The organism is Streptomyces sp. NPDC058295 (assembly GCF_042880655.1).
GTDB lineage: Bacteria > Actinomycetota > Actinomycetes > Streptomycetales > Streptomycetaceae > Streptomyces > Streptomyces coriariae.
The window spans coordinates 1-57,671 of sequence record NZ_JBHVYO010000040.1 but is presented as its reverse complement, the minus strand read 5'-3'; the positions used below and the strand labels follow the sequence as shown (position 1 = coordinate 57,671).

Annotated in this window: 45 protein-coding genes and 1 pseudogene (1 of these 46 running past the window's edge); 34 read left to right on the top strand and 12 right to left on the bottom strand. The window is 73.2% G+C overall.

Annotation, left to right across the window (positions count from 1 at the left end):
* From ACFVYS_RS33180 to ACFVYS_RS33120, 13 genes are all read left to right on the top strand, one after another.
* On the top strand, positions 1-1,394 hold the 3' portion of the coding sequence (locus ACFVYS_RS33180; RefSeq protein ID WP_389508123.1) for an acyl-CoA synthetase. The gene continues 70 nt to the left of window position 1, outside the view; 1,394 of the gene's 1,464 nt are visible here — the last part of the coding sequence; its start codon lies beyond the left edge, outside the window; the stop codon is at positions 1,392-1,394.
* Positions 1,391-3,076, top strand: coding sequence for a carboxyl transferase domain-containing protein (locus ACFVYS_RS33175; RefSeq protein WP_389508121.1), 1,686 nt, complete (start codon positions 1,391-1,393; stop codon positions 3,074-3,076). Before ACFVYS_RS33180 ends, ACFVYS_RS33175 begins: the two co-directional genes overlap by 4 nt.
* 85 nt (positions 3,077-3,161) lie before the next feature.
* Positions 3,162-3,488, top strand: a complete 327-nt coding sequence (locus ACFVYS_RS33170) for a CU044_2847 family protein (RefSeq protein WP_389508119.1) — start codon at positions 3,162-3,164, stop codon at positions 3,486-3,488.
* On the top strand, positions 3,485-5,200 hold the full coding sequence (locus ACFVYS_RS33165) for a trypsin-like peptidase domain-containing protein (RefSeq protein ID WP_389508117.1): 1,716 nt from the start codon (positions 3,485-3,487) through the stop codon (positions 5,198-5,200). Before ACFVYS_RS33170 ends, ACFVYS_RS33165 begins: the two co-directional genes overlap by 4 nt.
* A gap of 84 nt (positions 5,201-5,284) precedes the next feature.
* A complete protein-coding gene (locus ACFVYS_RS33160) occupies positions 5,285-6,313 on the top strand; it encodes an AAA family ATPase (RefSeq protein WP_389508115.1) in 1,029 nt (342 codons plus the stop codon).
* A gap of 19 nt (positions 6,314-6,332) precedes the next feature.
* Complete coding sequence (locus ACFVYS_RS33155) at positions 6,333-10,061, top strand: SAV_2336 N-terminal domain-related protein (protein ID WP_389508113.1); 3,729 nt, start codon at positions 6,333-6,335, stop codon at positions 10,059-10,061.
* 129 nt (positions 10,062-10,190) lie between these two features.
* Complete coding sequence (locus ACFVYS_RS33150; protein ID WP_389508111.1) at positions 10,191-11,681, top strand: FAD-binding protein; 1,491 nt, start codon at positions 10,191-10,193, stop codon at positions 11,679-11,681.
* A gap of 219 nt (positions 11,682-11,900) precedes the next feature.
* Complete coding sequence (locus tag ACFVYS_RS33145; protein ID WP_054238174.1) at positions 11,901-12,938, top strand: rod shape-determining protein; 1,038 nt, start codon at positions 11,901-11,903, stop codon at positions 12,936-12,938.
* 17 nt (positions 12,939-12,955) lie between these two features.
* Positions 12,956-13,147 carry a hypothetical protein gene (locus ACFVYS_RS33140; RefSeq protein WP_389508109.1) on the top strand — a complete coding sequence of 64 codons (192 nt, stop codon included), beginning with the start codon at positions 12,956-12,958 and terminating at the stop codon, positions 13,145-13,147.
* A gap of 338 nt (positions 13,148-13,485) precedes the next feature.
* Entirely contained in the window at positions 13,486-14,634 is a 1,149-nt protein-coding gene (locus tag ACFVYS_RS33135) for a beta-ketoacyl synthase N-terminal-like domain-containing protein (RefSeq protein ID WP_389508107.1), read from the top strand.
* Positions 14,635-14,663: 29 nt separating this feature from the next.
* Positions 14,664-15,179 carry a hypothetical protein gene (locus tag ACFVYS_RS33130; RefSeq protein WP_389508105.1) on the top strand — a complete coding sequence of 172 codons (516 nt, stop codon included), beginning with the start codon at positions 14,664-14,666 and terminating at the stop codon, positions 15,177-15,179.
* Entirely contained in the window at positions 15,176-16,660 is a 1,485-nt protein-coding gene (locus tag ACFVYS_RS33125; RefSeq protein ID WP_389508103.1) for a class I adenylate-forming enzyme family protein, read from the top strand. Before ACFVYS_RS33130 ends, ACFVYS_RS33125 begins: the two co-directional genes overlap by 4 nt.
* On the top strand, positions 16,657-17,379 hold the full coding sequence (locus ACFVYS_RS33120; protein ID WP_389508101.1) for a thioesterase II family protein: 723 nt from the start codon (positions 16,657-16,659) through the stop codon (positions 17,377-17,379). Before ACFVYS_RS33125 ends, ACFVYS_RS33120 begins: the two co-directional genes overlap by 4 nt.
* 135 nt (positions 17,380-17,514) lie before the next feature.
* Here ACFVYS_RS33120 and ACFVYS_RS33115 read toward each other — a convergent pair whose 3' ends face one another.
* The 6 genes from ACFVYS_RS33115 to ACFVYS_RS33090 all read right to left on the bottom strand — a co-directional run bounded on the left by ACFVYS_RS33115 (position 17,515) and on the right by ACFVYS_RS33090 (position 22,526).
* Positions 17,515-18,378 (bottom strand): hypothetical protein, encoded by an 864-nt coding sequence (locus ACFVYS_RS33115; RefSeq protein ID WP_389508099.1) that lies wholly within the window; start codon positions 18,376-18,378, stop codon positions 17,515-17,517.
* Positions 18,375-19,400 (bottom strand): methyltransferase, encoded by a 1,026-nt coding sequence (locus ACFVYS_RS33110; protein WP_389508097.1) that lies wholly within the window; start codon positions 19,398-19,400, stop codon positions 18,375-18,377. The genes ACFVYS_RS33115 and ACFVYS_RS33110 overlap by 4 nt, the downstream gene beginning before the upstream one ends.
* Positions 19,401-19,477: 77 nt before the next feature.
* A complete protein-coding gene (locus ACFVYS_RS33105; RefSeq protein ID WP_389508095.1) occupies positions 19,478-20,554 on the bottom strand; it encodes a pyridoxal phosphate-dependent aminotransferase in 1,077 nt (358 codons plus the stop codon).
* The gene (locus ACFVYS_RS33100; RefSeq protein ID WP_389508093.1) at positions 20,551-20,937 is read right to left on the bottom strand and encodes a cupin domain-containing protein; all 387 of its coding nucleotides are present in this window, start codon (positions 20,935-20,937) and stop codon (positions 20,551-20,553) included. The genes ACFVYS_RS33105 and ACFVYS_RS33100 overlap by 4 nt, the downstream gene beginning before the upstream one ends.
* The gene (locus tag ACFVYS_RS33095; protein ID WP_389508091.1) at positions 20,937-22,010 is read right to left on the bottom strand and encodes an SAM-dependent methyltransferase; all 1,074 of its coding nucleotides are present in this window, start codon (positions 22,008-22,010) and stop codon (positions 20,937-20,939) included. The genes ACFVYS_RS33100 and ACFVYS_RS33095 overlap by 1 nt, the downstream gene beginning before the upstream one ends.
* A gap of 138 nt (positions 22,011-22,148) precedes the next feature.
* On the bottom strand, positions 22,149-22,526 hold the full coding sequence (locus ACFVYS_RS33090; protein WP_389508089.1) for an acyl carrier protein: 378 nt from the start codon (positions 22,524-22,526) through the stop codon (positions 22,149-22,151).
* Positions 22,527-23,242: 716 nt separating this feature from the next.
* Between ACFVYS_RS33090 and ACFVYS_RS33085 the strand changes: the two genes are divergently transcribed.
* From ACFVYS_RS33085 to ACFVYS_RS33055, 7 genes are read left to right on the top strand one after another with little or no spacing between them, the layout of a single operon-like run.
* Positions 23,243-24,373 carry a ketopantoate reductase family protein gene (locus ACFVYS_RS33085; protein WP_389508088.1) on the top strand — a complete coding sequence of 377 codons (1,131 nt, stop codon included), beginning with the start codon at positions 23,243-23,245 and terminating at the stop codon, positions 24,371-24,373.
* Positions 24,370-24,678 carry an acyl carrier protein gene (locus ACFVYS_RS33080; protein WP_389508086.1) on the top strand — a complete coding sequence of 103 codons (309 nt, stop codon included), beginning with the start codon at positions 24,370-24,372 and terminating at the stop codon, positions 24,676-24,678. Before ACFVYS_RS33085 ends, ACFVYS_RS33080 begins: the two co-directional genes overlap by 4 nt.
* Positions 24,675-28,853, top strand: coding sequence for an amino acid adenylation domain-containing protein (locus ACFVYS_RS33075; protein WP_389508085.1), 4,179 nt, complete (start codon positions 24,675-24,677; stop codon positions 28,851-28,853). The genes ACFVYS_RS33080 and ACFVYS_RS33075 overlap by 4 nt, the downstream gene beginning before the upstream one ends.
* Before the next feature lie 12 nt (positions 28,854-28,865).
* Positions 28,866-29,879 carry a zinc-binding dehydrogenase gene (locus ACFVYS_RS33070; protein ID WP_171397067.1) on the top strand — a complete coding sequence of 338 codons (1,014 nt, stop codon included), beginning with the start codon at positions 28,866-28,868 and terminating at the stop codon, positions 29,877-29,879.
* Positions 29,880-29,892: 13 nt separating this feature from the next.
* On the top strand, positions 29,893-31,134 hold the full coding sequence (locus tag ACFVYS_RS33065) for a polyketide synthase (RefSeq protein ID WP_389508083.1): 1,242 nt from the start codon (positions 29,893-29,895) through the stop codon (positions 31,132-31,134).
* A 53-nt stretch (positions 31,135-31,187) separates the two neighbouring features.
* Positions 31,188-31,616, top strand: coding sequence for a nuclear transport factor 2 family protein (locus ACFVYS_RS33060; RefSeq protein ID WP_389508081.1), 429 nt, complete (start codon positions 31,188-31,190; stop codon positions 31,614-31,616).
* 51 nt (positions 31,617-31,667) lie between these two features.
* On the top strand, positions 31,668-34,073 hold the full coding sequence (locus tag ACFVYS_RS33055) for an AMP-binding protein (RefSeq protein WP_389508079.1): 2,406 nt from the start codon (positions 31,668-31,670) through the stop codon (positions 34,071-34,073).
* A gap of 69 nt (positions 34,074-34,142) precedes the next feature.
* Here ACFVYS_RS33055 and ACFVYS_RS33050 read toward each other — a convergent pair whose 3' ends face one another.
* Positions 34,143-35,096, bottom strand: coding sequence for a M28 family metallopeptidase (locus ACFVYS_RS33050; RefSeq protein ID WP_389508077.1), 954 nt, complete (start codon positions 35,094-35,096; stop codon positions 34,143-34,145).
* A 660-nt stretch (positions 35,097-35,756) separates the two neighbouring features.
* Here ACFVYS_RS33050 and ACFVYS_RS33045 point away from each other — a divergent pair.
* Positions 35,757-36,824: a glycoside hydrolase family 5 protein gene (locus ACFVYS_RS33045; RefSeq protein WP_389508075.1), complete on the top strand. Its 1,068-nt coding sequence runs from the start codon at positions 35,757-35,759 to the stop codon at positions 36,822-36,824.
* Between the two features lie 153 nt (positions 36,825-36,977).
* Here ACFVYS_RS33045 and ligA read toward each other — a convergent pair whose 3' ends face one another.
* Positions 36,978-39,110: an NAD-dependent DNA ligase LigA gene (gene ligA / locus ACFVYS_RS33040; protein ID WP_389508073.1), complete on the bottom strand. Its 2,133-nt coding sequence runs from the start codon at positions 39,108-39,110 to the stop codon at positions 36,978-36,980.
* A 126-nt stretch (positions 39,111-39,236) separates the two neighbouring features.
* On the opposite strand from ligA, the gene ACFVYS_RS33035 reads away from it, so the two are divergent.
* The 6 genes from ACFVYS_RS33035 (at position 39,237) to ACFVYS_RS33010 (ending at position 45,788) form a co-directional block, all read left to right on the top strand.
* Positions 39,237-40,109 (top strand): LLM class flavin-dependent oxidoreductase, encoded by an 873-nt coding sequence (locus ACFVYS_RS33035; RefSeq protein ID WP_389508166.1) that lies wholly within the window; start codon positions 39,237-39,239, stop codon positions 40,107-40,109.
* A 132-nt stretch (positions 40,110-40,241) separates the two neighbouring features.
* Positions 40,242-41,402 (top strand): FAD-dependent oxidoreductase, encoded by a 1,161-nt coding sequence (locus ACFVYS_RS33030; protein WP_389508072.1) that lies wholly within the window; start codon positions 40,242-40,244, stop codon positions 41,400-41,402.
* 94 nt (positions 41,403-41,496) lie between these two features.
* On the top strand, positions 41,497-42,258 hold the full coding sequence (locus ACFVYS_RS33025) for a response regulator transcription factor (protein WP_389508164.1): 762 nt from the start codon (positions 41,497-41,499) through the stop codon (positions 42,256-42,258).
* The gene (locus ACFVYS_RS33020; protein WP_389508070.1) at positions 42,245-44,314 is read left to right on the top strand and encodes a sensor histidine kinase; all 2,070 of its coding nucleotides are present in this window, start codon (positions 42,245-42,247) and stop codon (positions 44,312-44,314) included. The genes ACFVYS_RS33025 and ACFVYS_RS33020 overlap by 14 nt, the downstream gene beginning before the upstream one ends.
* 126 nt (positions 44,315-44,440) lie before the next feature.
* Positions 44,441-44,839 carry a sortase-dependent protein gene (locus tag ACFVYS_RS33015; RefSeq protein ID WP_389508162.1) on the top strand — a complete coding sequence of 133 codons (399 nt, stop codon included), beginning with the start codon at positions 44,441-44,443 and terminating at the stop codon, positions 44,837-44,839.
* 277 nt (positions 44,840-45,116) lie between these two features.
* Positions 45,117-45,788, top strand: coding sequence for a sortase domain-bontaining protein (locus tag ACFVYS_RS33010; RefSeq protein WP_389508069.1), 672 nt, complete (start codon positions 45,117-45,119; stop codon positions 45,786-45,788).
* Between the two features lie 30 nt (positions 45,789-45,818).
* Here the strand turns inward: ACFVYS_RS33010 and ACFVYS_RS33005 are convergent, their stop codons facing one another.
* Positions 45,819-47,369, bottom strand: coding sequence for an alpha-1,2-mannosidase (locus ACFVYS_RS33005; RefSeq protein ID WP_389508067.1), 1,551 nt, complete (start codon positions 47,367-47,369; stop codon positions 45,819-45,821).
* A 172-nt stretch (positions 47,370-47,541) separates the two neighbouring features.
* Between ACFVYS_RS33005 and ACFVYS_RS33000 the strand changes: the two genes are divergently transcribed.
* The 4 genes from ACFVYS_RS33000 to ACFVYS_RS32985 all read left to right on the top strand — a co-directional run bounded on the left by ACFVYS_RS33000 (position 47,542) and on the right by ACFVYS_RS32985 (position 51,158).
* The gene (locus ACFVYS_RS33000) at positions 47,542-48,504 is read left to right on the top strand and encodes an NAD(P)H-dependent flavin oxidoreductase (RefSeq protein WP_389508065.1); all 963 of its coding nucleotides are present in this window, start codon (positions 47,542-47,544) and stop codon (positions 48,502-48,504) included.
* Positions 48,505-48,628: 124 nt separating this feature from the next.
* Positions 48,629-49,699, top strand: coding sequence for a LacI family DNA-binding transcriptional regulator (locus ACFVYS_RS32995; RefSeq protein WP_389508063.1), 1,071 nt, complete (start codon positions 48,629-48,631; stop codon positions 49,697-49,699).
* Between the two features lie 30 nt (positions 49,700-49,729).
* Positions 49,730-50,239, top strand: coding sequence for a hypothetical protein (locus ACFVYS_RS32990; RefSeq protein ID WP_389508061.1), 510 nt, complete (start codon positions 49,730-49,732; stop codon positions 50,237-50,239).
* A 193-nt stretch (positions 50,240-50,432) separates the two neighbouring features.
* Positions 50,433-51,158 (top strand): SCO4225 family membrane protein, encoded by a 726-nt coding sequence (locus ACFVYS_RS32985; RefSeq protein WP_389508059.1) that lies wholly within the window; start codon positions 50,433-50,435, stop codon positions 51,156-51,158.
* 36 nt (positions 51,159-51,194) lie between these two features.
* Here the strand turns inward: ACFVYS_RS32985 and ACFVYS_RS32980 are convergent.
* Positions 51,195-51,341: pseudogene (locus ACFVYS_RS32980) on the bottom strand (thioesterase family protein); the annotation flags it as partial.
* Between the two features lie 106 nt (positions 51,342-51,447).
* Positions 51,448-52,368, bottom strand: a complete 921-nt coding sequence (locus tag ACFVYS_RS32975) for an aldose 1-epimerase family protein (RefSeq protein ID WP_389508057.1) — start codon at positions 52,366-52,368, stop codon at positions 51,448-51,450.
* A 623-nt stretch (positions 52,369-52,991) separates the two neighbouring features.
* Between ACFVYS_RS32975 and ACFVYS_RS32970 the strand changes: the two genes are divergently transcribed.
* The gene (locus tag ACFVYS_RS32970; RefSeq protein WP_389508055.1) at positions 52,992-54,818 is read left to right on the top strand and encodes a glycoside hydrolase family 15 protein; all 1,827 of its coding nucleotides are present in this window, start codon (positions 52,992-52,994) and stop codon (positions 54,816-54,818) included.
* A 60-nt stretch (positions 54,819-54,878) separates the two neighbouring features.
* Complete coding sequence (locus ACFVYS_RS32965) at positions 54,879-55,766, top strand: cyclase family protein (protein WP_389508053.1); 888 nt, start codon at positions 54,879-54,881, stop codon at positions 55,764-55,766.
* A 9-nt stretch (positions 55,767-55,775) separates the two neighbouring features.
* Here ACFVYS_RS32965 and ACFVYS_RS32960 read toward each other — a convergent pair whose 3' ends face one another.
* Positions 55,776-56,738, bottom strand: a complete 963-nt coding sequence (locus tag ACFVYS_RS32960) for a 2-hydroxyacid dehydrogenase (RefSeq protein WP_389508051.1) — start codon at positions 56,736-56,738, stop codon at positions 55,776-55,778.
* A 157-nt stretch (positions 56,739-56,895) separates the two neighbouring features.
* Here ACFVYS_RS32960 and ACFVYS_RS32955 point away from each other — a divergent pair, with 157 nt between their 5' ends.
* On the top strand, positions 56,896-57,420 hold the full coding sequence (locus ACFVYS_RS32955) for a gluconokinase (protein WP_389508049.1): 525 nt from the start codon (positions 56,896-56,898) through the stop codon (positions 57,418-57,420).
* Positions 57,421-57,671 lie beyond the last annotated feature (251 nt).

Sequence of the window (57,671 nt, the reverse complement as noted above, 5' to 3'; positions counted from 1 at the left end):
CCCTGACGTACGCGCAGCTCGCCGCGGCGGCCGGTGCCGTCGGTGCGCGGGTGCGGGAGGAGGGGAGGGTCGCCGTGTGGGCGACCCCGGCGCTGGAGACCGCCGTCGCGGTGGTGGGCGCGCTGCTCGCCGGGGTGGCCGCCGTGCCGCTGAACCCGAAGTCGGGCGACAAGGAGCTTGGACACATCCTGGGCGACAGCGCGCCGCGGGCGGTTCTGGCGGCCCCCGGCGACGAACTGCCCGACGCGCTGCGGGAGCTGGTACGGATCGATGTCGAGGTGGACGCCCGCGCCGACGCGGACGTGCAGGGTGCGGGCGCGCCCGTGGCGCCGGTGGGTGACGAGGATCCCGCCCTCGTCGTCTACACCTCCGGCACCACCGGGCCGCCCAAGGGCGCGGTGATCCCGCGTCGCGCGATCGCCACGACCCTGGACGCGCTCGCCGACGCCTGGCAGTGGACCGGGGACGACGTCCTCGTGCACGGGTTGCCGCTGTTCCATGTGCACGGGCTGGTGCTGGGGATCCTCGGGCCGCTGCGGCGCGGCGGGTCGGTACGGCATCTCGGGAGGTTCGGCACGGAGGGCGTGACGCGGGAGCTGAGCACCGGGGCGAGCATGCTCTTCGGGGTGCCGACGATGTACCACCGCATCGCCGAGGCGCTGCCCGGCGACCCCGCACTGGCCAAGGCGCTCGCCGGAGCGCGGCTGCTGGTGTCCGGTTCGGCCGCGCTGCCCGTGCACGACCACGAGCGGATCGCGGCGGCGACCGGGCGGCGGGTGATCGAGCGGTACGGGATGACGGAGACACTGATGAACACCAGTGTCCGGGCGGACGGGGAGGCGCGGGCGGGGACCGTCGGGGTGCCCCTGCCCGGCGTGGAGCTGCGGCTGGTGGACGAGGACGGGTCGGCCGTCGAGGCGTACGACGGGGAGAGCGTCGGGGAGATCCAGGTGCGCGGGCCGAACCTGTTCACCGAGTACCTCAACCGGCCCGACGCGACGGCCGCCGCCTTCACCTCCGACGGCTGGTTCCGCACGGGTGATGTGGCCGTGCGCGACCCCGACGGCTATGTCCGGATCGTCGGGCGCAAGGCGACCGACCTCATCAAGAGCGGCGGGTACAAGATCGGGGCCGGTGAGATCGAGAACGCGCTGCTGGAGCATCCGGGGGTGCGCGAGGCCGCCGTCACCGGGGAGCCGGACGCGGACCTCGGGGAGCGGATCGTCGCGTGGGTCGTGCCGACGGATCCCGAAGCCCTGCCGACCGAGAGCGAGTTGGCCGACCACGTGGCCCGTCGGCTGGCCCCGCACAAGCGGCCCCGCGTGGTGCGCTATCTCGACGCGCTGCCCCGCAACGACATGGGGAAGATCATGAAGCGGGCGCTGCCGTCATGACGACGCGGCGGGCGAGCGCGCGCGAGGTCGTCGCCCTGGTCGCCGACGACTTCACCCGGTTCCCCGACCCGCCCGGCGGGGAGCGGGCCTCCGCTCCCGACGGGCCCCTCGGCTGGCCCGGCTACGACGCCTCGCGCGAGCGCGCCGCCCGGCGTACCGGTGAGTCGGAGTCCGTCGTCTGCGGCACGGCGAGCGTCGGGGGCACCCGGGCCGTGCTGATCGCCTTCGAGTTCGGCTTCCTGGGCGGATCGCTGGGCGAGCGCACCGGTGACCGGCTGGAGGCGGCGTACACGTACGCCCGTGAACACCGGCTGCCGGTCGTGCCGTTGGTCGCCACGGGCGGCAGCCGGATGCAGGAGGGCATGCTCGCGCTCACCCAACTCCAGCGGGTGGCGCGGCAGTCGGCGCTCACCCGGGAGGCCGGGCTGCCGCAGATCGCGGTCCTGCGGGACCCGACCACCGGCGGCGGCTGGGCCACCCTGGGCGCGGGCGCCGACGTGGTGCTCGCGCTGCCGGACGCCCAGGTCGGCTTCGCGGGCTCACGGGTCCGGCCGCCCGACGCCGACCCGGCCGCCTACACGGCCCAGGCGCAGGTCGCGGCCGGAGCGGCGGACGCGGTGGTGCCCCCGGCGGAGCTACGGGAGGTACTGGGCCGATGGCTGCGTCTCCTGACCGACGGAACACCGTCAGCGCACCATCCGGCCGGGACCCCCGGCACCCCCGGCGAGCCATGCCCGGCACGGGAGACGACGGCCCCCGGGACGGGCCCCCGAGCGAAGCCACATCCCGAGGCCGCGGCAGTACCGCCCGGGACCCACGGCACCCCCGGCGGGCCGGCCGCCGCCGAAACAAGCGCCGCACCCGGCACGGGCAACCGCCCGGCCGAACCCCCGTCGGAGCCACGTCGCGAGGCCGCAGCACGGCCGGCCGAGCATCAAGGCACCCCCGGCGGGCCGGCCGCCGACGAGACCGGCCCCGGCCCCGGGGTGGGCGGTTCCGTGACCGGGCCTCCCCCGGGGTCGCTTCGGGAGCCCGCTCCCGTTCCCGTCGCTCTCGGTGTCGCGGAGCTGCCTCGTACCGGGTGGGAGGCGGTCCGGCGGGCTCGGGCGGCGGAACGGCCGCGCGCCGGGGCCTACTTGGACGCCTACTTCAGCCATCGGCTCGCGATCTCCGGGGACCGGTGCGGCGGGGTCGACCCGGACGGGATGCTGTGCGGCTTCGGCGTCCACCGGGGCCGTACGGTCGGCTACGCGGCCCAGACCGGGGCGGCCACCCGGCCCGCCGGGTACCGCACGGCCGCCCGGTTGATCCGCCTCGCGGACCGGCTCGGCATCCCGGTGCTGACGCTGGTGGACACCCCGGGCGCGGCCAACGACGCCGAGGCCGAACGGCAGGGGGCCGGGGCGGCGATCGCGGAGCTGTTCGGCGTGGTCGCCACCGCCCGTACGCCGATCACCACGCTCGTCATCGGCGAGGGCGGTTCCGGCGGCGCGCTGGCCCTGGCCGCGCCCGGCCGCACCTGGGCCACCCCGGACAGCTACTTCTCCGTCATCGCACCGGAGTCGGCGGCGGCGATCCTCAAGCGGTCCCCGCGGGAGGTCGAGGCGACGGCCGATCAACTCCGGATCCGGCCACAGGACTTGGTGGAGCTGGGGGTGATCCGGATCACGGAGGCGCGCTGAACACAGGACAATCTCCAGTACCGTCCGTGACAATGGATGCGCGCAGAGCCGCAGGACTACATGAGTGAGGGGTTACGGGGGCACCGTGGACGGACTGGTGGAGTTCAGGACCGACGACGGTGCCGTGGTCGCCGTCGAGGCGGTCACGGAGGGACGGCCCGGTTCCCGGCTGGTGGCCCGCGACGGGACGGTCCAGGCGGCCCGCACCTTCGAGGGCGCCCTGGAGGGCGTGCGCGCGGCCGCCGAGTCCGCGCTGCGGGTGTTCCGCGACGGGACGTTGCGGCCCGACGGGGTGGAGATCGAGTTCGGGGTGAAGCTGTCGGCGGAGACCGGCGCGATCATCGCCAAGGGCACGGCGGAGGGCCACCTCGTCGTCCGGCTGACCTGGTCGCCCTCCTCCCCCGCCGCATGAACAGCGCCGAATGGCACGCCCGGATCGAGAGCGCGGGCCAGGTGGCGGGCGCGGGCTTCCTCATCACCCCGCGCCGGGTGCTGACCTGCGCCCATGTCGTGCGGCAGGCCGACCCAGGCACCCTGACGGTGACCTTCACCGAACGCCCCGGCGCCCCCGCCGTACCGGCCCGGCTGATCGCCGACGGCGGCTGGGGCGGCGGCACCACCGACCTCGGCGACCTGGCGGTCCTGGAGCTGGCGCACGAGGTCCCGGTGGCCCCGGCCGCGCTGGCCCCCGTGGACGCCGCCCACGGCCGGCGGCCCGACCGGCCCCGCAAGCTCGTCGTCTACGGCTTCCCGGTCGGCTTCGACGAGGGCACCCTCGCCGAATACCGCATCACCGCGACGCAGTTGCTCAACCGCGAGTGGATCCAGCTGGAGGCCTGGCAGCCCGGCGGCCAGCCGCTCGCCCCCGGGTTCAGCGGTGCCGCGGTCACCCTGGCGGACACCGGTGAGGTCGTCGGCATGGTCACCGCGGCCGCCGGTGACCGGGGTGTGCACAACGGGCGGATGATGCCCACCGAGGTCATGGCCCGCTACTGGCCCGACCTGGAGGGCCTGGTCCCCACCTCCGACCACCCCACCGCCGACCGCGCCCGGCTGCGCGGACTGGTCGAACGCGCCGTGCGCGCGGGCCTGGACGGCGATCCGGGGCGGCGCGTGCGGCTCTACGAGTCCGCGCGGGGACCGTGGGACCCGGACGCGCCCGAGGAGGGGTTCGACTCGCTGTGGTCGGCGGCCCTGTTCGTGCTGTGCGAGGTCGACGGCGGCGACGCGGCGGCCACTGTCGCCCGCTTCACCGCGCATGTGGAGGCCCTGTTCCAGGCGCCCGTCGAGACGGCCGCGGCACCCGACTGGTCGCCCATCCTCGTCGACCTCCAGCACAGCGGCGCGGGCGACGGACACGTACGGGTCGAGGTGTCCGCGTACAGCGGGGGGCGCCGGCATCCGGTCGGCTCCGGCACCGTCCCGCAGGCCGGCCTGCGCGCCTTCGTGCAGGACCGGATCGAGGCCGCGTTCCGGTATCTGACGCCCGGCTGCGACGAGTTGCTCGCGTTCGCGCTACCCCGCGACTGGATCGACCTGCCCGTCGACCGCTGGGCGAGCACGCCCGACGACGACACCCCGCTCGGCTGTGTGTACCCGCTCGTCGTCACCGACCAGGCGCGCCGCCGGGCGGGTGTCCGGCACCAGCTGACCCGGGTGTGGAACCGGCTCGACGCGGCGCCCGGCGCGCGGGTGCACCGGGTCGAGTGCGGCAGCCCCGAGGAACCCCGCCGGCTCCGGGTGCGGCTGCGCCAGGACGACGCCTGTCTCGCCGGCTTCGCGACCGCCCCGGCCGCCTCCCACACCCGCCCGCACTTCGACACCTCGCTCAACGCGCCCGCGCCGATGGTCATCTGGTCCCGCGAGGGCTGCGCCGGCGGTCCCGGCGCGTCCTGCGCCGGCGGGGACGGCTGCGCGGGCAAGACGTTCCTGGACGAGCTCGACACCTGTGTGTCCGGAGTGTCGCCCGCCGAACTCCCGCGCCGGGTACTGGCGCTGCGCGAGGAGGCCGACGCGGAGGACGGCCACTGGGCGCACGACATCCAGCTGTTGTGGGACGACCCGCGCCTCTTCACCGACCCGCACGGCGACGCGGCCGGCCTCCCCCACACCCCCGTGACCTGAGCCCGCGTCCGCCCCGCCTCCATCCCCACAACCGAGCCACGAGCCGCACGAGTCACACGAGCCCCACCAGAGTTTCGGAGAACCATGCCGCACTGGTCCGTCTACACCGGGAACAGCGAGCCGCACGACGGCATCGACCGGCTGCCCGAGCCGCCGCCCTGGCGGGCGTTCGACGGCGAACCCGTCGTGCCGCCGCCGCGGGACGCCGACGACGAGGCGGCCGTCTCCCCCGACCGCGTCCACCGCGCCCGCTCGTACGTCGCCACCCCGGAGAGCGTCGAACTCGTCAACGCGGCCCTGGTGCTGCGCCGCCCGCTGCTGGTCACCGGTCCGCCCGGCACCGGCAAGTCCTCCCTGGCGTACGCGGTGGCGCGCGAGCTGGGTCTCGGCCCGGTGCTGCGCTGGAACATCACCAGCCGCTCCACGCTGGCCGACGGCCTCTACCAGTACGACCCGCTGTCCCGGCTGTACGCCGCCCGGCAGGCGGCGTGGCGCGAACGGGACGGGGAGACCGGGGGCGGGGTCGAGGACCATCTGCGTCTCGGCCCCCTCGGCACCGCCCTGCTGCCCTACGAACGCCCCCGCGCGCTCCTCGTCGACGAGATCGACAAGAGCGACCTCGACCTGCCCAACGACCTGCTGAACGTCCTGGAGGAGGGGCAGTACGAGATCCCCGAACTCATGCGCGCGGCCCGGCACTCCGCCGAGGACCTCACCGCCGGGGTGCTGGCCGACGGCTCGGACGACCCGGTCGCCGTCGCCCGGGGCCGGGTCCGCTGCCGCGCCTTCCCGTTCGTCGTCCTGACCAGCAACGGCGAGCGCGAGTTCCCGCCGGCCTTCCTGCGCCGCTGTGTCCGGCTCAAGCTGCGCCGCCCCGGCCGCGAGCAGCTCACCGAGATCGTCCGGGCCCATCTCGACACCCCGCAGGGCGAGGCGGAACACCTCATCGACCGCTTCCTGACCCGCGCCGCCGACGGCGAACTCGCCACCGACCAGCTGCTGAACGCGCTCTACCTCACCGGAGTCGCCGGTCTGGACGCCGAGTCCCGCGACGCACTGGCGGAGCGACTGATGCCGTACCTCAGCGCCACGGCGGACGGCGATGGCTTCTGAGGAGACACCGGGGGGTGACATGTCCTCCCTGGACCGGCTGACCGCCCTGCTGACGGCCGCCGCGGACACCGCGCCCACCCCCCGCGAGCTGGCCGAACTGCTGTGGCTCGCAGGGCTGTCGAGCGACCCGGAGGAGGCATCGGAGCGGCCGGAGTCGGCCGTGCCGGACGCGGCGGACTCGGCGGACGGTCGGGCCGAGCGGGACTCCGGCGGTACGCCCGACGCGGTGACCGACCGCGGGCCCGACCACGCGGACGCCGACCGTACGGCGGGGAGTACGTCGCCGAAGTCCGCGCCCGGCGACCCCACCGACCGTGTTTCGCTCCACCTCCCCACTCCCGTGCCCGCCGGCGATTCCGGTGACGGCTCCGGCGGCGGCAGCGCCGGGAGCCGGCCCGTCCTCGCGCCCGCGCCCGCGATGCTCCCGCATCCCCTCGCCCTCCAGCGGGCCCTGCGCCCGCTGAAGCGCACGGTGCCCTCGGCGCGGGCCCGTCTCCTCGACGAGCGGGCGACGGCCGACCGCATCGCCCGGCTGGGCGCCCACCCGGACGTCTGGCTGCCCGTGCTGCGTCCCGCGCGTGACCGCTGGCTGCGTCTCCACCTCGTGCACGACACCGGTCCGACGATGCCGGTCTGGCGGCCCCTGATCCGTGAACTGCACACCGCCCTCGCCCAGTCGGGCGTCTTCCGCACGGTCACCCCGCACCCGGCCACGCCCGACGGCGAGGCCCGGCAGGTTACCCACCCCGCGGACGGCCGGACGGTCACCCTGATCGTGAGCGACTGCATGGGCCCGCAGTGGCGCCCGGGACCGGCGGGCGAGCGCTGGTACCGGACCCTGCGGCACTGGGCGACCCGGATGCCGCTGGCCGTCGTCCAGCCGCTCCCGGAGCATCTGTGGCCCACGACGGCTCTCCCGGCCGAGCCGGGCCTGCTCTTCTCCGCGACCCGGGCGGCCCCGCTCTCCGCGCTCACGTTCACCCCGTACGACCCGGAGACCGCGTCCCGGCCGGGCGCGGCCCTCCCGATCCCCGTGCTGGAGCCGGGCGCGCCCTGGCTGGCCAACTGGGCGGCGCTGGTGGCGAGTCCGGGCGGCGCGCGCACCCCGGGTGCGGTGGCCTGGCTGCCACCGGCGCCCGTCCCGCCCGGGACCGCTGGGCCGGAGGCCGCCGACCCGGCCACCCTGCCCGCCCAGGACCTGGTGCTGCGCTTCCGCGCCACCGCCTCCCGGGAGGCGTTCCGGCTGGCCGGCCATCTGGCCCTGGCCGTCCCCTCGGTTCCGGTGATGCGCCTCGTCCAACGTGCCGTGAACCGCGACCCGCGCCCCCAGCACCTGGCCGAGGTGATCCTCAGCGGCATGCTGACCACCGTCCCGGGTCCGCCCGGCTCGTACGACTTCCGCCCCGGCGTACGCGAGCTGCTGCTGCGCACCCTGCCGCGCACGACACGCGGCCGCACCCGCGAACTCCTGGACCGGATCGGCGGGTTGATCGACGAACGCGCGGGCCTGGCGACGGGCGAGTTCCGCGCGGAGACAGGCGGGACCGGCGGCATGGCCGGCGCGTTCGCGACGGTGAGCGCGGAAACGGTACGCAGGCTGGGCGGAAGCATCGAGGCCCCCGCGCCCCGGCCCGAAACCCCGACCGACGCCTTGCCGACCCCCATGCCCGACGAACTCCGGCCGCATCCGGCAGGGTTGACACCCGACGCCCGCGAGACCGACCGCACCGCACCCGACCACCGGGAGGCCGAGCGGGCGTCAGCGGAACACCTGGAGACCGAACGGGCAGCGGCCGCGCAACCGGAAGCCGAGCAAGCGTCAGCCGAACGACCGGAAGCCGAGCAAGCGGCAGCCGAACAACCCGAGACCGAGCAAGCGTCAGCCGAACGACCGGAGACCGGGCATGCGGCAGCCGAACGACCGGAGACCGGGCACCTGAAGACCGGCGCGCCGGAGCCGCCGGTAGCCGAACCGCCGGGTGCCGGCACGCAGGTAAGCGAACCGCCGGTGACCGAGTCGCCGATGACCGGCGCCGGAACCGGCACGCGGCACGCACTTCTCTTCGAGGCCGGCGCCGACCTCACCGCGCGCCCCGAAGCTCGTATCACCCTCGAATACGCCGTCCATGAAGTGCTGGCCCGTGGCGATCTCACGCCTCAGCAGTACGAGGTCCATGTCCGCCCGGACGGGTATGTCGTGCGGATCCAGCCCGAGGCGTATCTGCTCCCGGTGCTCGCCGCCGCCCTGCGCGGGCTCCCCGGTCCGCTCGCCGAGCTGGCCGAACCGCCGAATCTGCGGGTGACGTTCCAGGGCGGTCCCGAGACCCCCGCGCCCGCGCAGGGCGCCGCCCCCGTCCTCCTCACCGTCCCCCCGGCCCTCTACGCGGCCTTCGCCGACAGCTCCGCCGCCTCCGGGCCGCACCGCTTCCGGCCCCTGTTCGGCGACGCCCCGGACGCCCCGCCGCTCGCCTGGTACTGCCCGCTGCCGCCGGAGGAGAGCGCGGGGGACGCGGCGGACGACCGCAACGAGCTCCGGGAGCCGGTGCGCGGGCCCTTCCTCACCCGTGACCTCCGCCAGCTGGGCATCCCCGCGCCGGGCCGCACCGCGATCGTGCACACCCGTCCCGACAGCCCGCTCACCCTCCTCGACCCCGTCCTGCCCTACGGGGGCCGCCCGCCGCGTCCGGCGACGTACTACGAGGTCGATCTGACGCCGCGGCACGTCGTCGACCGGGTCTCCCTGCCGAGCTCGGGGAAGGGCGCCTTCGTCGCCGCCGTCGAGCTCACCTGGCGGGTCGACGACCCGGTGGCGTTCGTGCGGGCGGAGACCGCGGGCGTGCGCGAGCGGCTGCTGGCGCATCTGCTGGCGGCGGGCTCGCGCATCACCCGCCACCACTCCGTCCGCCGGGCGGCCGGCGCGCAGCGGGCGGTCAACTCCCAGCTCGGCAGGTGGCCGGTGCCGGGTCTGGCGGTGACCTGCGCGGTCACGCTCGCGCCGGACTACGCGCCGCCCCCCGCGGTGCACCGGCCGGCCGGCCGTTCCGGGCGCCCGCTCCAGGACCTGCTGGCCGACGCCGAGACCGTACTGTTCGGCTTCGACGGCCCGCTGGCCCGGCTGTTCACGGCGACGACCGCGCGCGCGGCCGCCCTCGACCTGCTCAGGATCGTCGCCGAGCACCGGCACCCCGAGGACGCCCTGGCGGGCCGCCCGCCGGTCGCCCCGGGCGGCGCGGGCCGGGAGCTGTTCGTGCACCCGCTGGACGTGCTGCGGGCCTTCGCCCAGGACCGGCTGGGCCCGCTGCTGCGGGACCGTCTCGACCGGCTGGAGCTGAGCGCCGTGCCGGACGCGCCGACGACGCACCACTCCGTCGTCCTCGTCCGTACCCTGCACGACACCGGGCGCCGGGTCGGGGTGGCCACGGACGTCTGCGAAGCGGCTGTCCACCGCTATCTGGAGTCCTACCGGCTTCCGCTGCCGGCCGGCGTCCACGGCCGGGACGACGACCTCGGCCGGCTCACGCCCAGCCCGGACCGGCTGCTGGACGCCCTGCGGCCGCTCGACGCGTCCGCCGCCACCGGCGTCCTGATCGGCTCCACGCCCGCCGAGCTGGCCGCCGCCCGGGCGGCGGGACTGCGTTTTCTCGGCCTCGCGCGCAATCCCACCGTCGAGCAGGCGCTGCTCGGGGCGGGCTGTGAGGCGGTGGTCCCCTCCCTCACCCCGGTGCTGGAAGCGGCCCGCGCGCTGTAGACCGGCCGAACCGGGCGATGCACCGCCACGGGCGGCGGTACCGGCGAAAATCGGCACCGCGCGGGGCCAACTGGCCTACCCTGACGTGGATTTGGAGATCTCACGGGGATTCCGAGGGGGAAAATTCATATGTTCGGCACACCGTCAAGACGTACCGTCCTGCGCGGACTCACGGTCACCGGCGCCGCGGTGATCGGCTTCGACCCCGGCGCCCGCAGCTGGGCCGCGACCACGGCCGACGCGGACTCCGAGGCCGTCACGGAACTGGCCAGGGTTCCCCGGCTGGACGGCACGCTCGTCACGGACGACCTCGCACTCACCGCGGCGGCCGACGACTACGGGCACATCGTGCACCGGCGCCCCTCGGCGGTCCTGCGCCCGGGCTCGGTCCGTGACGTCGTCGCCATGGTCCGCTTCTGCAACGACCACTGCCTGCCGGTCGCCCCGCGCGGCCAGGGACACGCCCCGTTCGGCCAGGCGCAGGTGGAAGGCGGTCTGGTCATCGAGACCGCGCCACTGGCGGACATCGGCCCGCTGGGGCCCGACAGCACCACCGTCACCGTCGGCGCGGGCGCCAAGTGGAGCGCGGTGGCCCGGGCCACGCTCGCACACGGCCTCACCCCGCCCGTCTTCACCGACTACCTCGAACTCTCCGTCGGCGGCACCCTGTCGGTGGGCGGTCTGGGCGGCCAGGCCCACCGGTACGGCGCCCAGGTCGACAACGTGACCGAACTGCGGGTCGTCACCGGGGCGGGCGAGCTGGTGCGCTGTTCCCCGTCCCGGCGCGCCGACCTCTTCCACGCCGTGCTGGCCGGCCTCGGCCAGTGCGCCGTCATCGTCGAGGCCACCCTGCGCCTGGTCCCCGCGCCCGAGACCGTACGGCGCTACCAGCTGACCTACGACGACCTGACGGTCTTCCTCGACGACCAGCGCCTGCTGGTCCAGGACGGCCGTTTCGACTACGTCGAGGGACAGGTCCACGCGGACGCCGCCGGAACGTTCGGGGTCTACGTCCTGGAGGCGGTGGCGTACGGCCCGCCGGTGGGCCCCGCACCCGACGACACGGCACTGCTGCGCGGTCTGCGCCACGACCCCGCGAGCGCCCAGTCCACCGACCAGTCCTACTTCGACTTCCTCGACCGGCTGGCCCCGCTCATCGCCGCCATGAAGGCGGCCGGCATCTGGACGTACGCCCACCCCTGGCTCAACCTCATGCTGCCCGGCACCTCCGCCGCGGCCGTCGGCGCGCGGATCCTGGACGGGCTCACCCCGGCCGACGCGGGCCCCGGGGCCGTCATCCTCTTCTACCCCCTGCGCGGCGACCGCCTCACCACCCCGCTGCTGCGCAGCTCCGACGACGCCGTGTCGTACCTCTTCGATGTGCTGAGCGCCGCTCCGCCGGACGACACCGCCGCCGTCGACCGCCTCCTGGCGACCAACCGCGCCGCCTACGAGACCACCGCCGCGGCCGGCGGCACCCACTACCCCGTCGGCAGCATCCCCTTCACGCCCGCCGACTGGCGCACCCACTTCGGCCCGGCCTGGCCGGGACTGGAGTCGGCGAAGCGGACGTACGACCCGCAGGGGATCCTCGTCCCCGGGCAGGGCATCTTCGGCTGATCCGGCCGCGCGCCTCCCCGGCCTGACTGTATTTCATACTTACTTTGGGCAGGTGAGACAAAACCCCCATTCGGGCGCGCCTCGCCCGGCCCACCAGAAAAGGCGGCCCCCTCCCCGCCCCCGCACTATGCGAAGGAGGCCGACCGCCCGGCGGCCCACACACGAGAGGCCCGCCGGCCCGGCGAGCCCCCACGGTCTGTGCTCTCGGGAGGACCTGCGATGACCGCCAGTCTGGAGCAGCTGCGCCGCTGCCACTTCGCCGTCGACCTGGGTGCGGCGCGGACGCGGGTCTATGTGAAGGGTGCCGGGCTCGTCGTCGACCAGCCGTCCGCCGCCGCGGTGAACACCCGCACCGGTGCGCTGATCGCGGTCGGCGAGTTCGCCGAGAAGATGACCGGGCGCACGCCGCACTACATCCGCGTCGTACGCCCGGTCTCCGGCGGCACGGTCGTCGACATCGAGATGGCGCAGCGCATGCTGCGCCATCTGCTCGGCGACAAGATCCGCCGCCAGCTGCGCCGCAAGCCGTTCCTGCGCGCCGCCGCCTGCACCCCGCACGACGCCGACCCGCTCGCCCAGCGCGCCGCGATCGAGACCCTGGTGGGCCTCGGCGCCCGCCGCGTGGAGCTGGTCGACACCCTGATCGCCGCCGCCGTCGGCTGCGGGCTGCCCGTCGAACGCCCCGAGGCCACCATGATCATGGTGTGCGGGGCGGCCGCCACCCAGGTCGCCGTCCTCTCCCTCGGCTCGATCGTGACCGCCGAGCGGATCCCGGTGGGCGGTGAGGCCGTGGACCACGCGATCGTCCAGCACCTGCGCCACGAGCACGAGTTGATGCTGCCCAGCCAGTCCGTCCGGCCTCTGCAGGTCGCCCTCTCCGGCAACGGCCTCACCCCGCAGGGCCCGGCGTCCACCGAGATCCACGGGCGGGACGTCGCCACCGGCCTCGCCCGCTCCGTGCAGGTCGACACCGCGGCCGTACGGGACGCCATCGAGACCCCGCTGACCGCCGTGCTCGACGGCATCGGCAGGGTGCTGCGCGAGTGCCCGCCCGACCTGGTCGCCGACCTCGCCGACCGCGGGATCATGATGGTCGGCGGTTCCGCCCTGCTGCCGGGCTTCGACCAGATGCTGCGGCAGGCCACGGGGATGCCGGTACACATCGCGGAACGGCCCGACATCTGCGCCGCCCAGGGCCTGGGCGCCATGCTGGAGGGCAAGATCGAGCCGCTGACCCTGGACCCGCTGGGCGCCTGAGCCCGGGACCGGCCACCGTGACCGGCCCGCCGCCCTTCCCGCGCGCCGTCCTCGGCGTCAGCTCCGAGCTCGAACTGCGCGCCATCCTCCAGCGCGTCGTGGACGCCGCCGAGCTGACCGGCGCCCGGTACGCGACCCTCACCACGACCGACCCGGGCCGCGAGGACCGCACCCGCGTCCGCACCGCCGGTCCTGCCCGGGTCCCGTAGGTCGCGCGGGGGCCGGGCGCATGGGGGCTGCCATCGACGTGGACGGCGAGCCGTTCGGCCGCCTGCACCTGGCCGAGAACTCGCGGTGCACGACGACGGGAGCGCCGGGGCCACGGGGGAGGACGGGACGACCGTGACGTGGCGGGCGCCGGTGTGCGCGACCTGCGTCCCTTGCCACCCCAGAACTCCTTCGTTAAAATACGATTGCTGTATGCAAATAGAATTTCGATCGGCAAATCGGGGTTACGCGGGTCCCGCAGAGCTTCGCCCAGCGCGTTTATCGGAACACCGGGGGGATTTAATTGGGGGGTTTCCGCAGAGCCGACCGCGATCGGGCCGTGTGCATCACCGGAATGGGCTGGACCACAGCACTGGGTGACGGTCTCGACGAGGTGTGGCAGCAGCTGACGAGCGGGCGCGTGGGCATCCGGGAGTCGGCGGGTGACGGCCGTCCGCCGGCCGCCCTCCTGACGGACGGAGGTCCGGACGGAGGTCCGGACAGCGGGCCGGCCGGCGCTCCGTCCGAGCGGCAGATCTCGCTCGCCGTGTCCACCGCCACCGCCGCCCTCCGTGACGCGGGCTGCCCGGCCGGGGACATCGACACGCTGGTGCTCGGCAGCAGCCTCGGCCCACACCTGGACGACGCCGCCGAGACCTCGCCGCACACCCTGACGTCCACCGTCGCCGAACGGCTGGGGGTGGCCCGGTCCGCGTCGGTGAGCACCGCCTGCTCCTCCGGCGCCGACGCCGTGCTGGCCGGCGCGGCCCTGCTCACCGGCGGCGAGGCGGAGCGCTGTCTGTGCGGCGGCATCGACCTGCTCACCGAGGGCAAGCTCCTCGGACACCGGGCGCTCGGCACCCTCTCCGCGTCCGGCACCGTCCGCCCCTTCGACACCGACCGGGACGGCACCCTCTTCGGCGAGGGCGCCGGCTTCCTGCTGCTGGAGACCCGGGCCTCGGCCACGGCGCGCGGCGCCCGGATCCTGGGCGAGCTGCGCGGCTGGGGCGCCTCCAACGACGGCACGGGGCCGACCGCCCCCGACGAGACCGGGGGCGGCGCGGTCCTCGCCGTCCGGCGCGCCCTGGCCAGGGCCGGGGCCGACGCCCGGGACATCGCGGTGATCAACGCCCACGGCACCGGCACCCGCGCCAACGACACGGCGGAGGCGGCGTGTTACGGCACCGTCTTCGGCCCGGAGTCGGAGGCGGTGGTCTTCGCCACCAAGCCGGCCTTCGGCCACACCCTCGGCGCCACCGGCGCCCTGGAGGCCATCGCCCTGCTCCTCGCGCTGCGGCACGGCAGTGTGCCCCCGCTCCCGCACACCCGCACGGTCATGCCGGAACTGTCCCTGCCGCTGGCGGCGGACGGCCCCCGGGAGTTCACCGGCTCCCTCGGCATCAGCCTCACCCTCGGCTTCGGCGGCTTCAACACCTGCCTGCTGCTGGCGGCCGACGGGCCGCGGACCGCGGTCGGGGGCGCCGCGTGAACCCGGCGCAGTGGTGCCCCGCGGGAGCCGTGATCACCGGCTCCGCCCTGGTGGAGACCGACGACCCGGGCACGGTCGGGCGCCGCGTCCCCGGGGTGTACGCCGACCCCGTGGCCTGGCTGATGGCCGAGACCGTGGCGGCGGCGCTGGAGAACTGCGGCGCCGCCGCGCCGGGCCGGCCCGAGGAGGTCGGTGTCATCGGGGTGAGCGAGCGGGCCACGCGCCACACCCTGCGCGCGCTCGCCGAGTCCGTCCCGCGCGGCCGGGTCTCCCCCATGCGGTTCGCGGGCGCCGGGGCGGGCTCGCTCGTCGGTGTCGTCTGCTCGGCGTTCGGCTTCCACGGGCCGGTGTCGATGCTGCCCATGCCGCTCACCCCGGCCGTGCCGCTCACCAGAGCACTGTGCGGCGACTGGCTGCTCGGCGACCCGCCGAGCGCCGCGCACGTCCTGGTCGTCACCCACGAAGTCGACGACGAAGGCAAGCACCGGGCGCACTGCCTGGTCGTCAGTGGGCCGACGCCCACGCGGAGGCCCCGGAGAACATGACCTCGCAGAACACCACCCCGCGGAACATGGCCACCCCGAGCACGACGTCGCCGAGCACGCCACCGCCGAGCACGACGTCACCGAACCTGGCCGATCCGCTCCTCGAGCCCGCCGTCGTCGGCGACTTCCTGGGCCGGGTCGAGGAGCTGTCCCGTACCGAGGATCCGGGCGGCCAGGCCGGGCTGCCCGCCCTGATCGACCGGTTCGCGGCCCTGCCGGCCCCGCCCGGCGCCGTCGTCGTCATCGTGCTGCCCAACGGCATCCGGGCGCTCCGGTTCTTCTTCGCCGTCGCGCTGGCCGGACACACCCCCGTGCTGCTCTCCCCGTCCACCCCGGTGTCCCGGGTCCGCGAGGTGGCCCGCGAACTGGGCGCCTGCGCCCTGGTCAGGGCGGCCGTGCGGGCCGACGCGTACGGCGTCACCGACGTCACCCGCATCGGCGGCGCCGACGTCGGCCTCTTCACCGGCCGGCCGTATCGGCACCACGGGCCGGGCCACGTGATCCTGATGAGCTCCGGCACCTCCGGCATGGCCACCGGATGCCTGCACGGCATCGACGCCCTGCTGCGCAACGCCCGCCGCCACGGCCGTTCCCTCGGCCAGCGCGCCGCCGACACCACCCTGGTCAGCCTGCCCGTCTACTACTCCTACGCACTGGTCGCCCAGGTCCTCGGCGGCCTCGTGCACGGCTCGCGGCTGGTCATGGCGGGACCGCCGTTCTCGGTGGCCGACTACCTGGCCACGGTCGCCGGCCGGGGCGTCACCCTCTCCTCGCTCACCCCGAGCCTGATCAAGTCCGTCGTCACCGCGGGCGGCGAACTGCCCGCGCCGCTGCGCACGCTGACCGTGGGCGGCCAGGCCCTCGACCCGTCGTACGTCTCCCGCCTGCTGAAACTCAACCCCGAGCTGGGCCTGTACATCACCTACGGGCTGACCGAGGCCGGACCGCGGGTGTCCACCCTCGCCGCCCATCGGGAGCCCCCGCACCGGCACGGCTCGGTGGGGCTGCCGCTGGACGGCGTCGAGGTGCTCACCCGGCCCACCGACACCGGGGAGCGGGAACTGCTCGTGCGCTCCGACACCGTCTACCGCAGGCGGGTCGGCGAGCCCGCGCCGTCCAAGCGCGGCGATCTCATCGAGCCCGGCCTGCTGGCCACCGGCGACATCGGACACGTCGACGACGACGGGTACGTGTACGTGCACGGCCGCTCGTCGGACTTCGCGATGGTGCGCGGCGAGAAGGTGTCGACGGCGACCGTGCGCCGGGCCGCCGAGTCGCTGCCCGGGGTGGTCCGTGCCGCGACCAGGATCGCCGTCGTGGACGACGACTCCGCCGTCCTCGAGCTCGACGTCTTCGTCGACGACGCCGTACCGCCCTCCGAGGCGGAGATGCGGCGGCATCTGCGGTCCCTGCTGACCCGCAACGAACTGCCGCTGACGGTCCGGATCCAGTCGCTGCGCGCGGGCGAGCACCACAAGTGACGGGCCCGGAACCGCTCACCCTGTACTGCGTGCCGCACGCCGGCGGCTCCGCGCGCAGCTTCGTGCGCTGGCGGCGCGAGCTGCCGGCCGGGCTGCGGGCCCGGCCGCTGGAGATCGCGGGCAAGGGCCTGCGCTCCCGTGAGCCGCGGGCGGCGAGCCTGCGGGCGGCCGCCGCCGACCTCGCCCTCCGGCTGGACCCGCCCGGCCGGTACGCGCTGCTCGGGCACAGCATGGGCGGCCTGCTAGCCCACGAGACGGCTCTCGCCCTGCACGCCCTGGGCCGGCCCGCGCCCGAGTTCGTCGTGGTCGCCGCCGCCCGGCCGCCCCACCTCCTCGGCGCCTCCTCCTACGGGCCCCTGCTCGCCCTGGACGACGACGCCCTGCTCGACGCGCTCGCGGAGAACGGCCGGATCCCGATGGAGGTGCGCCGGTCACCGATGCGGCACCAGTTCGTGCCGGTCATCCGCGGCGACCTGGCACTGCTCGGCGGACACCGCCCCGACCCCGAGCCGCGGCCCGTCCCGAGCGACCTCGTCGCCTGGTGGGGCGGCGGCGACGCGGACACTCCGCCCGAGGTGATGGCCGGCTGGCGGCACTACACCCGGCGCACGCACATCGGCGAGGCCTTCGCCGGCGGCCACTTCTTCCTCCACGAACGCTTCGAGGAGGTCGCGGCCCGGCTTCTCGGCCTGGCCGCGCAGCAGCGAGCGGGCCGCTGACCGAGACCGGTCGGCGGCCCGCTCGCGAGGGGCGGTGCCAGGAGGGGGATGCCGGAGAAGCGGTGTCCGTGCTGGTCAGTGCTGGCCCTTACCGGCCCGTGCCGGCCCGTTCTGGTCAGTGCCGGCCCGTTCTGGTCAGTGCTGCACCGGACAGCCGTTCCCCCCTGCGGCTCCGCCGCGCACCGGGGCGTCGGTGTCGTGCCGGGTGCCGAGCAGCCAGTACGCGTCCTCCGCCGCCCGCCACAGTTCCGGAAAGAGCGCCAGCTGTGAGCGGGCCTCCAGCGTCGCCAGGGACCGGCCGCCCAGGCTCTGCGGCAGCTCGAGCTCGTCGTCGCCCTCCTCGTTGCCCTTGCGCAGGCCGGGCTGGCCGCCCAGCTGCGACCAGACCATGATCAGGTGGTGCTGCTTCCAGCCGAGGACACTGCCGTCCAGCCGCAGCATCGCCTCCCGCACCAGGGCCAGCGACTGCGACCCGGACGAGCGGGGTCCGTCGTAGCCGTCGTCCTGCTGGGCGATCACGTCCTGCAGGGACAGCCCGGCGCGCTCCACCGCCTGCTCGTAGGCCTTCCAGACCGGACGGGCCACCCGCCGCAGGTTGCGATAGCCGGGCGAGTCCAGGCCGGTGGCGTCCTCGGGGAGCGCGTTGCGCATCATCAGCAGGCTGTGCTGCGGCAGGTGGTCGGTGAGCAGCCGGACCGCCTGGACGGTGACCTCGCTGAGCCCGGTGGCCCGGTCGAACATGCGGACCGCCTGGTGGTACCGGTCCTGGTCCAGGTGTCCGATCGCCCGGCGCAGCTCGTAGTGGACCTGCACCCAGGCGTACTCGGTGATGAGGTGGGTGACCTGGAAGAACCGCTGGTCGGGATGTTCCGTCTCGCTCTCCGGGACGAGGGCGCCGAGAGCGTCGGTGAGACGCAGGACGTTCTCGTAGTTGCTGCCCCGGTCGAAGTCGTAGGAGAGCAGCGCGTTGGGCTCGTCCGGGTTCAGCGAGCGCTTCACCGGGTCTCCTCTTTGGTGTACTCGACCAGCCAGTGGCCGGGCAGCTCGAACTTCGTGGAGTCGGTGAGGGTGAGTCCGACGCCGGCGCCGAGGTCGCGCAGGTCGTCCATGCTGCGTTCACGGCCGCCGAGCAGGACCAGCATCAGCAGGTCGGCGTAGCTCGCCATGACGGGGTCCTTGCCGCTGTCCAGCAGCCGCTCGACGACCACGACCCGCCCGCCGGGGGCGAGCGCCGCCGAGCAGCGGCCGAGGATGCGGGCGGCGTCCCGGTCGCTCCAGTTGTGCAGGGTGTTGGCGATCAGGTAGACGTCGCCGCCGGCCGGTACCGGCTCGAAGAAGCTGCCCGCGACCAGCTCGCAGCGGTCGGACACCGCAGCGGTGACCCCGCCGGCCTCGTCGATGACGCTCGGCAGCTCCAGCAGCGTGCCGCGCAGCGCCGGGTGCTCGGTGAGCAGCTTCAGCAGCAGGGAGCCATTGCCGCCGCCGACGTCCACGACGTGCCCCACCGACGCCCAGTCGTAGATGCGGGCCAGTTCCGGCACGAGCCGGTCCGCGATCCGGGCGATGCCCGCGTTGAAGGACTTCTCGATGTCGGGGTGCGCCTCCAGGTCCTTCCAGAAGGGCCGCCCGTGCGCCTGCTCGTACACCGGCAGACCGGTGCGTACGGCGTCCATGAGCCGGCCGACGGCCGGTTCGAAGCGGGCCTCCATGGGCCGGCTGGGGTCCTCGTAGTCCAGCCAGCGGCGCAGATTGCTCGGGTGGTCGCCGAGCAGCACCCGGCCCACGTCGGTGAGCTCGTACGTCCGCTGCCGCGACGCGCTGTCGGTCGTCTCCTCGAAGAGGCCGAGGAGGCTGACGTAGTGCAGGACGCGGCCGAGGGACTGCTCGTCGGTGCCGGTCTCGGCGGCCAGGGCGGCCGCGGTCCGGTGCCCCTGCTCGACCAGGTCGGGCAGGCGGAGTGTCGCGGTCACCCGCACGGCGGTGGGGGTGAACCCGGAGCCCAGGGCGAGGATTGTGTTCAACGGGTCTTGGCGGAACACCAAAAGCCTCCAGTCGTTCTCGTTCGGTCGGTCGTTTCGCCGGGCGTTCCGGTGGAAATTCAGGGAGTCCGTTCGATCTCGTCCAGGGCGTCGAGGAACCGCACGAGGTGCTTTTGTTCGCCGAGTGACGTGCGCAGGTATCCGGGAAATCCGAACAGCCCGGCATTGCGAACGAGAATGCCGAAATCGGCGGCGAGACGATCCTGCGCGCGGGCACAGTCCCGGGCCGCGACGGCGACGAAGTTGGTCACGGAGGGGAGATGGGCGCGCCCGCGCCGGTCCAGCTCGCCGACGAACCAGCGCCGTCGTTCGGCGTTGGACCGGCGTACCCCGTCGACGAAGTCCCGGTCGCCGAGGGCGGCGGTCGCGGCCGCCTGGGCGAGCCGGTTCACGCTGAAGGGCAGGGCGCGCAGGGCCCCCCGCAGCCCGGCGATCAGCTCGGGCCGGCCTACGGCGTAGCCGACGCGCAGCGCGGCCAGGCCGTAGGCCTTGGAGAAGGTGCGCAGCGCGACGACGGGCGCGCCCCCGTCCAGCAGCTCGCGGGTCTGCGGGGTGTCCGGGTCGGCGAACTCCATGTACGCCTCGTCGAAGACCAGCGGGACCCCGCTGCGGCCGGAGGCGTCGACCAGCGCGGCCAGTTCGGGTCGGGTGAGAGCCGCGCCGCTGGGGTTGTGCGGGTTGCACAGATAGCCGATCCCGTGTCCGGGCAGCCGTGCGGCGAAGGCGGCGGCGTCGACGGCGGTGCCACTCAGCGGTACGGCGGTGCAGCCGCGCCCGATGAGCTCCAGACAGGCCCGGTAGCCGGGGAACGTGCCGTCGGTGACGAGCCCGGGAAGGCTCCGGTCGCCGAGGGTGAGGGCGGTGGCCAGGACGAGCTCGTCACTCCCGTTGGCGACGGCGATGTGGTCCGGGCCGACACTCCAGTGCGCGGCGAGCGCCCGCACCAGTTCCTGCCGCTCGGGGTCCGGGTAGACGTTGACCCGTCCCAGTTCGCGCTCGGCCGCCCGCACGGCCGCCTTGCCGGCGCCGTGGGGGCTCTCGCTGAGGTGCAGCCGGATCAGGTCGTCGGCGCCGGGGACACTCGTGTTGAACGCCTTGCCGGCGGCCGGGGCGGCCTGTCCCGCGGCCGGGGTCACAGGCTGTCCCCCAGGAGGACGCCGAAGCAGTAGCTGCCGACCTCCGCCTCGAGGGTCAGGAAGCAGTGTTCGCTGCCGGCCGGGATCCGCATGACGGCCGGGGAGAGCAGTTCATGGCGTGCGCCGTCGAGTTGGACCTCGATGCGGGCACCGCCCTTGTTCGGGGAGACCAGCAGGTAGAGCTCGTCGACCGGGTGGGTGTGCGGCGCGGCGACCGGCTTGCCGACCAGGGCGCTGAGTTCACCTCCGGCGAGCTGCACGGGCAGGCCGCCGAACATGTCCGCGGTGAGGTAGAAGGGCGCGGGCTGGTGATGCCCGGCCACGGCGAGGGGGATGGGCAGATCCTCCACGATCTCGGGGCCGGCGGGACATCGCTCGCTCATCACTGGGCCTCCAGGACGAACAGGTAGGTGTGGGGGGCGCCGAAGGGAACCGTGCGGCGCAGGTGGAGCCCGCCCTCGTGGAAGAGGTCCTCGTACTCCTCGCGCGTGTAGACCGGGACACCCATCAGCGCGTGGGCGAGCTCGAAACCGCTGGAGAAGACGGGCAGCGTGTCCTGCTCGCCGCGCGGCCGGACGGTGGTGTCGGCGAGCAGGAAGGTGTGCGCGCGGGGGAACGCCTTGCGCAGGGCCGGGATGACGTCCGACCGGGTGGTGGGGTCGACGAGCAGGTCGTGCAGGAACATGAAGCTCATCGCGACGTCCACCTGGTCGGCGCCCTCGACGCGGCGGCCCCGGAAGAGGATGTCGAGGACGTCGGCGCAGATCGGCTGGACGCGGTCGGCCAGCTCGTGCCGCTCGACGGTGCCTGCCGCCAGCGCGGTGGCCGAGGCGCTGATGTCCAGGCCCAGACCGCGGGCGCCGGGGCGGGACTTGACGAGGCGGCACACGCGTTCGCTGATCCCGCTGCCGAGGTCGGCGATGACGGAGAAGTCGAGTGCGGCGATCTGCTCGTCGAGCAGGTTCCGCATCAGCGCCATGTCGGCCTGGGCCGAGCCGAGCGCGACCATGGCCTCGTCGCGCAACACGTCCTTGCCGAAAGCGCGTTCCCCTCGCGCGATGGACGCGGCGTTGGCGAAAACGTCGTGGTATCCGCCCACGCCCCAGGTGAAGAACCCTATTTTCCGGCGGAGGTCGCCCCAGGCCGGTGTGGGTGTCACCCGGTCGTCGCGGACGTCGAGATACCCGAAGGCCTCCGCCGCCGACAACAACTGGCGGAAAACCCTTTCGTCCAGCTGTCGGCGCCAACAGTAGTCGGGCACGTCGAGCCGGTCGGCCGCGTCGAACCAGGCGAACAGCCCCAGTTGCTCCAGGGCGAAAACGACATGGGTGGAGATGAATCCGTTGAACGCGGTGTCGGCATCGAGCGGGGTGTTCGCGGCGCCCTGCCATTCGGCGGGACGGAAAACGCTTTCACCTAACTCTTGGAGGCCGTCACGGGAAAGGGGAGCAGTCACGAGAAGTGCCTTCCTTGTTTCGGTCGAATGCCGAGCTCCGGTCGAGCCGAAGTCGAACCCGCTCGAGTCGGCCTGGAGCCGGCTTCGAGTCGGCCTTGAGCCGATGCCGATGCCGATGCCCGAATCGGCGGCAACCGGTTACACGCGGGGCGAAGTGGCGGCGACACGTTCCACCGCCACCGCCAGTTCCCGCACGGTGGGGTGGTCGAAGAACAGCCGGTTGGGCAGCCGGACACCGAGCTGCCGGCGCAGCCGCATGAGTACCTGAGTGGCTTTCAGGGAATGGCCGCCCGCCTCGATGAAGGGGGTGTCGTCATCGAAGTCGTCATGCCCGAGCACCTCGGCCCACGCGGCTCTGACCTGGGCTTCCATGACCCGCGTAGGCGGTGTCACGGACGGTTCGGAAACCGGCCCGGAAAGCGGTCCGGAATGCCGCCCCGAAGGCGGTGCGGAATGCGGTCCGGAAGATTGCCCGGCATGCGGATCCGGACGCGTTTTCACGCCGTCGTCGTTCAAAAGAATTCCCCCGTGTCATGACGGATCACGGTCGATCGCCCCGGATGCGGAGCAGCCGTGGAACGGCCACGCACATGGGCGTGGCCAGGTCGAGCTTCAATTGTTTTCCCCCGTAGAAACGGACGCTCCACCGGTCGGTCAAACCGGTTCGGTCCCTGAGGTGATTGCTCACCCTGGCGGCAGATTGCCGATATCGGAGAGTAGGCAGCGGCCATCGAGCCAGTCAAGGGTCGAATGTCGGCCAGCCTGCACCGGGATCACCTTTGGCCAACACTTCGACGCTGGGTGTAAACCCGCACGGTGATTCCCTTGCATCGGCCATCCGGTTGGCCGAAAAGCGGGTTGACGGCCGAAACTCGGCACCTCTACCGTCGACCTGTCGATTGTGAACGCAGTATTTCAAGGGTTGCGTTCGAGGCCGACATCAACCGGCGTGACAGGGGGAATGATGTACGCCGCAACGGGGGAGACAGAACCGGTCGACCAACCGGTTCCATATTCCGTCAGAGTCCTTTTCGAACTCCGATGATCCTTGGATCGGTGACCACCTGACCCGTGGCCGCCTGATCTCTCAAAGGCCGTAGCCGGCCTTTCTCCATCATTCACACGGTGTTGTCTACCGCTGCCCGCCGCACGGCGCACATCTGTGTGTGCACCTGTGCGCGCACCGCTGTACGGGCAGCGGCATTCGTCACGAGACGCAGCAAGGAAGCGTGTTGAGGCATGCCATTCTGGGCGCCGGGGGAGTCGGGCTCGCCCTCGGAGCGGCGCTGGCCCGCGCGGGCCACGAGGTCGTGCTGGTGATGCGGGAGTCCTCACGAGCCCGCTACCGCGGCGTGATCGACGTCCACAGCAAACTGCACGGCGACCTCGCCGTCGAGGCACGCGCGGTGGAGCGGCTCGACGAGCCGGTCGACGTCCTGTGGGTGACGGTGAAGGCGCCCGCGCTGGACGCCGCCCTGGCCCGGGTCGCCCCACGGCTGACCCCGGACTCTGTCGTCCCCCTGCTCAACGGACTCGACCATCCGCGATCGCTGCGGACCAGGTTCGGGCCCCGCCAGCTCGTCGGCGCGATCCTCATCGAGGCGGAACGCACCGCGCCCGGCCGGGTCACCTGGAACTCCCTGTACGCGGAGATCAGCCTCGCGACCACCGACGGCGGCCGCGCCGAGGGCGGCCCCGAAGACCGCGACCGCGCCGGGGAGGATCCCGAAGGCCGGGGCCACACCGGGGAGGATCCCGAAGACCGAGGCCACACCGGGGACGATCCCGAAGACCGAGGCCACACCGGGGACGATCCCGAAGACCGAGGCCACACCGGGGACGGTCCCGAAAGGGGCGCCGGCACCGGTGGCCGGCGGCTCGGCGGGCTCGCCGAGGTCCTCGCCGACGCGGGTCTCGGCTGCACCCCGGAGCGGGATCCGGCGAGCGTCCTGTGGCGCAAGCTGGTCCTCCTGCTGCCGTTGGCGCTGGCCACCACCGTGGCCGACGGCCCCCTCGGCATCGTCCGCCGACGGCCCGAGCTGTCCGCCCTGCTGCGCGACTCGGCCCGGGAGGCCTGTGCCGTCGCCGCCGCGGACACCGTCGCCGTCGACGCCCGGAACCTGCTGCACACCCTGGACACCCTGCCCGGCCGGACCGACACCTCCCTGCACCGGGACGTCGCCGCCGGGGTCCGGCCGACCGAACTCGCCGCGCTCACCGAGCCGGTGCTGCGCCGCGCCCGGGACCACCACGTGGCCGTACCCGCGCTGACCGAACTGGCGCGCAGGGCCGCCGAACGGGAGCGGCAGGCGGGGCTTCCCGCACCGCACCGATCCACCTACCGCAAGGGAGAAACGTCATGACCGTCGGTTCGGGCGAGACACTGGACGAAACCCTGGAAGCGACCCTCAAGGAGATCCTCGTCGAGGACCTCTTCCTGGACGTGCCCACCGAACGCATCGGGGACGACGACGGCCTCCAGGACGTGCTGGGCCTGGACTCCCTCGGCTTCGTCGAGCTGCGCGCCCAGTGCGAGCAGCGCTTCGGCGTGGCCATCACGGACGCCGAGTTCACCCCGCTCCACTTCCACTCGGTGCGCACGGTGGCCAACCTGGTGCGCACCCTGCGTACGGGTGCCACCGGCGAGCACCTGGCGGTCCCGCAGTGAGGAAACCCGCCTCCTCCGAGCAGCTGGACGTCTGGCTCGCCTGCCAGCGCGAACCGGAGTCCGACCGCTACAACGTCACCGTCGACCTGGAGTTCACGCCGACCGTCGACATACCGGCGCTGCGTGCCGCGCTCGGCGATGTGCTGATCGCCCACCCGGCCCTGCGCTGCGCCTTCGTCACCGAGGGCGGCGAGCTGTGGCGCACCGCCGAGACCGACCCGCCGATGGCGTTCGTCACCGACCGGCTTCCCGGCCGCTACGACCGTGCGCAGGCTCTGGCCCGCGCGGTCGTCGCCGGCCGCGCGCCCTTCGACCTGGCCACCGCGCCGCTGCTGCGCGCGACGCTGCTGGCCGGGGAGGGCGGCGCGTTGCTCGCCGTCACGATGCACCACATCGTCTCCGACGGCTGGTCCAGCCGGATCCTCGCCGAGGACCTGGTGACGGCGTACCGCGCCCGGACGACGAGCGGCCCGGTCCCGGCTCCGCGCCCGTCGTCCGACATCGATGCCGCCATCGATGCCGAGACCGGTACGGGTGCCGGTGCCGGTGCCGGTGCTGATGCTGGTGCCGTTGCCGTTGCTGCCGCCGGTGCCGAGGCCGACGCACAGGGCGATCGCGACGCCGACGCCGATATCGATGCCGATATTGACTCCGACTCCGACGCCGACGCCGAAAAGTACTGGACCTCCGTCCTGCGTGACGCCCCCGCCTCCCTCGCGCCCCCGCACGACCTGGTGCCGGAGGACGGTTTCCCCGGTCCCTCCGGCCGGGTGGAGGTGCTCCTGCCCGCCGAGGTGCACGCGGGCGTCCAGGCGCTGGCCGCCGCCGAACGTGGCTCCCCCGCCGTCGTGCTGCTCGCCGCCTGGTCGGTGCTGCTGCACGCGTGGGCCGGGGAGTCCGAGGGCACCTTCGGCATGGTCTTCGCCGGCCGCCGGTATGCCGACGCCGAGCGTGTCGACCTGTTCAGCCGGGCGCTGCCGATGCGTGACCGGATGTCCCTCGACGACCGCTTCCTGGACGTGGCGGCCCGGCTGCGCGAGCAGATGCTCGACGCGATGGAGCACGCCCACCTCCCGGTGCGGCGGCTGCGGGCGATCCGCAGCGCGCAGGCGAACGGGCCGGGCGTCGAGCGGACGGTGTTCATGTACACCCCCGCCTACGAGGACGAGTGGCAGGCCGGAGAGGTGACCGTCCGCCGCTTCGACCACCCGGACGAGACGACGAAGTACGAGTTCTCGGTCAACGTGCTGGAGGGCTCGGCCGGTACCCGGCTGTGCGTCTACTACGACACCGCCCGCTACCTCCCCGCCACCGCCGAGCTGTTCGCCGGGGAACTGCGCGAGCTGCTGGCCCGCGCCGTGGCCGCCCCGGAGAGCACCTGCGGCGATCTGCTCGCCGCCTGCGACCCGGGCCTGTCCGAGGTCGCCGCGCACGGCGCGCCCGTCGCGTCACCGGCGCCGAGCATCCCCGAGCTGGTCCTGCGGCACGCCGTCGACCGCCCGGACGCCGTCGCCGTGCGCCACGGCGAGCGCACCCTCTACTACGGCGAACTCGCCGGCCGCGCGGGCGAGGTGGCCGGCTGGCTGCGCGACCGGGGTGTCGGGCCCGGCGACACCGTGGCGCTGCTGCTCGCCCCCGGCGTCGAGACCCCGGTGTTCTGGCTGGCGTCCGCCCTGGCCGGCGCCGCCTACCTCCCCCTCGACCCCGCCTATCCGCAGGCCCAGCTCCAGTTGATCGTGGACGACGCCCGTCCCGCGGTCCTCGTCGTGGACCCGGACTGCGGACAGACCCTCGACGTGGCGGAGGGCACCGCCGTTCCGGTCGGCGAGGCGCTCGCGCGGGCCCGCGGCCGGTCCGCCCCCGAGCTCGCGTACGACGACTCCGCGACCCTCTGTGTGCTCTACACCTCCGGCACCACCGGCCGGCCCAAGGGGGTCGTGCTGCCGCACCGCGGCCTGGCCCGGCTCTTCGTACGGCCCGACTTCCTCCCGCTGGACGAGACGGACGTCGTCGCGCAGCTGTGCCCGCTCAACTTCGACGGCGCCAGCTACGAGATCTGGGGCGCCCTCACGCACGGCGCGCAACTGGTCGTCCTCGACAAGCACCTGGTGCTCAGCCCCCGTGAGATGCGGACGGTGGTCCGCGAGCGCGGGGTGACCACGCTGCTCGTGACGACACCGCTGCTCAACCGGATCATCGAGGACGCCCCGGACCTGCTCCAGTCACTGCGGCGGGTGTACTTCGGCGGCGAGCTGATCTCCGTACGGCACATGCGCCGTGCGCTGCGCTGGTCCCGGCCGGGCGTCCTGCTGCACAGCTACGGCCCCACCGAGAACTCCTTCACCTCGACCTGGTTCCCGATCACCGACCTCGCGCCGAACGCCAGGACGGTCCCCATCGGCCGACCGGTGCCCGGCACCGAGGTACGGGTCGTGCAGGAAGGCGGCACCCGTCCGGTGCCGCGCGGGGTTCCGGGCGAGCTCCTGCTCGGCGGGGCGGGGTTGGCCGACGGCTATCTGAACGCGCCCGGGATGACGGCGGACCGGTTCGTCACCGACGGCCCGACCCGCCTCTACCGGACCGGTGACCGGGTGCGCTGGCGCCCCGACGGCCTGCTGGAGTTCATCGGCCGCAACGACAACCAGGTCAAGATCCGCAGCCAGCGCGTCGAACTCGGCGAGGTGGAAGCGGTGTTGGACGCGCACCCGGCCGTCGAGTCGGTCTTCGTCACGACGCGCGTCAACCGGCGCGGCGAGAAGGAGATCGTCGCCTACGCGGTGGCCGCGCCCGGCACGGACGCCGACGAGCTCGGCCGGCACGCCAGGCTGCGGCTGCCCGCCTTCGCCGTGCCCAGCCACCTGCTGCTGGTCGGGGAGCTGCCGCTCACCCCGACCGGCAAGATCGACCGGCGTCGGCTGCCGGACCCGGAGCAGGCGACCGGGTCCGCTCGGCCCGACCCCGCTCCGGCCCTCGCACCGGAACCGCCTTCGATGGCTTCCGCTGCTGCCGGCCCTTCCCTCACCTCCGTGCCCCCTGCGGCCTCCGCAGCCTCCCCGACCTCCGTGACGGAAGGTGTGCGGGCCGCCTGGCGGGCGGTGCTGGAGCACGACGGCTTCGGGCCCGACCGCAACTTCTTCGACGCCGGCGGCCATTCGCTGCTGCTGGTGAAACTGCGGGAGCAACTGCGGCTGGCGACCGGCGCCGACATCCCGATCATCGACCTGCTGCGCCATGTCACGGTCCGCGAGCAGGCCCGCCTGATCGCCACGGCCGACCAGCCCATGGGCGGGACGGCGGCCCCGGCCGCCGTCGTGCCCCGACGGCCCCTCGAAGGCGCGCCGCCGAGGCCGGCCGGCACGGCGCCGCTGCCGACTCCCGGTCCGCGGATCGTCGCCCTCTCCGCCGCCACCGCCGAGGCCCTGCTCGTCGCCCGTGAGCGGCTGGCCGCCCATCTGGAGGCGAACCCGGACCTGGCGCTGGCGGACGTGGCCCACACGCTGGAGGTGGGCCGCCGGCACTTCGGTCACCGCTGTGCCGTCGTGGCGTCCGACCCGGCCGAGGCGGTGCGTGCCCTGCGTGCCCCGCACACCGCGACGCCCGCCGCCCCCGGTTCGCCCCCGGCCGTGGTGTTCGCCTTCGCGGACGGCCCGCCGGACGACACCGACCGGGCCGCCGAGCCGCTCACCCGCCAACTGCGCCTGGCCGGCCGGTTCGCCGAACGGGGCGTGACCCCGGCGGCGGTGTACGGCGTGGGAACGGGACGGTTCGCGGCCGCGGTGGTCAGCGGCGCGCTCACGGCCGAGGAAGGCGTGCGGCTGGTCGCCGACGGGACCGGCGCACGCCTCCCCTTGCCCCGCCGTCCCGCCCTGCTGTGGTCCACCGCGCTGGGTCCGCTGTTCCCCGACGGGCCCGCCCCGCAGGAGCAGCACCTGTCGGCCGAGGCCGAGCCGGCCAAGCTGCTCCGGACGGCCTGTGACCGGCTCGGCGAGGTGGCCGTCCTCGACCTCGCGGCCCAGGACCCCGACGAGCGGGCGCTGCTGACGGCCCTCGCGGCCCTGTGGTGCCAGGGCGCCGAGGTGCGGCTGACCCCGGCCGGCCCGGCCCGTCGTCTGCGTCTGCCCGGCCACCCCCTGTCATGGGCGTCTTCCGCGTCCCCGCTCTCCGTACATTCCTGAAGGAAGGTCCGCATGCCGCACGTACGTGGCGAAGCCGCCGTTCTCGTCGAACCCGGGCGCCTGGAGGTGGCGGAGGTCGCCTTCCGGGAGCCGGCCGAGGGCGAGGTCCTCGTCCGCAACACCGTGGCCGCCATCTGCGGCAGCGATGTGCACCGGGTGCGCGCCGAGTCCCCCTTCTTCCGGGACATGCGCGACCACCCCTACCCCTGCCCGGCGGGCTACCCGGGGCACGAGGGCGTCGGGGAGGTCGTCGAGAGCCGGTCGGCCCGCTTCTCGCCGGGCGACCTGGTGCTCACCGTGCCCAACCATGCCTACATGGCGTCGTTCGCCCGCTACCAGACGATCGCCGACCGGTTCCTGCTGCCGGTGAAGGGCACCGGGGCGCCGACCGTCCAGCTGATGGCGCAGCAGCTCGGGACCGTCGTCTTCGCGCTGAAGCGGTTCTGGCCGGAGCCCGTGCCGGAGGGGTCGACGGCCGCCGTCGTCGGCGTCGGCTCGGCGGGGCTGTTGTTCCAGCAGCTGCTCAAGCACCGCGGGTTCGAGAAGGTCGTCGCGGTCGACCTGGAGCCGGGGCGGCTGGCGGTGGCCCGTTCCCTCGGCGCGGACGCGACCGTGCACGTGCCCGGGCAGAGCGCCGAGGAGGTCGTCATGGAGGCGACCGGCGGCAAGGGCGCCGACCTGGTCGTGGAGGCGGCGGGCACCGACGGGGCGCGCGAGCACGCGATGCGGATGGTCGGGCAGCACGGCCGGCTGGGCTTCTTCGGCATGCCCGAGGACTACGACATGCGCATCCCGTACGCCCATCTCTTCGTCCGCCAGGCCCAGTTGATCACCGCGGTCGGCGGGGCCCAGCTGGAACCCGGGCTTCCCTCCTTCCGGACCGCGCTGGAGCTGATCGGGGACGGCTCGATCCGGGTCGACGACCACATCACCCACACCTTCGACATCAAGAACATCGCCGACGCCTTCGACCTCGCGCACAACCGGCAGGACGACGTCGTCAAGATCGCGCTCACTTTCGGCTGACGGGAGGACAGGCATGTCGGAACTCGCCAAGCACTCGGCCCCGGTGGCCGTCATCGGCGTCGGCGGCCGGTTCGCCCGGGCGCCCGACGTGGGGGCGTTCTGGGACAACCTCGTCGCGGGCCGGGACTGTTTCCGGCGGGAGCGGGTCCCGGTCGTGGAGGACCTGGGCGAGGACCGGCTGCGGGTCCACTCGTGGGGGACCGCCCCGCACCGGGACACCTACGACCACACGCTCGTCGGCGTCGAGGGGCTGGACCCGCAGCACGGCATCCTCCAGGAGTCGCTGTGGCAGGCGGCGGAGGACGCCGGGGTCAGGCTGTCGGCGATCGCCGACCGGACCGCCGTCTACGCCGGCTGCGCCCGTACCAAGCATGTGCCGCGCGCCGCCTTCGACGACGTGGTGCAGGTCGACCCGACGTTCGCCGGGCCCTACTTCTCCTATCTGCAGGACCTGTGGGGCGAGTCGCTGATGCTGGACTCGGCGTGCGCCACCTCCACGGTGGCCGTCCAGCTCGCCTGCCAGAGCCTGCGGTCGCACGCCTGCGACTACGCGCTGGCCGGGGCGGTGGCGATCCAGGAGGACGCCGACGGCTCCTACCTGCGGACCCCGCGCAGCATCTACTCCACCGAGGGCATCGTGCGCCCCTTCGACCGCCGTCACAACGGCGTGGTGCCCGGCGACGGCTCCGGGGCCGTCCTGCTGCGCAGACTGGACGACGCCCTGCGCGACGGCGATCCGGTCTACGCCGTCATCCGCGGCGGCGCCGTCACCAACGACGGGCGGGCCAAGCCCGGTTTCGTCATCCCCGGTGTCGACGGCAAGGTCCGCGCGGTGCGCCGGGCGCTGGAGGCGGCGGGACTGACCGGGGCCGACGTCGACTACGTCGAGACGCACGGCGTCGGCATCCCGCTGAACGACCAGATCGAGGCGACCGCCCTGATCGAGGCCCTCGGCACCGACGGGCCGCCGGTGGCGGTCGGCTCGGTGAAGGCCTCCGTCGGTCACTGCGACACCGCCGCCGGCATGGCGGCCCTGATCAAGACCTGCCTTGCGATCGACCGCGGCTTCCTGCCCGCGACCCCGAACACCGAGGTCCCCATCGAGGAGTTCACCGGGCGCGGCGAACGCTTCGGCATCCTCCCCGAAGGCCGCCCCTGGCCCACGAACGGCCGCCCACGCACGGCCGGCCTGATGTCGGCCGGCGTGGGTGGCACCAACGCCTTCCTCGTCCTCGAGGAGGCCCCGGCCCACTGACGCCGGGCCGCCGGCCACCCATCAGTTTCCGTTTCCCTTACCGAGGAGCACGCATGTCCGTCACCGCCGACCTCTACATCGAGGTCAAGAACTTCTACGCCCGCCAGATGCGCGTCCTGGACGACCTGGACATCGAGCGTTTCACCGCGACCTTCACCGAGGACGGCTCGGTCGCCCATCCGCACCGCGGCGAGAAGGTGGAGGGCCGCGAGGCGATGCGCACCAAGATGAAGAGCATGCTCCCGATGTACGAGGGGCTCGTCACCCGGCACTGGTTCGACCACTTCCTGATCGAGCAGACCGAGGGCGCCGGCCTGCGCGTCACCTACTACTCGCTGGTGACCCAGACGAACACGCAGGACGAGGTCCACTTCTTCTCCTCCTCCAGCGTCGAGGACCAGATGGTGCGCGAGGACGGCGAACTGCGCATCCGGGAGCGGGTCATCCACCGCGACAACCCCAAGTACGGCCGAGTGATCTGACCCCGGCCCGCGCATCCGCGAACCGTGAACCGCTGAAGGAGGGCAGAGCAGATGGCAGAGCAGAAGGCGGAACCCTGGGAGCTGCCGCCGGCCGAATGGAACGACACGGCAGGGCCGTTCGAGGACCGGGTGAGCATGATCGACCTGATCGAGCGGCGCGTCCGGGAGTCCCCCGACGCTCCCGCCGTCCGCCTCGGCGAGGGGGAGGTCAGGACGTACGCGCGGCTGTGGGCCGACTCCGGTCTGCTCGCCCGGTTCCTCGCCGGTCACGGGGTGGGGCGTGGCGCGTTCGTCGGCATCCTGCACGAGAACTCGTGGGACAGCGTGCTGGCGGTCGTCGGTGTGCTGCGCACCGGCGCCGCCTACGTGCCGCTGGACGCGCGCTGGCCGGCCACCCGGATCGCGGCGCCGCTACGTCAGTCGGGCATCGACTGGCTCGTCACCGGCCACGCGCTGGCCCGCCGCGCGGAGGAGGCCGGGCAACTGGCGGGCTCCGGCGTGCGGCTCGTCTGCACGGATCTCGGGGCCGCGGCCCCGGACCCGCTGGACACGGAGACGGTCGGGCTGCTGTGGGACACCGTCGCCGAGGACGAGGACCTGGCCCGGGCCTCGGGCTTCAACCAGAACCCCGGCGACGGGATCTCCGCCGCGCAGATCGACACCTATGTCTCGCACGTGCGCGACCTGGTGCTGTCGGCGGCTCCGACGGCGCGGCGGCCCCGGGTCGTCGAGGTGGGCTGCGGTGCCGGTCTGATCGCGGGTGCGCTGCGGGACCGGGTGGCCGGTTACACGGGCGTCGACGTGTCGGCCGTCGCGCTGGAGCGGGCGGGGCGGGAGGCCGGCGAGGGAGCGCGGTTCGTGCGGGCCGCGGCCGCCGACCTCGGCCGGGTGGTGGCCCCGGCGAGCGCGGACGTCGTCCTGCTCGCGAGCGTCGCCCAGTTCTTCCCCGGGTTCGAGTACCTGCGGTCCGTGCTGCGGGACGCCGTGGGCGCCCTGGCGCCGGGCGGGGCGGTGGTCCTCGCGGACCTCGCGGAACCGGGTGAGGGCCCCGACTCCGGTCATCTGCGGGTGCCCGCCGAGTGGTTCGGGCGACTCTCCGCCCAACTCGGTCTGCCGGTACGGGCGGAGATCCACCGGCGCGGTGGGGACGGCTGGCCGCCGGTCCTGCGGGACCGGTACGACGTCGTCGTGCGCCTGGCGCCGCACGACACGGCCGTCCCGTACACGCCGGTGATCAGCGCCTGGAGCGACGTCGAGGAGGCCCGCGCCCTGCCGCTGCCGGCCGGCCCCGGCGCCGACGACACCGCGTACGTCATCTTCACCTCGGGCTCCACCGGCGTACCGAAGGGCGTGTCGGTGCGCCACCGCAGTGCCGTCAACGTCATCCAGTGGGTGAACGAGACCTACGCGGTGGGTCCGGACGACTGTCTGCTCTGGGTCACCGCGCTCACCTTCGACCTGTCGGTCTACGACCTGCTCGGCGTCCTCGCGGCGGGCGCCAGCCTGCGCGTGGTCTCCGCGGCCGAACTGTCCGACGGCGAGCGCCTGCTGGACATCATGCTGCGCGAGCCGATCACCTTCTGGGACTCGGCGCCCGCCGCGCTCGGCATGGTGATGTCCTTCGCCGACGAGCCGGACGGGACGGGCGGGGCGAGCGCGACAGGCGCGACGGACGCGACGGCGGACGGTGGTCCGGTGCCGAGCCTGCGGCTGGTCTTCCTCAGCGGCGACTGGGTACCGCTGGCCCTGCCCGGCCGCGTCCGGGCGCGCTTCCCGCGGGCCCACGTCGTGGCGCTGGGCGGCGCGACCGAGGCGACGATCTGGTCCAACCACTTCGACGTCGGGGAGATCGACCCGGCCTGGACGAGCGTCCCGTACGGCAAGCCGATCCGGAACGCCCGCTACTACGTCCTGGACGGCGACCGCAAACCGTGTCCGATCGGCGTCGAGGGCGATCTCCACATCGCGGGCGTGGTGGTGGCCGACGGGTATGTCGGCGATCCGGAGCTGACGGCCGCGAAGTTCACGGCCGACACGGTGAGCGGCCTGGCGGACGAGTCCATGTACGCCACGGGCGACCGGGCGCGCTGGATGGCCGACGGCAACCTGGAGTTCCGGGGCCGGCGGGACGACCAGGTCAAGGTCCGCGGCTACCGGATCGAACTGGGCGAGGTGCTGGCCGCCCTGCGTCAGGTGCCGGGGGTGGTGGACTGCGCGGTCACCACGCTGCGCGGCGACGACGGCCCGCAGATCGTGGCGGCCGTGGCCGTGGGGGGCTCGGAGCCCTCGCCGGGCGGCGGGTTCGTGCGCCGCCACCTCGCGCAGAACCTGCCCAGCTACATGCTTCCGGAGCATGTGCTCGTCCTGCCCGCCCTCCCGGTCGGCCCCACGGGCAAGGTCGACCGGGAGCGGCTGGCCCGGCTGGCCGCCCGCCCCCGGGACCGCCGACGGACCTGAGCGGGAGGGGCGGCACCCGATGTGCGGTCAGGCCACCACGAGCAACGGTGGCCTGACCGCGCAGAGGTCCTAGCCGCGCACGCCCAGCTTCCACACCATCGCGGCGACGGCGTCGCTGTTGACGTCCAGGGCCCGCCTGTCGATGTTGGCGGGGGTGTCGCAGGCCTGGTGGTAGCACTTGTCCATGGCCTCACCGGCGGTGCCGCCCCACTTCGCGGCCTGCTCCGGGGTCTTGATCTCGGCGGATCCGGTGAAGATTCCGCCCACCGGGACGCCCTTGGCCAGAAACGGCTCGTGGTCGCTGCGGCCGTTGAGGGCGGTCGCGGGCTCGGTGGGAATGCCCTTGGCGGCGAAGTACCGGTCGAAGTGCCGGGCGACCTCCGGACTCTGGTCATAGACGAAGTAGCCCGGGTTCGGTGAGCCGATCATGTCGAAGTTCAGATAGGCGGTGATCTTCGACAGTTCGGCCGCCGGCAGGGTGTTCACGTAGTGCGTGGACCCGATGTAGGTCTCCTCCTCCGTTCCCCAGAAGCCGAACCGGAGGTGCTGGGAAGGGGTGAGGTTCTTCGCGGAAACCGTCAGCGCGGTCTCCAGGATCGCGGCGACGCTGGAGCCGTTGTCGTTGATTCCGGGGCTTGTCTCCACCGAGTCGAGGTGCGCCCCGACCATGAGGACTTTTCCGGTCTGACCACCCCGGGGCCAGTCGGCGAGCAGATTCCAGCTCTTCTTTCCACCGAACTCGAATTCCTGGAGCGAGGTGGTGAATCCGGCGGCGTCCAGCTTCTTCTTCACATAATCGACGGAAGCCTGATAGCCGGCCGTGCCATGGGCGCGGTTTCCGCTGTTCGCGTCGGAGATCCGCTGGAGCGCGTCCAGGTGCCGCAGCACTCTGGAGACCGAGAGGTCGGGCGCCGCCGCACCCGCCTGAGCTGGCTCTTCCGCATGCACGCCGACCGTTGTCAGCAGCAGGACGGACAGCGTGGACGCCGCGACGACGGCCGGACGGGACGGCTTGAAAGGCACAACTGTTTCCCTTCTCGGTACGAGCAATTGATCTTTCCGAATGCTTCCACGAAGCCCGCGCCGAAGCCAACAGACTTCACAAACGGAACCGTCCGGACGTTCCTTTTCCGCCAGGTGGGCCACAACGGCTTTCCCGCCCGAAAGCCCACCGGAAATCAGCTGTGGGCGGCCGCCGCCACACCGGAAAAGCACGTGAATTCATGACGCGTTTCGCACTGTCCGGAACCGGCCCGGCCGAACCACGAAACTACGCATCCACGGAACGCGGAACTACATAGCTGCGGAACCGAACAGCCGAACCGAACTGCGGAACCGAACTGCGGGACCGGATCACCGGACTCGCTCACCGGACCGGCGGATTGCCGGGCCCCCTGCACGGGGCGGGACCGACGGGCCGCCGGGCATGCCGCCGCACCGACGGCCGAGCGGCCGCACCCTCCCACCCCGCCCCACCGCGACCCACCCGCCACCGGAGCCCCGGACGTTACGCGCCCGAAACCTTGACGATCACATCGTCGGGTGCCACGATTCCGGCGCCGCCATGTTTACGTAAACATCAGCCACCCCAAGGCATTGATGTTTACGCAAACATCGCGTGGCGGCCGCCGCCCAGCCCGCGCGTCCCCCAGCGCCGAGCCGCCTCTCCTGAAAGGGCACGTCATGCGCAAGACCCCCACCAGAGCCTCCCGCACCCCCCGCCTGCGCGCCGCCCTCGTCGCGGTCGCCGTCGCCGCCGTCACCGGCACGACCCTGGCCGGCAGCCCGGCCGTCGCCTCCTCCGGCACCGCGCCGACCACCGACACGACCCAGTTCAAGGGCGTGAACTGGGCCGACCCGCGCGACAACTTCGCCGACGACCTCCTCCAGCTGTCCGGTCTGTCGACCACGGACACCTACCGGCAGACCTACGCGAAGGCGACCCGGATCATCGCGGCGTTCCGCGCGAACCTCGGCGCCAACACCGTGCGGCTGCCCATCAACCCGTACACGGTCAACGGCGCCTACGGGAAGTCCTACCGCGGGGTCATCGACGCGGCCTCCGACCAGGGCTTCAAGGTCATCGTGTCCTACTGGGAGGGCACGGGCGCCCAGAAGGACGGCTTCATCGACGACACGGCCACCTACTGGCCGATGTGGGACACCGTCGTCAAGGCGTACAAGAACGACAAGAACGTCTACTTCGAGCCGATGAACGAGCCGCACGGCTACACCGACACGGAGTGGGCCGACATCGCGGCCAAGTGGCTGTCGACGTACTCGAAGGTCCCGCGCAACCGGGTGTTCGTCAGCGGCGCCGGCTACAACGACCACGTCACCACGGTCTGCGCCGACCCGCGGCTGAAGGGCACGTACCTCTCCCTGCACCACTACGGGTTCTGGAAGGACTACGCGACCTACGACCAGTGGGTGGCCGACCTGAAGGTGCGCATCGGCGACTGCGCGAACCGGACCGTCGCGGACGAGTTCGGCGCCCCCATGACGACCGGCCTGAACTACAACGTGAAGACGCCGGACAACAACTTCGTCAACTACGTCCAGGCCGTCACCGACACCTTCCGCGAGCTGAAGATGGGCTCCGTGTACTGGCCGGGTCTGCGCACCGACGACACGTACTCGCTGCAGACCCTCACCGGCACCACCGCCCGCCCGTGGCTGGCCACCACCAACCAGTCGGGCGCCGACCGCCTCGCCTGGGCATGGGGCCGCGGCAAGCCCGTCAAGGGCTGAGGCGCACCGGCGGCCGGGCGTGAGCCGCCTTTCCTGATCGGTCCAGGCAGCGGCCCCCACCGTGTCCGGTCCGACCGATCACCGTCACCGGGCCGGCCGACCTGAAGGCCGGCCCGGTGACGGCCCGCCTGCCTACACCGTCGGCTCCCCCGCCTACACCGTCGGCTCCCCGCCGGGGCCCGCGTCGACGTAGCCGGCGACGAGAGCGGCGAACTCGTCGGGCGCGGCGAGCCGCAGGCCGAGGGTCTCGGCCTTGGTCCGCTTGGAGCCGGCGCCCTCACCGGCGACGACCAGGCTGGTCTTCTTGGAGACGCTGGACGAGGAGCGGCCCCCGGCCCGCTCGATGAGTTCGTTCATCTGGTTGCGGCTGAGCTTCTCCAGCGCCCCGGTCATCGCGCCGGTGACGACCACGGTCATCCCGGCCAGCGGCCCGGCGGCGGCGACGGCCCGCGCGCTCTCGCCGTCGCCGTCGGTCGCGTCGGCCGTCGGCGGGGCGGGCGGGGTCGCGCCGGGCTCGGTCATGTTCACCCCGGCGGCGACGAGTCTGTCGATGAGCGGGGCGAGTTCGGCGAGCTCGGCGACGATGGACGGGGCCTTCTCGGTGCCGATGCCCTCGACCTGCTGGATCGCCTCGGCGTCGGCGGCGCGCAGCAGCTCCATGGTGGCGAAGTGGCGTGCGATGCGGCGGGACATGGAGCGGCCGGTGCCGCGCACCCCGAGGGCGCACAGCACACGGGACAGCGGCTGGTTCTTGGCGGTGGCGAGCGCGGCGAGGAGGTTGTCGGTGCTGGTCTCCCCCATCCGTTCCAGGCCGAGGAGCTGGTCGCGGGTGAGGGCGAACAGACCGGCGAGGTCGGTGACCAGTCCGGCTTCGACGAGCTGGACGACCCGGGTGTGGCCGAGGCCCTCGATGTCGAGCTGGTCGCGTCCGGCGGCGTAGGAGAGGGAGGCGACGAGGTGACAGTCGCGGCCGTTGACGCAGCGCCAGCGCTGCTCGCCGGTGTCGATGTCCGATCCGCAGCGCGGGCACACCTCGGGGAAGACGATGGGCTGTTCGTCGCCGGTGCGCAGGTGGGCGACCGGGGCTTCGATGCGCGGAATGACGTCTCCCGCCCGGTGGACCATGACGTGATCGCCCAGCCGCAGGTCGCGGCGGGTGATGTCGGCCGGGTTGTGGAGGGTGGCGTAGGTGATGGTGGAACCGTCGATCTCGACCGGCTCCAGGACGGCACGCGGGGCGATGATGCCGGTGCGGCCCACGTTCCACTCCACCGCCAGCAGGCGGGTGATCTTCTCCACGGCGGGGAGTTTGTAGGCGGTCGCCCAGCGCGGGGCGCGTGAGCCCGAGCCGGCGGCCCGCTGGTCGGCGGCGAGGTCGGCCTTGACGACGATCCCGTCGATCCCGAACGGCAGCGAGGCGCGCAGCCCGGCGATCTCGGCCACCCGGGCCAGGACCTCCTCGACGGTGCTCGCGGTGACCCCGGGCACGGCCGTGGTCGCGGTGGTGTTCACGCCGTAGGCGCCGGCCCGGGTCATGAGGTCGCTGTGCGCGCTCTCCTCCAGCAGCGCGGCCAGCGCCGGTTCGGTGTCGTCCAGGGGCAGCAGTCCGTAGCCGAAGAAGGTCATCGGGACGGTGTACGCGCGTTCCCTGGCGCGCAGGGTGCCCGCCGCGGCGTTGCGCGGGTTGGCGAACGGCGCGCCGCCGTGCGCGGTGCGCACCTCGTTGGCGTGCTCGAACTGGGCGGTCGTCATCAGGACCTCGCCGCGCACCTCGACCGTGACCGGCTCCGCCAGCTCGGCGGGCAGGCCCTCGACGGTGCCGATCGCGTGCGAGACGTCCTCCCCGGCCGTCCCGTCGCCCCGGGTGATCAGCCGCGTCAGACGCCCGCGGGTGTAACGGGCCGCGATCGCCAGACCGTCCAGCTTCGGCTCGACACTGAAGGAGGTGACATCGTGGCCGACGCGCCGGGTGAGCGAGGCGGTCCACGCGGTGAACTCCTCGGCGGAGAACACGTTGTCCAGGCTCAGCATCGCCCTCGTGTGCGGGACATCGCCCTCGACCGCCCCGCCGGCCACCTTGCCGGTCGGCGAGTCGGGCAGCACCTGCTCCGGGTTCTCGTCCTCCCACGCCGCGATGGCGCGCACCAGCCGGTCGTAGGCGTCGTCGTCCAGCACCGAAGTGCCACCCGCGTAGTAGGCGGCCGACGCCTTCACCGCGTCCTCGATCGCCTGCGCGTAGGCGACGGCGTCCACAATCACTGCACCGGGTGTTGTCATGCCGCACATCCTGCCTGCCACCACTGACAATGCCCCCGGACGAGGGGGCTGGGCCAGGCTCCCCGGGGCGGCCGTCCGGCCCGGACGCCGTTGATCCACAGCCGCGGACGCCATAGGTTCCGGAGCATGACGAACGTGACGAACGTACGGGTCGGTGTCATGTACGACCGCGACTGGGCTCCCGAGGAGTTGCCCGGGTTCGCGCGGCGGGCCGAGGCGCTCGGGGTGGACGACCTGTGGGTGGTCGAGGACCTCGGCTGGAACGGCGGGGTGTCGGCGGCGGCCGTGGCGCTGGGGGCGACCGAGCGGCTGCGGGTGGGCATCGGGATCGCACCGGCGCCGCTGCGCAGTCCGGCCCTGCTGGCGATGGAACTGGCCACGCTGGCCCGGGTGTTCCCCGGGCGGCTCGTCGCCGGGATCGGGCACGGGGTGCGGGAGTGGATGGAGTCGGTCGGCGTCGCTCCCCGCTCGCCGCTGGCTCTCCTGGAGGAGACGATCACCTCCGTGCGCGCGCTGCTGCGCGGTGAGCGGGTCGAGCTGGAGGGCCGCGAAGTGCGGCTGGACAGCGTCAAGTTGGTGCATCCGCCGGTCCAGGTGCCGCCGGTGGTGGCGGGCGTGGTCCGTCCCCGTTCCCTCGAACTGTCCGGCCGGGTCGCGGACGGCACCCTGATCGCCGAGGGGCACGGACCGCGGGACCTGGAGAACACCCGGGCCCTCACCGCGAAGGGCGGGGCCGGTCCCGACCACACGGTGACCGTGCTGTCCTTCGCCTGCGTGGGCGACGACCCCGAACAGGTCGCGCGGATCCTGCATCCGCACACCGAGGGGCACGGCGCCTGGCTGGGCCGCCCGCAGGACGAGGTGTTCACCGTCTCGGGCACCCCCGCGCAGGCCGTCGCCGACATCCACGCCCTGAAGGACTCCGGCGCCGACACCGTCGTCCTGCGCATCGTCGGGCCCGAGCCGCTGCGCCAGCTGGAGGCCGTGCTGACGGCTTTCCGCCGCTGAACGGGTGAACGGGCGGCCCGGACCGGTCGTGCGGGGTGCGGCCGGAACTCCGGGCGACCGTCCGGGCGTTCTCCCGTGGGTGGCGTACGACGACGGGGCCGTGCGTCCATGAGCGGAACAGCGGGGTGAGGCATGGCGCGCCTACTGGTCATCGGCGGCGGGATCGCCGGCACGGCGGCGGCTCTGGCGCTGGACAAGGCGGGGCAGGAGGTCGCCGTGTACGAGGCGCATCCCGACTCCGCCGAGGACATCGGCGCGTTCCTCACCCTCGCGAGCAACGGCCTGCGGGCCCTGGCCCAGCTCGACGCGACCGCCGCGGTCACCGCGATCGGCTTCCCGCTCACCACCCTGCGGCTGCTGGACGCCGAGGGCGGCGAGGTGGCCCGCGCTCCGCTCGGTGAGGCCGGCGACCCCCGGCTGCGGTACCGGTGCCTGCGCCGCGGCGAACTCAACGCGGCCCTCCAGACGGAGGCCGCCCGCCGTGGCATCGGTGTCGTGCACGGCGCCCGGCTCGCCTCGGTGGAGAGCGGCTCCGAGGGCGTCACCGCGCACTTCACCGACGGCAGCTCGGCGACGGGCGACCTGCTGCTCGGCGCCGACGGCCTGAACTCCACGGTCCGCCGGTCCACCGCCCCCGCCGTACAGCCCCGATACGCGGGACAGCGCGTCTTCTACGGCTACACCACGCGCGCGCCCGCGGCCGGGGTGGCGGAGGCCGGGTGCATCACGATGATCCGCGGCAGCGCGACCGCCTTCGGCCACACGACGTCACCGGACGGGGAGACGTACTGGTTCGCCCGGGTCAGCGCCGACGCCCCGCTGACCGCCGACGAGATCGCGCACGCCACCCCCACCCAATGGCGTGACCTGCTCGTTCCGTTGCTGCGCGAGGACGCCACGCCCGCCGCGGACATCGTCGCGGCCACCACGGCCCCGGTCCTGGTCACCAACGCGACCGAGATGCCGGGCGGCACGCCCTGGCGCTCCGGCCGGACCCTCCTCATCGGCGACGCGGCGCACGCGGCCTCCCCCGCCACCGGGCAGGGCGCCTCCATGGCCCTGGAGGACGCGGTGATCCTCGCCAAGTGCCTGCGGGACGCCCCGGACACCGAGTCCGCGCTCACCCACTACGAGGCGCTCCGCCGCCCTCGCGTGGAACACAACACGACCGTCAGCGGCAACATCTCCCGCGGCGTCCACACCCCGGCGCCCCGCGCCCCCGGGAGCCCGCCGCCGGTCCGGACCGACGAGGAGGTCACCCGCCAGCTGGAGTGGACCGCCGCCCTGCGCTGACCGGCACGGACGTCGAACTCCCGCTGCCGCAGGTCGACTTACCGCGGTGCCGGTTCGGGCGCTCGCTACGATCCTCGGCGTGTGCGCAAACATCATGGTCGCCGAAGACGACGCGAAGCAGGCAGAACTGGTGCGTCGCTACCTCGAACACGAGGGCCACGCGGTCACGGTCGTCGAGGACGGCCGTGCGGCCCTCGAGGAGGTCCGGCACCGGGAGCCCGACCTGCTCGTCCTCGATGTGATGATGCCCCGGGCCGACGGCCTCGACGTGGTGCGGATCCTGCGCGCGGAGGACCGGCAGATACCGGTGCTGATGCTGACGGCCCGCAGCACGGAGGACGATCTCCTGCTCGGGCTGGATCTCGGCGCCGACGACTACATGACCAAGCCGTTCAGCCCCCGTGAGCTGGTGGCCCGGGTCCGCACGCTGCTGCGCCGCAACCGACGCCCCGCGGCCCCCTCCCCCGCCGCCGATCCCGCCCCCGGTCCCGGCTCCGCGCCCGCCGTCGCCCCGGCCGAGGCCGACGACGCGCTGACGGTCGGCACGCTCAGGGTCGATCCGGTCCGGCACGAGGTGTCGGTCGGCGGGGCCCCGGTCGTGTGCACGCCCGGTGAGTTCCGCATCCTCGCGGCGATGGCGGCGGAGCCCGACCGGGTGTTCACCAGACAGCGGCTCCTGGCGGAGCTGCACGGCTTCGACAAGTACATCAGCGGCCGCACCGTCGATGTGCACGTCATGCATCTGCGCAAGAAGATCGAGCCGGCCCCGCGGCGGCCGGTCCGGCTGCTCACCGTCTTCGGCGTCGGCTACAAGCTGACCGACCCCGCCAAGGGAGCACGCCGTGCGTCGTCGTGATGAGCGGACGGGGCCGACAGGGCGAACGGGGCCGAGAGGGCCGGCTGCCGCGCGGACACGGCTGCCGCTCCGCAAGAGCCTGCTCGGCCGACTGCTCACCGTGTCGGCGCTGGTGGCCTCCTGTTCGGTCGCCGCCACCGCCTGGCTCGCCGTGCAGACGACCTCCGTCGCGATCCGTCAGGAGCAGGGGCGCAACCTCAGCACCGACGCGCGGATCTACGACACCCTGCTGGGTTACGCGGCCGGCCATCCCGACTGGGCGGGCGTCGACGGCACCGTACGGAAACTCGCGCGGGAGTCCGGACGCCGGATCGTGCTGACCACCGAGGACCGGCAGCCGCTCCTCGACTCCGCCGCAGGCACCTCGCCCGCCGCCGAACTGCCGACGCAGGCTTCGGCGGTCGTCGACCCGCTGTCCGTCGACACCGTGCTGGTGCCCGACGCCGTTCCGGTCGGCACGGACCGCGTCGACCCACGAGCGGTGGGGCCGTTCCTGCTGCCCGCGAAGGAACGGACGGTCCTGCGCAGAGCCACCGCCCGCAGCGCGGAGTGCCTCGCGGGGGTGGGGATCGCCGCGGATGTCGTCGACAGCCCCAGCGGGCGGCCCTGGGTCCGGTTCGTGAGCGACGGCACCGACCGCGACAGCGAGCTGAAGTGCCTGTCCGTCGACGGCGCCGAGACCACCGCGACCGAGGAGACGGCCCTGCGCGCGCTGGAACAGCTCGCCGACGCCTGTCTGAAGCGGCAGGGCCGCACGGGCGTGAAACTGAACCTGGATCTGTCCTGGGACCGGGGATACGGACAGGAGGGCTCGGATGTCGGCTCGTCGGCGCCCGTCCCCGTGCCCGAGACCGGCACCACCAAGGAAGAGGCGATCGAACGGCGCAGGGCCGAGAAGAAGGCGGCCGCGGCGGACACCACCGACGGCGCGGCACGGGCCCGCGGCAGCGGGTACGACCGGGCCGTGGCCGCCTGCGTCGGCAGCGCCCGCCGTGAACAGCTCACGGCCTATGTCGCCGCGCCCGCCCTGCTGTTCATCGACGGACCCGGCGCCGTCAGCGTGCCCGGTTTCGACCTCTCACCGGCCAACACCGCGCGCATCGCCGGGGTCACGGCCCTCGTCCTCGCCCTCACCGTCGGCGCCTCGGTGATCGCCGGAACCCGGCTGGTACGCCCGCTGCACGCCCTCACCGGCGCCGCCCAGCGGATGCGGGACGGCCTGGACTCCGCGCCGGTGCCGGTCGGCCCGGACAACGAGATCGGGCGGCTGGCGCTGGCCTTCAACGACATGGCCGCCCACCGGACCCGGCTCGAGGAACAGCGCAAGGTGATGGTCAGCGACGTCGCCCACGAGCTGCGTACCCCGCTGAGCAACATCCGTGGCTGGCTGGAGGCCGCGCACGACGGGCTGGCCGAGCCGGACCCGGCGTTCGTCTCCTCGCTCCTCGACGAGGCGGTGCAGCTCCAGCACCTCATCAACGATCTGCAGGACCTGGGGGCGGCCGAAGCGGGCGCGCTGCGGCTGCACCCGGAGCCGGTGTTCGTCGACGACCTGCTCGGCCAGGTCGCCGCGGCTCACCAGGGGCCGGCCGAGACCGCGGGCGTGACCCTGGAGGTCGTCACGGCGCCCGGCTCCCCTCCCCCGCCGCCGGTCGAAGCCGACCCGGTCCGGCTGCGCCAGGCCGTCGGCAACCTGCTCTCCAACGCGGTACGCCACACCCCTCCCGGTGGCCGGGTGACGCTGCGCCCGTATGTCACGAAGGGCGGGGACGAGGTGGCCGTGGAGGTGTGCGACACCGGCAGCGGCATCCCGGCGGGCGACCTCCCGCATGTGTTCGACCGCTTCTGGCGGGCGGAGAAGTCCCGCAACCGCAGCACCGGCGGCAGCGGCCTCGGGCTGGCGATCGTGCTCAAGCTCGCCGAGGCGCACGGGGGAACGGTGAGCGTGACGAGCACCGAGGGACAGGGCTCGGTCTTCACCCTGCGGTTGCCTGCCATGACGGACGGGGACGCGGAGCTGCCGACTAACGGCGAGGAGCCCGCCGCCCGCCCCTGAAACGACGGCCCTGAGGCAACGGCCCTGACGCGACGACCATGCCGCTCTGACAGCTTCTTCACAACTGACGGCAAGTCTTCGGTCATGCCCGCGGCCACCGAGGCCGGGCTGGAACTGGAGTCCGACATGTCCCGCCGTCTCACCCTGCGTCTCGCCGTGCTGACCGCCCTCGCGGGCGGCGCGCTGCTCGCCCCCGCCACCGCCGCCGTCGCCGACGACGACCCGTCGCCGGCGGCTTCCGCGCCGGCCACGGGCACGGACTCGGACGCGGACGCGGTCAAGAAGAAGGCCGAAGCCGACAAGGCGGCCAAGGCGAAGGAGGAAGCGGCGGTCGCGGCCAGGAAGGCCGAGGCCGCCAAGCAGCTGCCGCGCGGCGGCGTCGCCGCGGGCGAGGCGGAGGCCGGCACCAGCGGCTCCGGCACCGGCACCACCGCTCTCGTCGGTTCGGCCGCCGGTGCCCTGCTGCTCGCCGGCGCGGGCACCTTCGTCGTACGCCGCCGCACCGCCGGCCGCACCGACGCCTGACCCCGCACCGACCCGACCGGCACACCATGGCGCCGCCCTGCACGGGCGGCGCCATCACGCATCGCCGTATCCCCGCACGCCCCTCCGCACATCGCCGCGAACCCCACTCACCCCCGTCGACGTCCACGCATCGCCGCGAACCCCCGCTGACCCCCGTCGGCGTCCACGGATCACCACAGTGCTTCCGCTCAGCCCCGCTGACCTCCGCGGGCGCGTTCGCACCTCCGCGTGTGTTCGCGTGTCACCGCGTATGCACCCACCCCGCTTGGAGCCCGCCATGTCCCCCGTACACCGTCCGGTACCCCGCCGTGCCACCCTGCCGGCCCCGGCCCCGGCCGCTGCCCGGCTCGTCCGTGTCGCCCTCGTCGTGCCCGTGGCGCTGGCCGTGCTCACCGGCTGCTCGGCCGCCCCCGAGAAGGCCGCCGCGGCCGCCACCCCGGGTTCCTCCGCCACCACGGGCGCCCCCGCGTCCGGCGGCGCGCCGCGGGCCGGGCAGCCCCCGGCGCCCGCCGAGGTGAGCATCCCCTCGCTCGGGATCAGCGGTTCCCTGATGGAGCTCGGCCTCAACACGGACGGCACCGTCGAGGTCCCGCCGGCCGACAAGGGCATGACCGCGGGCTGGTACACCGGCGGCGCCTTGCCCGGTCAGCCCGGTGAGCCCGGTGCCGCCGTCATCATCGGCCACAACGACACCCGGTTCGGCAAGGCCGTCTTCCACGACCTCAACAAGATCACCGAGGGCGCGGACATCACCGTCACCGACGCACGAGGAGATGCGGCGCACTTCTCCGTCACGGGTACCGAGAGCGTCAGCAAGGACTCCTTCCCCACCGAGAAGGTCTACGGCCCGACAGCGGACCGCGCCCTGCGGCTGATCACCTGCGACGGCGACTTCGACGCCGCGGGACACCCGGTGAACAACCTCATCGTCTACGCGACGCGCGACTGACCTCCGGACCGCGCCCGGGCGCCGCCTCGCTCAGCCGTCGCGGAGACGGGACGCCAGGGCGGCCAGGGTCTGGGCGGTGTCGGTCAGGGACTGGACGGCCGCCTCCAGGTCCGCGGCCAGCAGCGGCGCCGGGATGGCGAGGGACGCGGATGCCGGTGCGGGCGTGGGGACCGGCGTACCGCGATAGCCGATCGGGCCCTCGTTGTGACGCTGGTAGTAACCGGTGAACGCCCGGCCGACGGGGCCTTCGACGAAGCGGACCCGGGCGAGCTGGGTCTCGATCGCGCCGGAGTTGCGGGTGATGTCGAGGCGGTAGTGGCGGTAACCCGAGGCGGGGGCGCGGAGGCGGAACTCCCTCGTCTCGAAGCGGCTGTTGAAGGTTTCCCCGGCGCGGGAGTCCAGGCGCGTCCAGGTACGGCCGTCGTGCGAGCCCTCAAGGGTCCAGTCGCGCGGATCGCGATCGGGGCTGTCGTTCGCCGACATCAGCGTGTAGGAGGTGACGACCGCGGAGTGGGCGAGGGTGAAGTGGAGCCGGGGGGCGTCGTCGTGCGCCAGCCACTTGGACCGGGAGCCGTTCAACAGGTTGTCCGCCGTCTCCCCCACTTCCTCGAACTCGTCGCTCGCCTCGACGTCGGCCACCCGGGCGTCGGTGGCGGCTTCGCCCGGCACGGTCTGGAGCATGGCCACGCCGGAGTTTCCTCGCTGGTCACGCCAGGTCACCCGCTCCACGGGGGCCACGCCGTCGTCGACCAGCAACCGCAGTTCATGGGAGCTGTGCCAGCCACCGCCGTAGCCCTCCTCGGTGCGGAAGCGGTGCAGCCCGGACGCCGACGTCTCCTCGAGACCCTCCGGGAAGACCCAGCCGCCGGTGAGACGGCCGCGGTACTCGTAGGCCGTACCGTCGGCGGTGCGGTGGCAGCCGTGGAAGTCGGACATGTTCGACTGGAAGCTGATGGCCGATTCGGTCCCGTCCTCCCCTCGCCAGCCGAGCTGCGCGGGCAGTGAGTGCTCGTCCCGGTCGAGGTGGAACACCAGCCGCGGGGCCTCCTGCCAGGAGGACGACGAGGAGTCGTGGGCGGCGCGGAGTTCCGTCCGGTAGGCGAAGACCGAGTTCCGGGCGGCCTGCGCCGCCAGCGCGCGCTCCGAGGCGCCCCGTTCGTCGACGGAGTCCAGGGTGATCCGGTAGAGCCGGAGCGTGCTGCGCGCCTCGGCCGAGGCGCGTATCTCCAGGGTGTTGGCCCCCGGCTTGAGCATGCCGGCCGGCACCGCGAACACGTTGTCCTGCGGAAGGTCCCCGCCGCCGGGCACGGTGAGGTTCTCGGCCAGCGCCTCGCCCTGGACGAGTACGTCGATCGGGGCGTGGCCCGGGGCGGAGCCGAGCCTGGAGACGAGGGCCGTGACGGTGAGCGTCGCCTCGGGGATGTCCTCCGGATCCGCCACCTCGAAGTCCAGCGTCACCGTCGCGCCCGCGTCCAGCGTCAGGTGGGATCCGCCGAACTCGGCGCGGTCATGCCTGACCACGGCGTTCGACAGCCGGGCCGGGTCGACGGAGAAGTCGGCGAAGGTGGCCTGCAAGCTCATTGCGTTCAGCTCCTGATGGTCAGTCAACAATGTTGTCACCAAAGGGAGGTGACGCGACCAGGTGGACCCTAGTGCCTCGCACCGACAGCGCCGTCTGCTCAAGTCCCGCCCCCGTTGCCGTGGTTCATGGATCGGATGGCCGTGCGCCCCGGCGAGGACGATGATGGCGGGCATGACGTTGTCGACGGCCTTCACGGAGTTGTTCGGTGTACGGCATCCGATCGCGTCGGCGCCGATGGGCGGATCGGCCGGTGGCGCGCTGACGGCGGCCGTCTCCCGGGGCGGCGGGCTCGGCCTCCTGGGCAGCGGCGACGGGGACCGGGACTGGCTGGCCCGCGAGCTGCCCCTTGTCACCGAAGGCACCACGGGGCCGTGGGGGATCGGGTTCCTGACCTGGCGGATCGACGTCGCCGCGGTGGAGCACGCGGTGGAGCACGGCCCCAGGGCGGTGATGCTGTCGTTCGGGGACCCGAGCCCGTACGCCGAACGCGTCCGCCGGGCGGGTGCGGTGCTGATCCTCCAGGTCACCGACCTGGAGGAGGCCCGGCGTGCGGTGGATCTGGGCGCCGACGTCATCGTGGCGCAGGGCACCGAGAGCGGGGGGCACGGCGCCCGGCACGGCCGGTCCACGCTGCCGTTCGTGCCGGTCGTGGTGGATCTGGCGGCACCGGTGCCGGTGCTCGCGGCGGGCGGGATCGCCGATGGCCGCGGGGTGGCCGCCGCGCTGGCCCTGGGCGCCGCCGGGGCGCTCCTCGGCACCCGCTTCCAGGCCACGGCCGAGGCCCTGGTCACCCCCTCGACGGCGACGGCCATCGTGCGGGGACGCGGTGAGGAGACCGAACGCAGCGGCGTGCTCGACATCGCCCGGGGTTCCCGGTGGCCCTCGCGGTACACCGCCCGCACACTCGGCCACCCCTTTCTCGACCGGTGGCGGGGCCGGGAGGCGGAACTGGCCGCCGACCCCGAAGCCGGACAGGCCTATCGGGACGGCGTGGCACGGGGCGAGATCCCCGCTCTGCCGCTGTGGGCCGGCGAGGGCATCGACCTCATCAACGACCTGCCCTCCGCCGCCGACCTCGTCGCCGACCTCGCCACGCAAGCCGAGGACGCGCTGGCCCGCGCGGGAAGACGATGACGCGGGCGGCCCGCCGCTCAGGAGCGCGCCGGCGGCAGCCCGTACGGCGGGGATGACGGCACGGTCCCGGGTCCGACCCCGGATCCGGTTGACGGTCGACGTTGTGACCGTTCACGATCGGGCCATGGACGCGACCGGTCACCCCAGCCCAGACAGCCCCTCGGATCCCGGACCGGAACCGCGTAAGGCGGCCAGTATCCGGGACGTGGCCCAGGCCGCCGGCGTCTCGTACCAGACCGTCTCGAGGGTCATCAACAGCCACCCGAACGTCCGCGAGGAGACCCGCAAGCGGGTCGAGGCGGCCATCGAGACACTGGGATTCCGACGCAACGCCACCGCGTTCGCGCTGGCCAGCGGAGTCACCCGGTCGGTCACCGTACTGACGTCGAACACCACCCTCTACGGCTATGCGGCCACTCTGCAGGGTCTGGAGGAAGCGGCCCGCGCCGCGGGTTACTCGCTGGGCGTGAAGCTGCTGACGCCCGAGGACGACCTGGACCGCACGCTCTCCTCGGCGGCCGACGGCGGCGGGCTGATGGTCATCGGCTTCGACCGGCTCGCCGCTTCGGCTCTGGACCGGGTCCCGGAGAACGTGCCGTGCGCCGCGGTCGTCGAAGCACCTTCACACGGCCGGACCCCACCCCGCCCGGCCGTCTGGGCCGACGACCGTGAAGCGGCCCGCGCCGCCACCGCGCACCTGCTGGAGCTCGGACACCGGACCGTCCACTACGTCGCGCTCCCGGCGTCGGTGGGCACCCGGCGCTCGGAAGGGCCGCGTGCGCAGGGCTGGCGGACCGCCCTGGAAGCGGCCGGCATCACTCCGCCCGAACCCCACGGCGGCAAGGGCTGGGACGCGCGGGTCGGCTACGACGCGGGACAGGAACTCGCCCGCGACCCGGAGGTCACGGCGATCCTGTGCGGCAACGACGACCTGGCGCTGGGCGTGCTGCGCGCCCTGCACCACGCCGGGCGGTCGGTACCGGGAGACGTCAGCGTCATCGGGTTCGACGACGCCCCGCACGCGGAGTTCGTCACCCCGTCCCTCACCACCGTCCGGATGGACTTCCAGGGGCTGGGCCGCGACGCCTTCGCCCTCCTGCGCAGCCTGTTGGAGAGCGACTACCGGCCCCCCGCTCCGACGTTCGTCGGCACGGCCCTGATCGTCCGCGAGAGCACGGGGCCCACCGACGCCTGACACCGGGCGTACGGTCAGTAGATTTCCGCCATGAGTGACGACGAGGAGTACCTGGAGAAGAGCCCGGCCGCCGCGCGGATGGGGAAGGCCGCCGAGTACCTGGTCGCGGCCTCCTGCATCCTCGCCACGGGCGGTGAGCTGAACGTCTCCACCTCGCTCGTGGACGACGAGGGCGTGGACCTCGTCTTCCACCGGCGCGGCAGTTCCACGACCCTGGCCGTGCAGGTGAAGGCCCGGATGTCCACGGGAACGCAGGTGCAGCAGGGCAAGTTGATGGCGTTCGTGCGGTCGCAGACGTTCCAGCCGCGCTCCGACCTGGACATGCTGTTCGTCGCCGTCGACGTGGAACTCGGGGCGATCATGAAGGCCTGGCTGATACCGAGCGCCGTCTTCGAGGCGATGGTGGCCGAACCCAACAGCAGGGGGCGCTACCGTTTCTCGGCTTCCATGAAGCAGGACTCCAAGGACCGCTGGACCCCGTACCGGCTGACAGCGGCCGAGCTTCCCCGGCGCATCCTCGCCCGCCTCGCCGAACTGTGAGCACGGCGTCCACCGAGCCCGTCGACGGCCACCGGCCGCATCCGCGGCGCCCGAACCCGCCTGGCACGGTTGAGTATCCGTACTCACCCCTGAACGCGCGCCCTGATCCATCGTGGAGATCACCGACCCGGACCGACCGGGACCGGCCCTGAACGACCCGGACCGAACCCGGACCGAACCCGAAGGACCCACGATGACCGATGCCTCGCGCTCGCACGGCCTCCCCCGCCCGCGCCGCCTTCTCGCGCTCGCCACGGACAGCTGGCCGGCCCGGGGCTATCTGGCCCTGGTCGCCGCCTCCGCCGCGGTCACGCCCCTGTTCCCGGAGGGCGGCTTCGCCGCGGACCCGCTGCTGCTCACCGCGCCCCTCTCCTTCCTGGCGGTGCTCCTCCCCTTCGGCCCCGGCACCGAGGGCGGCGCGGCGGTAGAGGGGGCGGCCCTCGGCTTCTGGGTCGGCTGGCTCCTGCTGTGCGCCCTCGTGAACGCCGCCGTACTCGGCGCCCTCGTCACGAGGTCCGCAGCCGTCGCGCCCTCCGGCCGCCGTACGCCCCTCCCCCGCGTCCCGGACCCCGCCGAGCGTCCCCGGCCGCGGCGGGCCCGGGCACTGCTGGCGCCCGCGGTGGACAACTGGCTCGCGCGCGGGTACCTCCTCGTGGTCGCGGCGGCGCTGGGCTTCTTCCTCTTCGCCGCGTACGTGCTGCCGGACCCGGGATTCGCCGGGATCTGGCCGCTCATGGCCACGGCACCGATCAGCGTCGTGGCCCTGCCGCTGTCGGCACCCGCGGAGTACTCCTCGCTCCCCTGGCTGAGCCCGTTGCTCTTCGCCGCCGGTACGTCCCTGGCAGGGCTGTTCAACGCCGTACTGCTCGGCCGGCTGGCGCACCGGCTGCGGGTGCGGGAACCCCGCCCGGCCGTCTGAGATCCGGCGCCCGCGGAACCCTCGGCCTCTGGTCGGTCAGGGGCCGGGCATGGGACGGACCGTGAGGATCTGCTGGGCGTGGCCGACCGGGCCGTTCACATCGTGCAGGACGGTGCTGGTCAGGCCCTGGCCGGTGGGGCCGAAGGTGACCGTGGTGTCCAGGCCGGTCCAGTGGCCCTCGGGCCCACCCCGAACGTCGAGGGGAGCCCAAATACTCGTATTCGCCGGATAAACGCTGTCCCGTCAGCCTATTCGGTGCACTCTCCTTCTTCCTGGACGAGCAGGGCCGTCACTCCCCCCACGGCGTGATCCCCCACCGCACGGTGTGCTGCTCGCCGGGGCCGAGGCCGATGATTCCGGTGCCGCTGCGGAAGGCGTCCGGCGGGCAGGTCATGGGCTCGACGGCGACCGCACGGCGGCGTTCCCCCGGCGGGAGGGTGTCGCCGGTGTAGAGCTGCACGTAGTCCGCGCCTTCGCCGAGCCACACGTCCGTACCGAACGCACCCGACGGGTGGGCCAGGCGCACCACCGCCCGGCCGTCCACGTCCCGGTCGAGGTCGCCGAAGGGCGTGTCCAGCCGGAGCGCACCGACAGCTCGCGGCGTTCGCAAGTCGTACTCGGTCCCGGCGACCGGTTCGGCGGCCACCGGCAGGCCGCGTTCGTCGGTGCGCAACCACGTGCGGGCGGGGACGGTCAGCACCGCCTGGTCGACGGCGGCGGTGCCCGCGGTGACGTAGGGATGCTGGCCGAAGCCGTAGGGTGCGGCGCTCTCGTCGAGGTTGCGCGCGGTGACGGAGACGTCGAGTCCGCGCTCGCCCAGGGCGTACTCGGCGCGGACGTGGAGGTGGAAGGGGTAGCCCGGCTGCGGCCACAGCGGAACCTCCAGGACAGCGCGGCTGTCGCTCGCCTCCACGACCTGCCACGCGACCCACCGGAGCAGTCCGTGGATGGCGTTGCCGCCGGCCGGCTCGGTGAGCGGCAGCTGCAGCTCCTGTCCGTCCCAGGAGTAGCGGCCGTCGCGGATCCGGTTGGGCCACGGCACGAGGATCTGGCCGCGTCCGCCGGTGATCCGGTCAGGTGCGGTGAATCCGTCGATCACCGTGCGTTGGCCGACCGTGTAGGACCGAAGGGCCGCGCCGAGCTCGACGACGACAGCACGGTGCGTGCCGTGAGAAAGGGTCAGCTGCCGTCCGGTGCGGCTCTCCTGCACGTGTGGCCTCCTCGGTCCGCCCAGCGTGCATTCTCAAAGAGCCGGCGTAGTGGTGACCTGCGGCGCCGGCTCTCCCGTCGGAAGCGTGTGGCCCCTCATGGACCGGGTCAAGCGCGACACGTTCTCGTCGGCGCGTACGCCGGGCAGGTTCGCCCGCTGAGGCCATAAGGGGATGCGGCGGTGCAGGCCAGGGTGCTCGCGCTGTCGTCTCCGGGGCCGGGGACGACGGCGTCACCCGTTGCTCGAACGCCCCCCGCGACGGCCGATGCGCCGCCAGACAGCCCGTTGGAATCTGAGCATCAGGACGCCCAGCAGGATCAGCAGCACGATGTTGGGCAGGAGTTGGGTCAGGGATCCGCGTGCCTCGCTCCAGCTGGAGAGCGCGCAGGAAACGCCGATGCCGGCGGCGGCGCGGCACTACGGTGCCCGAGCGCAGGAGCTCCCCCTTCCGCGACCGGCCGACTCCAGTAAGTAACGCTCGGCGGGCGGGGGGTCGGCAAGCCGAGTGTGCTGCTCGGGCTCCGGCACCCCCGGGCGCTTCGGTGGCTTCCGACGCGCAAGGATCACCCGACTGGCCGATAGTGGACGCAGGGGAAGCCCTTTTCCGAGACTTCGGAGCAGCTATGGACCGCTACCCTCCCATCGCCGAACACGGCCTGGTGGGCGACCTGCAGACCGCCGCGCTCGTCTCCTCGCAGGGTGTCGTGGACTGGTTCGCCGCTCCCCGGTTCGACTCGCCCAGCGTCTTCGCCGCTCTGCTCGACCACGACGGCGGCGGGTACATGCGGCTGGCTCCCGAACACCCGGACCTGACATGCAAGCAGCTCTACTACCCCGACACGGCCATTCTGGTGACCCGGTTCATGTCGCCGGACGGGGTGGGTGAAGTGGTCGATTTCATGCCTCCGGACCGCACCCGCACCGCGACCGACCGCCACACCCTGATACGCGTCGTACGGGCCGTGCGCGGCACCGTCGACTTCACGCTCGAGTGCCGACCGCGCTTCGACTACGGCCGGGCCGAGCACCGGCTGGAGCTCGGGGCCGGCGAGAACAGAGGCCTGTTCCGGTCCCCGGGCATGGACGCGCACCTGCAGACCTCTTTCCCGCTGGAGCGGGACGGCCAGGACGTACGCGGCAGGGTGACGCTGAGCGCCGGCGAGTCGGGAGGCGCCGTGTTCACCGTCTGCGCGTCCGGCGGCGAGGCGCCCGCGCCGCTCACGGCCGACGGGCTCACCGCACAGGTCGATGACACCGGCCGCTTCTGGCAGGACTGGTTGCGCCAGTCCCGCTATCGGGGCCGCTGGCCCGAGCTGGTGCACCGTTCGGTCATCACCCTCAAGCTCCTCACCTATGCCCCCACCGGCGCCCTCATCGCGGCGGCCACCATGGGCCTGCCCGAGCAGGTCGGCGGTGAGCGCAACTGGGACTACCGGTTCACCTGGGTCCGCGACGGCGCGCTGTCGGTGCGGGCCATGCTGGACCTGGGCTTCGTCGAGGAGGCCACGGCCTTCGTGCACTGGCTCATGGACAGGCTGCACGAGCGCGAGGGCAAGGAGGAGGAGCCGATCCAGACGATGTACCGGGTCGACGGCAGCCCCGACCTGCCGGAAGAGATACTCGAACACTTCGAGGGCTACCGAGGCTCCTTCCCCGTCCGCGTCGGCAACGGCGCCGCCGACCAGCTCCAGCTGGACATCTACGGCGAGGCCATCTACGCGGTGTCCCAGGGCCGCGAGATCATGCCGCAGGCGACCTACCCGGCATGGAAGGCGCTGGCCAGGATGCTTGACTGGTTCGCCGACGCCTGGGACCGGCCGGACGAGGGCATCTGGGAGACACGCGGGGGCCGTCAGGACTTCACCTACAGCCGGGTGATGTCCTGGGTCGCATTCGACCACGCGCTGAGCCTGGCCGAGCAGTTCCGCAGGCCCGCAGATCTGGTGAAGTGGCGCAGCGCCAGGGACGCCATCTTCGAGCAGGTCATGGACCGCGGCTGGAGCGAGAACGAGCGCGCCTTCGTCCAGCACTACGGAGGCGATGTCCTGGATGCTTCCCTCCTGCTCATGCCGAGGGTCGGCTTCATCGCCCCGAAGGACCCGGCCTGGCTTTCCACCCTCGACGCGATGGACCGCAAGCTCGTCTCCGACAGCCTGGTCTACCGCTACGACCCGGCGGCGTCGCCGGACGGACTGCGCGGCTCGGAGGGCACCTTCAGTCTGTGCACCTTCCTCTACGTCGATGCGCTGGCCCGGGCGGGGCGGCTGTCCCAGGCCCGCTACACCTTCGAGAAGATGCAGACCTATGCCAACCACGTCGGTCTCTTCGCCGAGGAGGTGGGTCCGAGTGGGGAGCAACTGGGCAACTTCCCACAGGCGTTCACCCACCTGTCGCTCATCATGGCGGCCACCACCCTCGACCGGGCGCTCGACGCGGAGCAAGGGCGCTGACCCGTGGCAACCCGTGCCCGTCCGACGGGACCGCCACGGCTGACCGAGGAGCAATTCGGTGTGCTGTACCGGCGCCTGCTCTCGCGCGCCGCCTGGGCCTCGGGCGAGCGGGGCGCTTTGGACGCGCTCACGCCTGCCCGGGTGGTGGCCGCCGCCCAGGAGGTGCGGAGCGGCCGGACGGTGACGCTCGCCGCGCCGGTGGAGACGCTGACCGGCCCGGACAATCCGGAGCCCGCGAAGCACCGGATGAGCGGGCAGCCAGGCGAAGGGGCCTCGAGCGGACTGCACTTCGCGAGGGACAGCTTCGCGATGAACGTGCACGGCGATGCCGACAGCCATCTCGACGCTCTGTGCCACGTGATCTACGACGGCACCCTGCACGGCGGCGTTTCCGCCAGCAGCGTCACGATGGGCGGGGCCACGGCGCTCTCCCTCGATGCGGTGGGCGACGGGATCGTGGGACGTGGCGTGCTGCTGGACGTTCCGCGGCTGCGCGGGGTGCCCTGGCTCGAACCGGGTGATCACGTGACCGCCGACGACCTCGCCGCGGCCGAGACCGCCCAGCACGCCCGCGTGGGAGAGGGCGATCTCCTCTTCGTCCGGGTCGGCCACCGCCGACGCCGCACCGAACTGGGAGCGTGGCACGCGGCACGTGAGCGCGCCGGGCTCCACCCGTCGGCGCTGGAGTTCCTGGCGGACCGGCGGGTCGCCGTGCTCGGTGGTGACGGGAACAACGACACGGCCCCGAGTTCCACCGAGGGTGTCGACTTCCCCGTGCATGTGCTGGCGGTCCACGCCATGGGCCTTCATCTGCTGGACTACCTGCAGTTCGAGGATCTGGCACCGGTCTGCGAGGCCGAGGGACGCTGGTCCTTCCTCTGCGTGATCGCGCCGCTGAGGCTGCCGGACGCCACCGGCTCACCGGTCAACCCGATCGCCGTCCTCTGACCCACCGGCTCAGAGCTCACGAGGCAGCACGGTGTGCTCCAGCGGCTCTCCGGCGTCGTAACGCAGCAGTTGGGTGCGGATCAGCCGTAGAGCCCGCGGCAGAAAAGCCGAGCTGTTGCCTCCGACGTGAGGGCTGATCAGCGTGTTGGGCGCGTGCCAGAGCGGATGCCCGGCCGGCAGCGGCTCGGGGTCGGTGACGTCGAGGGCCGTGCTCAGCCGTCCCGTCCTGAGTTCGGCGAGCAGCGCGTCGGTCTCCACCACCGCGCCCCTGGACACGTTGACCAGCAGGGCGCCGTCCGGCATGAGAGCGAGAAAGCCCGCGTCGACCAGGCCGCGGGTGTCGTCGGTGAGCGGGACGGTGAGCACCACGATGTCGGCGCGGGGCAGGAGTTCGGGCAGATCGGAGAGGGCGTGGACGGGGCCGCGCGCGGCAGTGCGGGCAGTCCGGGCGACCCGCAGGATGTCGCACTCGAAGGGGATGAGCCGGTCCTCGGCGGCGGCGGCGATGGAGCCGTAGCCCACGAGCAGGACGGTGCGGTCGGCCAGCGCCGGGTGGAAGCCGGACAGCCATTCCTCGGTCTCCTGGGCACGGATGAAGCCGGGGATTCCGCGCAGCGACGCGAGGGCGAGTGTCACGGCCAGCTCTGCGGTGCTGGCGTCGTGCACTCCCTTGGCGTTGCAGAGCACGACGCCGGCGGGAATGTACTTCACGAGTTCGTCGACACCGGCGGACAGGGACTGGACGACCCGCAGCCGCGGCATGCGCGGCAGCAGCGCCACCGCGACGTCCGTGCGGCCGTAGGGGATGACGAAGAACTCCACCTCCGCCAGGCTCTCGTCGGCGGGCGGATCGCCTGTGCCCTCCCACACCGCCACGGGCAGTCCCCCGGGCAGGCCGCCGATCCGTGAGGGCGGGTACGGAAGCAGGAACCTCGCGGCGCCCGGATCGGCAGGACGGTCCATCGGACTCATGATACAAATCTAGATGAATACCCTCAAAGCGCCCGAGTAGGCCCGGCTGTCCGTGTCGCTGCCGGCGCGAGCACACGGCGGCGATCTCCCAAGGCATCTCGACTCCCGCAGCGGACACCGCAGCTCACCCAGGGCCCGATGGCCTCGGAGGTTCACCATGGCCACAACCGATCCGGCACCCCCGGTCGTGGTGGTCATGGGCGTCTCGGGTTCGGGGAAGTCCACCGTGGGGCGGCTGCTCGCACAGCGGCTCGCGGTCCCCTTTCTGGAAGCGGACGACGTCCACACGGCCGCGAACCGCGCCAAGATGGCCGCAGGCCGGCCGCTCGACGACCAGGATCGTCGGCCGTGGCTGCTGTCCATCGCCGACCGGATCCGCGAGGCGACCGACGACGGCCGGGGCGGGGTGATGGCCTGCTCGGCCCTCAAGCACGAGTACCGGGATCTGTTCCGCAGCGCAGGCGCAGGCACGTGGTTCTTGTACCTGGCGCTCGACCGGGATACCGCCGCCCGGAGGGTCGCAGGCCGGGTGGACCATTTCATGCCCGCCCGGCTGGTGGACTCCCAGTACGCCGCTCTCGAACCCCTGCGTCCGAACGAGCCCGGCCTGACCGTCGACGCGGCGGCCGACCCGCAGACGATCGCCGACAAGGCGGCGCACGCCGTACGGGAGATCAGGTGACCGCGCACCTGTCCGGCTCCCGGGTCGCTCCTGCCCCACCCACCCGTTACGGTGAAATTTGGCGCTAAATGTTCCGATTGTCGATTACTTGTCCGGAGTGACGCGGCTCAGCGGCCCCCTCCGGGCGGGCACTGCGGCCCGGACAGCCGACGACTCCTAGGGACTGTTTCTCGGATCATGTTCGGAGCCAGATGGTGAGGGCTGCGAGGGTGACGGTGCCGAGGTAGATGTAGGCGCGTTTTTCGTAGCGG

Bases quoted from the DNA above. Each gene is read 5' to 3' on its own strand.
- ACFVYS_RS33175 (WP_389508121.1), top strand. From the start codon at position 1,391: ATGACGACGCGGCGGGCGAGCGCGCGCGAGGTCGTCGCCCTGGTCGCC.
- ACFVYS_RS33165 (WP_389508117.1), top strand. From the start codon at position 3,485: ATGAACAGCGCCGAATGGCACGCCCGGATCGAGAGCGCGGGCCAGGTG.
- ACFVYS_RS33160 (WP_389508115.1), top strand. From the start codon at position 5,285: ATGCCGCACTGGTCCGTCTACACCGGGAACAGCGAGCCGCACGACGGC.
- ACFVYS_RS33155 (WP_389508113.1), top strand. From the start codon at position 6,333: ATGTCCTCCCTGGACCGGCTGACCGCCCTGCTGACGGCCGCCGCGGAC.
- ACFVYS_RS33150 (WP_389508111.1), top strand. From the start codon at position 10,191: ATGTTCGGCACACCGTCAAGACGTACCGTCCTGCGCGGACTCACGGTC.
- ACFVYS_RS33145 (WP_054238174.1), top strand. From the start codon at position 11,901: ATGACCGCCAGTCTGGAGCAGCTGCGCCGCTGCCACTTCGCCGTCGAC.
- ACFVYS_RS33125 (WP_389508103.1), top strand. From the start codon at position 15,176: ATGACCTCGCAGAACACCACCCCGCGGAACATGGCCACCCCGAGCACG.
- ACFVYS_RS33100 (WP_389508093.1), bottom strand. From the start codon at position 20,937: ATGAGCGAGCGATGTCCCGCCGGCCCCGAGATCGTGGAGGATCTGCCC.
- ACFVYS_RS33080 (WP_389508086.1), top strand. From the start codon at position 24,370: ATGACCGTCGGTTCGGGCGAGACACTGGACGAAACCCTGGAAGCGACC.
- ACFVYS_RS33070 (WP_171397067.1), top strand. From the start codon at position 28,866: ATGCCGCACGTACGTGGCGAAGCCGCCGTTCTCGTCGAACCCGGGCGC.
- ACFVYS_RS33065 (WP_389508083.1), top strand. From the start codon at position 29,893: ATGTCGGAACTCGCCAAGCACTCGGCCCCGGTGGCCGTCATCGGCGTC.
- ACFVYS_RS33060 (WP_389508081.1), top strand. From the start codon at position 31,188: ATGTCCGTCACCGCCGACCTCTACATCGAGGTCAAGAACTTCTACGCC.
- ACFVYS_RS33055 (WP_389508079.1), top strand. From the start codon at position 31,668: ATGGCAGAGCAGAAGGCGGAACCCTGGGAGCTGCCGCCGGCCGAATGG.
- ACFVYS_RS33045 (WP_389508075.1), top strand. From the start codon at position 35,757: ATGCGCAAGACCCCCACCAGAGCCTCCCGCACCCCCCGCCTGCGCGCC.
- ligA (WP_389508073.1), bottom strand. From the start codon at position 39,110: ATGTGCGGCATGACAACACCCGGTGCAGTGATTGTGGACGCCGTCGCC.
- ACFVYS_RS33030 (WP_389508072.1), top strand. From the start codon at position 40,242: ATGGCGCGCCTACTGGTCATCGGCGGCGGGATCGCCGGCACGGCGGCG.
- ACFVYS_RS33025 (WP_389508164.1), top strand. From the start codon at position 41,497: ATGGTCGCCGAAGACGACGCGAAGCAGGCAGAACTGGTGCGTCGCTAC.
- ACFVYS_RS33015 (WP_389508162.1), top strand. From the start codon at position 44,441: ATGTCCCGCCGTCTCACCCTGCGTCTCGCCGTGCTGACCGCCCTCGCG.
- ACFVYS_RS33010 (WP_389508069.1), top strand. From the start codon at position 45,117: ATGTCCCCCGTACACCGTCCGGTACCCCGCCGTGCCACCCTGCCGGCC.
- ACFVYS_RS33005 (WP_389508067.1), bottom strand. From the start codon at position 47,369: ATGAGCTTGCAGGCCACCTTCGCCGACTTCTCCGTCGACCCGGCCCGG.
- ACFVYS_RS33000 (WP_389508065.1), top strand. From the start codon at position 47,542: ATGACGTTGTCGACGGCCTTCACGGAGTTGTTCGGTGTACGGCATCCG.
- ACFVYS_RS32995 (WP_389508063.1), top strand. From the start codon at position 48,629: ATGGACGCGACCGGTCACCCCAGCCCAGACAGCCCCTCGGATCCCGGA.
- ACFVYS_RS32990 (WP_389508061.1), top strand. From the start codon at position 49,730: ATGAGTGACGACGAGGAGTACCTGGAGAAGAGCCCGGCCGCCGCGCGG.
- ACFVYS_RS32985 (WP_389508059.1), top strand. From the start codon at position 50,433: ATGACCGATGCCTCGCGCTCGCACGGCCTCCCCCGCCCGCGCCGCCTT.
- ACFVYS_RS32970 (WP_389508055.1), top strand. From the start codon at position 52,992: ATGGACCGCTACCCTCCCATCGCCGAACACGGCCTGGTGGGCGACCTG.
- ACFVYS_RS32960 (WP_389508051.1), bottom strand. From the start codon at position 56,738: ATGAGTCCGATGGACCGTCCTGCCGATCCGGGCGCCGCGAGGTTCCTG.
- ACFVYS_RS32955 (WP_389508049.1), top strand. From the start codon at position 56,896: ATGGCCACAACCGATCCGGCACCCCCGGTCGTGGTGGTCATGGGCGTC.